The 56277-nt window shown below is 66.9% G+C and carries 55 protein-coding genes (2 of these 55 cut by a window edge); 21 read left to right on the top strand and 34 right to left on the bottom strand.

The window, feature by feature from the left end; translation table 11 throughout:
• The 3 genes from MC380_RS10975 to MC380_RS10985 form a co-directional block, all read right to left on the bottom strand.
• On the bottom strand, nucleotides 1-1383 hold the 5' portion of the coding sequence (locus tag MC380_RS10975) for a hypothetical protein (RefSeq protein WP_242164717.1). 318 nt of this gene lie to the left of the window's left edge; only the first 1383 of its 1701 coding nucleotides appear in the window; the start codon lies at nucleotides 1381-1383; its stop codon lies off the left edge, out of view.
• Nucleotides 1384-1626: 243 nt separating this feature from the next.
• Nucleotides 1627-3312 (bottom strand): phosphoethanolamine--lipid A transferase, encoded by a 1686-nt coding sequence (locus tag MC380_RS10980; RefSeq protein ID WP_242164718.1) that lies wholly within the window; start codon nucleotides 3310-3312, stop codon nucleotides 1627-1629.
• Complete coding sequence (locus tag MC380_RS10985) at nucleotides 3309-4043, bottom strand: phosphatase PAP2 family protein (RefSeq protein WP_242103223.1); 735 nt, start codon at nucleotides 4041-4043, stop codon at nucleotides 3309-3311. Before MC380_RS10985 ends, MC380_RS10980 begins: the two co-directional genes overlap by 4 nt.
• A 256-nt stretch (nucleotides 4044-4299) precedes the next feature.
• On the opposite strand from MC380_RS10985, the gene MC380_RS10990 reads away from it, so the two are divergent.
• Nucleotides 4300-5019 carry a response regulator transcription factor gene (locus tag MC380_RS10990; protein WP_242164720.1) on the top strand — a complete coding sequence of 240 codons (720 nt, stop codon included), beginning with the start codon at nucleotides 4300-4302 and terminating at the stop codon, nucleotides 5017-5019.
• Nucleotides 5012-6295, top strand: a complete 1284-nt coding sequence (locus tag MC380_RS10995) for a HAMP domain-containing sensor histidine kinase (RefSeq protein WP_242103220.1) — start codon at nucleotides 5012-5014, stop codon at nucleotides 6293-6295. The genes MC380_RS10990 and MC380_RS10995 overlap by 8 nt, the downstream gene beginning before the upstream one ends.
• 56 nt (nucleotides 6296-6351) lie before the next feature.
• Here the strand turns inward: MC380_RS10995 and MC380_RS11000 are convergent, their stop codons facing one another.
• On the bottom strand, nucleotides 6352-6963 hold the full coding sequence (locus MC380_RS11000; protein WP_242164722.1) for a GIY-YIG nuclease family protein: 612 nt from the start codon (nucleotides 6961-6963) through the stop codon (nucleotides 6352-6354).
• Nucleotides 6964-7139: 176 nt separating this feature from the next.
• Here MC380_RS11000 and MC380_RS11005 point away from each other — a divergent pair, with 176 nt between their 5' ends.
• From MC380_RS11005 to MC380_RS11015, 3 genes are all read left to right on the top strand, one after another.
• Nucleotides 7140-7622: a hypothetical protein gene (locus tag MC380_RS11005; protein WP_242103218.1), complete on the top strand. Its 483-nt coding sequence runs from the start codon at nucleotides 7140-7142 to the stop codon at nucleotides 7620-7622.
• 3 nt (nucleotides 7623-7625) lie between these two features.
• Nucleotides 7626-9725, top strand: a complete 2100-nt coding sequence (locus MC380_RS11010) for an alkaline phosphatase family protein (RefSeq protein ID WP_242164724.1) — start codon at nucleotides 7626-7628, stop codon at nucleotides 9723-9725.
• Nucleotides 9726-9886: 161 nt separating this feature from the next.
• Complete coding sequence (locus tag MC380_RS11015; protein ID WP_242103216.1) at nucleotides 9887-13453, top strand: EAL domain-containing protein; 3567 nt, start codon at nucleotides 9887-9889, stop codon at nucleotides 13451-13453.
• A gap of 66 nt (nucleotides 13454-13519) precedes the next feature.
• On the opposite strand, the gene MC380_RS11020 is transcribed toward MC380_RS11015, so the two are convergent.
• From MC380_RS11020 to rlmE, 11 genes are all read right to left on the bottom strand, one after another.
• Entirely contained in the window at nucleotides 13520-16471 is a 2952-nt protein-coding gene (locus tag MC380_RS11020) for an EAL domain-containing protein (protein ID WP_242164726.1), read from the bottom strand.
• A 289-nt stretch (nucleotides 16472-16760) separates the two neighbouring features.
• Nucleotides 16761-18053 (bottom strand): adenylosuccinate synthase, encoded by a 1293-nt coding sequence (locus MC380_RS11025; RefSeq protein ID WP_242103212.1) that lies wholly within the window; start codon nucleotides 18051-18053, stop codon nucleotides 16761-16763.
• A 109-nt stretch (nucleotides 18054-18162) separates the two neighbouring features.
• Nucleotides 18163-18351, bottom strand: coding sequence for a DUF2065 family protein (locus MC380_RS11030; protein WP_242103211.1), 189 nt, complete (start codon nucleotides 18349-18351; stop codon nucleotides 18163-18165).
• Between the two features lie 6 nt (nucleotides 18352-18357).
• Nucleotides 18358-19221 carry a protease modulator HflC gene (gene hflC, locus MC380_RS11035; protein ID WP_242103209.1) on the bottom strand — a complete coding sequence of 288 codons (864 nt, stop codon included), beginning with the start codon at nucleotides 19219-19221 and terminating at the stop codon, nucleotides 18358-18360.
• On the bottom strand, nucleotides 19218-20354 hold the full coding sequence (gene hflK, locus MC380_RS11040; protein ID WP_343223567.1) for an FtsH protease activity modulator HflK: 1137 nt from the start codon (nucleotides 20352-20354) through the stop codon (nucleotides 19218-19220). The genes hflC and hflK overlap by 4 nt, the downstream gene beginning before the upstream one ends.
• Nucleotides 20355-20401: 47 nt before the next feature.
• Entirely contained in the window at nucleotides 20402-21871 is a 1470-nt protein-coding gene (gene hflX, locus MC380_RS11045) for a ribosome rescue GTPase HflX (protein ID WP_343223572.1), read from the bottom strand.
• A 204-nt stretch (nucleotides 21872-22075) separates the two neighbouring features.
• Nucleotides 22076-22351, bottom strand: coding sequence for an RNA chaperone Hfq (hfq, locus tag MC380_RS11050; RefSeq protein ID WP_242103208.1), 276 nt, complete (start codon nucleotides 22349-22351; stop codon nucleotides 22076-22078).
• Nucleotides 22352-22598: 247 nt separating this feature from the next.
• Nucleotides 22599-23609: a tRNA (adenosine(37)-N6)-dimethylallyltransferase MiaA gene (gene miaA, locus MC380_RS11055; protein WP_242164728.1), complete on the bottom strand. Its 1011-nt coding sequence runs from the start codon at nucleotides 23607-23609 to the stop codon at nucleotides 22599-22601.
• Complete coding sequence (gene folP / locus MC380_RS11060) at nucleotides 23606-24499, bottom strand: dihydropteroate synthase (protein WP_242164730.1); 894 nt, start codon at nucleotides 24497-24499, stop codon at nucleotides 23606-23608. The genes miaA and folP overlap by 4 nt, the downstream gene beginning before the upstream one ends.
• Before the next feature lie 226 nt (nucleotides 24500-24725).
• Nucleotides 24726-26627 (bottom strand): ATP-dependent zinc metalloprotease FtsH, encoded by a 1902-nt coding sequence (ftsH, locus tag MC380_RS11065; RefSeq protein ID WP_242103203.1) that lies wholly within the window; start codon nucleotides 26625-26627, stop codon nucleotides 24726-24728.
• A gap of 75 nt (nucleotides 26628-26702) precedes the next feature.
• A complete protein-coding gene (gene rlmE / locus MC380_RS11070; protein WP_242103371.1) occupies nucleotides 26703-27350 on the bottom strand; it encodes a 23S rRNA (uridine(2552)-2'-O)-methyltransferase RlmE in 648 nt (215 codons plus the stop codon).
• 91 nt (nucleotides 27351-27441) lie between these two features.
• Here rlmE and yhbY point away from each other — a divergent pair, with 91 nt between their 5' ends.
• Nucleotides 27442-27747 (top strand): ribosome assembly RNA-binding protein YhbY, encoded by a 306-nt coding sequence (gene yhbY / locus MC380_RS11075; RefSeq protein ID WP_242103202.1) that lies wholly within the window; start codon nucleotides 27442-27444, stop codon nucleotides 27745-27747.
• A 100-nt stretch (nucleotides 27748-27847) separates the two neighbouring features.
• Nucleotides 27848-28222: an Mth938-like domain-containing protein gene (locus tag MC380_RS11080; RefSeq protein WP_242103201.1), complete on the top strand. Its 375-nt coding sequence runs from the start codon at nucleotides 27848-27850 to the stop codon at nucleotides 28220-28222.
• A gap of 60 nt (nucleotides 28223-28282) precedes the next feature.
• Here the strand turns inward: MC380_RS11080 and MC380_RS11085 are convergent, their stop codons facing one another.
• The 4 genes from MC380_RS11085 to surE all read right to left on the bottom strand — a co-directional run bounded on the left by MC380_RS11085 (nucleotide 28283) and on the right by surE (nucleotide 31350).
• Nucleotides 28283-29059, bottom strand: coding sequence for a peptidoglycan DD-metalloendopeptidase family protein (locus MC380_RS11085; RefSeq protein WP_242103370.1), 777 nt, complete (start codon nucleotides 29057-29059; stop codon nucleotides 28283-28285).
• A 66-nt stretch (nucleotides 29060-29125) separates the two neighbouring features.
• Nucleotides 29126-29776, bottom strand: a complete 651-nt coding sequence (locus MC380_RS11090; RefSeq protein WP_242103200.1) for an exopolysaccharide biosynthesis protein — start codon at nucleotides 29774-29776, stop codon at nucleotides 29126-29128.
• A gap of 33 nt (nucleotides 29777-29809) precedes the next feature.
• On the bottom strand, nucleotides 29810-30574 hold the full coding sequence (locus tag MC380_RS11095) for a methyltransferase domain-containing protein (RefSeq protein WP_242103198.1): 765 nt from the start codon (nucleotides 30572-30574) through the stop codon (nucleotides 29810-29812).
• Entirely contained in the window at nucleotides 30571-31350 is a 780-nt protein-coding gene (gene surE, locus MC380_RS11100; RefSeq protein WP_242103197.1) for a 5'/3'-nucleotidase SurE, read from the bottom strand. The genes MC380_RS11095 and surE overlap by 4 nt, the downstream gene beginning before the upstream one ends.
• Nucleotides 31351-31456: 106 nt before the next feature.
• Between surE and MC380_RS11105 the strand changes: the two genes are divergently transcribed.
• Nucleotides 31457-32047, top strand: coding sequence for a Smr/MutS family protein (locus MC380_RS11105; protein ID WP_242103195.1), 591 nt, complete (start codon nucleotides 31457-31459; stop codon nucleotides 32045-32047).
• Between the two features lie 100 nt (nucleotides 32048-32147).
• Here MC380_RS11105 and truD read toward each other — a convergent pair whose 3' ends face one another.
• The 8 genes from truD to MC380_RS11145 all read right to left on the bottom strand — a co-directional run bounded on the left by truD (nucleotide 32148) and on the right by MC380_RS11145 (nucleotide 39255).
• Entirely contained in the window at nucleotides 32148-33212 is a 1065-nt protein-coding gene (gene truD, locus MC380_RS11110) for a tRNA pseudouridine(13) synthase TruD (protein ID WP_242164732.1), read from the bottom strand.
• Nucleotides 33209-33688 (bottom strand): 2-C-methyl-D-erythritol 2,4-cyclodiphosphate synthase, encoded by a 480-nt coding sequence (gene ispF / locus MC380_RS11115; protein WP_242164734.1) that lies wholly within the window; start codon nucleotides 33686-33688, stop codon nucleotides 33209-33211. The genes truD and ispF overlap by 4 nt, the downstream gene beginning before the upstream one ends.
• 167 nt (nucleotides 33689-33855) lie before the next feature.
• Nucleotides 33856-34539 (bottom strand): 2-C-methyl-D-erythritol 4-phosphate cytidylyltransferase, encoded by a 684-nt coding sequence (gene ispD / locus MC380_RS11120; RefSeq protein ID WP_242103192.1) that lies wholly within the window; start codon nucleotides 34537-34539, stop codon nucleotides 33856-33858.
• A gap of 13 nt (nucleotides 34540-34552) precedes the next feature.
• Nucleotides 34553-34879 (bottom strand): cell division protein FtsB, encoded by a 327-nt coding sequence (ftsB, locus tag MC380_RS11125; protein ID WP_343223568.1) that lies wholly within the window; start codon nucleotides 34877-34879, stop codon nucleotides 34553-34555.
• Between the two features lie 10 nt (nucleotides 34880-34889).
• A complete protein-coding gene (gene eno, locus MC380_RS11130; protein WP_242164736.1) occupies nucleotides 34890-36194 on the bottom strand; it encodes a phosphopyruvate hydratase in 1305 nt (434 codons plus the stop codon).
• A 30-nt stretch (nucleotides 36195-36224) separates the two neighbouring features.
• Nucleotides 36225-37058 carry a 3-deoxy-8-phosphooctulonate synthase gene (gene kdsA / locus MC380_RS11135; protein WP_242164738.1) on the bottom strand — a complete coding sequence of 278 codons (834 nt, stop codon included), beginning with the start codon at nucleotides 37056-37058 and terminating at the stop codon, nucleotides 36225-36227.
• Nucleotides 37059-37146: 88 nt separating this feature from the next.
• Nucleotides 37147-38844 carry a CTP synthase gene (locus MC380_RS11140; protein WP_242103178.1) on the bottom strand — a complete coding sequence of 566 codons (1698 nt, stop codon included), beginning with the start codon at nucleotides 38842-38844 and terminating at the stop codon, nucleotides 37147-37149.
• A gap of 168 nt (nucleotides 38845-39012) precedes the next feature.
• The gene (locus MC380_RS11145) at nucleotides 39013-39255 is read right to left on the bottom strand and encodes a hypothetical protein (RefSeq protein ID WP_242164740.1); all 243 of its coding nucleotides are present in this window, start codon (nucleotides 39253-39255) and stop codon (nucleotides 39013-39015) included.
• A gap of 118 nt (nucleotides 39256-39373) precedes the next feature.
• Here MC380_RS11145 and parE point away from each other — a divergent pair, with 118 nt between their 5' ends.
• Nucleotides 39374-41278, top strand: coding sequence for a DNA topoisomerase IV subunit B (gene parE, locus MC380_RS11150; RefSeq protein ID WP_242164742.1), 1905 nt, complete (start codon nucleotides 39374-39376; stop codon nucleotides 41276-41278).
• A 608-nt stretch (nucleotides 41279-41886) separates the two neighbouring features.
• On the opposite strand, the gene MC380_RS11155 is transcribed toward parE, so the two are convergent.
• The 5 genes from MC380_RS11155 to MC380_RS11175 all read right to left on the bottom strand — a co-directional run bounded on the left by MC380_RS11155 (nucleotide 41887) and on the right by MC380_RS11175 (nucleotide 47049).
• Nucleotides 41887-42543, bottom strand: a complete 657-nt coding sequence (locus tag MC380_RS11155; protein WP_242164744.1) for a hypothetical protein — start codon at nucleotides 42541-42543, stop codon at nucleotides 41887-41889.
• Between the two features lie 201 nt (nucleotides 42544-42744).
• Nucleotides 42745-43563 carry an N-formylglutamate deformylase gene (gene hutG, locus MC380_RS11160; RefSeq protein ID WP_242164746.1) on the bottom strand — a complete coding sequence of 273 codons (819 nt, stop codon included), beginning with the start codon at nucleotides 43561-43563 and terminating at the stop codon, nucleotides 42745-42747.
• A 97-nt stretch (nucleotides 43564-43660) separates the two neighbouring features.
• On the bottom strand, nucleotides 43661-45034 hold the full coding sequence (gene gorA, locus MC380_RS11165) for a glutathione-disulfide reductase (RefSeq protein ID WP_242164748.1): 1374 nt from the start codon (nucleotides 45032-45034) through the stop codon (nucleotides 43661-43663).
• Nucleotides 45031-46281, bottom strand: a complete 1251-nt coding sequence (locus MC380_RS11170) for an FAD-dependent oxidoreductase (protein ID WP_242164750.1) — start codon at nucleotides 46279-46281, stop codon at nucleotides 45031-45033. The genes gorA and MC380_RS11170 overlap by 4 nt, the downstream gene beginning before the upstream one ends.
• A gap of 273 nt (nucleotides 46282-46554) precedes the next feature.
• Entirely contained in the window at nucleotides 46555-47049 is a 495-nt protein-coding gene (locus MC380_RS11175; RefSeq protein ID WP_242164752.1) for a peptidylprolyl isomerase, read from the bottom strand.
• Between the two features lie 91 nt (nucleotides 47050-47140).
• Here MC380_RS11175 and MC380_RS11180 point away from each other — a divergent pair, with 91 nt between their 5' ends.
• Both MC380_RS11180 and MC380_RS11185 read left to right on the top strand, forming a co-directional pair.
• Nucleotides 47141-47704, top strand: a complete 564-nt coding sequence (locus tag MC380_RS11180) for a C40 family peptidase (RefSeq protein WP_242103168.1) — start codon at nucleotides 47141-47143, stop codon at nucleotides 47702-47704.
• A gap of 129 nt (nucleotides 47705-47833) precedes the next feature.
• Complete coding sequence (locus MC380_RS11185) at nucleotides 47834-48496, top strand: C40 family peptidase (RefSeq protein WP_242164754.1); 663 nt, start codon at nucleotides 47834-47836, stop codon at nucleotides 48494-48496.
• Nucleotides 48497-48719: 223 nt separating this feature from the next.
• On the opposite strand, the gene MC380_RS11190 is transcribed toward MC380_RS11185, so the two are convergent.
• Nucleotides 48720-49211: a hypothetical protein gene (locus MC380_RS11190; protein WP_242164756.1), complete on the bottom strand. Its 492-nt coding sequence runs from the start codon at nucleotides 49209-49211 to the stop codon at nucleotides 48720-48722.
• A 71-nt stretch (nucleotides 49212-49282) separates the two neighbouring features.
• Nucleotides 49283-49783, bottom strand: coding sequence for an acyl-CoA thioesterase (locus tag MC380_RS11195; protein WP_242103165.1), 501 nt, complete (start codon nucleotides 49781-49783; stop codon nucleotides 49283-49285).
• 106 nt (nucleotides 49784-49889) lie between these two features.
• Here MC380_RS11195 and MC380_RS11200 point away from each other — a divergent pair, with 106 nt between their 5' ends.
• The 10 genes from MC380_RS11200 to MC380_RS11245 all read left to right on the top strand — a co-directional run.
• Nucleotides 49890-50294 (top strand): hypothetical protein, encoded by a 405-nt coding sequence (locus tag MC380_RS11200; RefSeq protein WP_242164758.1) that lies wholly within the window; start codon nucleotides 49890-49892, stop codon nucleotides 50292-50294.
• Between the two features lie 186 nt (nucleotides 50295-50480).
• Entirely contained in the window at nucleotides 50481-50852 is a 372-nt protein-coding gene (locus MC380_RS11205) for a hypothetical protein (protein ID WP_242164760.1), read from the top strand.
• Nucleotides 50853-51333: 481 nt separating this feature from the next.
• Nucleotides 51334-51669, top strand: coding sequence for an MmcQ/YjbR family DNA-binding protein (locus tag MC380_RS11210; protein ID WP_242164762.1), 336 nt, complete (start codon nucleotides 51334-51336; stop codon nucleotides 51667-51669).
• Between the two features lie 92 nt (nucleotides 51670-51761).
• The gene (locus MC380_RS11215; protein WP_242164764.1) at nucleotides 51762-52196 is read left to right on the top strand and encodes a hypothetical protein; all 435 of its coding nucleotides are present in this window, start codon (nucleotides 51762-51764) and stop codon (nucleotides 52194-52196) included.
• A gap of 509 nt (nucleotides 52197-52705) precedes the next feature.
• Nucleotides 52706-53122 carry a hypothetical protein gene (locus MC380_RS11220; protein ID WP_242164766.1) on the top strand — a complete coding sequence of 139 codons (417 nt, stop codon included), beginning with the start codon at nucleotides 52706-52708 and terminating at the stop codon, nucleotides 53120-53122.
• A 548-nt stretch (nucleotides 53123-53670) separates the two neighbouring features.
• A complete protein-coding gene (locus MC380_RS11225; protein ID WP_242164768.1) occupies nucleotides 53671-54282 on the top strand; it encodes a DUF3806 domain-containing protein in 612 nt (203 codons plus the stop codon).
• Between the two features lie 77 nt (nucleotides 54283-54359).
• Nucleotides 54360-54875: a hypothetical protein gene (locus tag MC380_RS11230; RefSeq protein WP_242164770.1), complete on the top strand. Its 516-nt coding sequence runs from the start codon at nucleotides 54360-54362 to the stop codon at nucleotides 54873-54875.
• 76 nt (nucleotides 54876-54951) lie between these two features.
• Nucleotides 54952-55560: a GyrI-like domain-containing protein gene (locus MC380_RS11235; protein ID WP_242164772.1), complete on the top strand. Its 609-nt coding sequence runs from the start codon at nucleotides 54952-54954 to the stop codon at nucleotides 55558-55560.
• 77 nt (nucleotides 55561-55637) lie between these two features.
• Nucleotides 55638-56018, top strand: a complete 381-nt coding sequence (locus MC380_RS11240; RefSeq protein WP_242164774.1) for a hypothetical protein — start codon at nucleotides 55638-55640, stop codon at nucleotides 56016-56018.
• Nucleotides 56019-56119: 101 nt separating this feature from the next.
• Nucleotides 56120-56277 carry the 5' end (the start) of a DUF2059 domain-containing protein gene (locus MC380_RS11245; protein ID WP_242164776.1) on the top strand. 403 nt of this gene lie beyond the right edge of the window, so the window shows 158 of its 561 coding nt (coding positions 1-158); its start codon is at nucleotides 56120-56122; its stop codon lies beyond the right edge, outside the window.

Genomic DNA, 56277 nt, shown 5'->3' on the forward strand with positions numbered 1-56277 from the left:
GCCGCGTGCCGCGGCGATCTCGGCGGTCACCGTACGTTCTGCGATGCGGGTGGCATGCGCCAGCGGGTAGCGATCCCAGACGGTGAGTTTTTCCATCACCGGATCGACGGAGAGCGGGCGCAGCGCATCGAGGTGCTGCTGCGCATCGTCCAGCCGCTGCTGCCGCACCGCCGCCATGCCTTGGGCGTAATGCCAGATCGCGGTGACGTAGGGCAGATCGGGCGCCGGATTGGGCGCCTTGGCGATCTCGTCCCAGCGCCCGAAGCGGACCCGCTCGAACCACGGCGTCAGCCAGTAGTGCTGCAGGCCGGCGAAGCCCTCCTGGCGCATCAGGTCCTGCAGGTCGGTGCGTTCGGCGGTGGTGCGGGCCGCCGCCTGCGCCAGCTTGCTGCTGCCTTCCATGCTCGCGGCGAACCACAGGAAATGGTGGTTGTGCGGCACGTAGCCGAGCGGGTACACGCCCTGGGTATTGCCGCGGCATAGCGCCAGGTAGGCATCGTCGGCTTCGATGGCGCGCTGGTTGGCGATCACCGCGTCGTGCCAGCGACCCACCCGCGAATAGATGTGCGCCGGCATATGCACCAGGTGTCCGGAACCTGGAATCAGCTCGCGCAGGCGGTCGGCCGCAGCCGCGCCGCGTTCGGGATTGGCCGACGCCTCCACCGCGTGCACGTACAGGTGCAATGCGCCGGCGTGGTCGGGATTGCGCGACATCACCGATTCCAGGGTCGACACGATCTCCGCGGTATTGCCCTTCAGCTGCTGCTTCTCGTCGTAATAGTTCCAGGGCTGCAGGTCCATCATCGCTTCGGCATGCAGCACGGCGGCGTCGAGGTCGTCGGGGCGCTGCCGCACCAATCCGCGCGTGGCCGCGGCATAGGCCTCGTCGAGCGGACGGCGATCGGCCGGCGGGTTCTGCGCATAGCGCGCGCCCAGCGCCTGGATGAAGGCGCGCTCGCGTTCGCTGGCCTGCGGCGCCAGCGCCTGTGCGCGCTGCAGGCGGCTCCAGGCATCGGCATTGTCGTTCGGGTCCATGCCGGCATTCACGTGCGGGCCGACCACCAGGGCCGCGCCCCACCAGCACATCGCGCAGTCGGGATCGAGTTCGGTGGCCTTGAGGAAGGAACGTTCGGCCGCGTCGTGGTTGAAGCCGAAGGTCAGCATCAGCCCCTGGTCGAACCAGCGCTGCACTTCCGGGTGCTTGCTGGTGACCGGGAAGCGGTAGTCGCCAAGGCCTTCGAGCAGATGGGCCCCGATCATGGCCATTTCCGGCGGGGAGACGGCCGGTTCGGTGCTGGCCACGGGGCCAGCCCCGCGGCAGCCGGACAGCGCCAGCAGCGCGGCGGTGCAGGAAAGGAACAACAGGCGATGGACGGGATGCATGGCGGCCTCCGGGGGAAGGAGCTTCGGGTTCAAGACCAGTGATGGCCGCCGCCGTGAGGGGAAGTGGCGGCGGATGCGACGACCGGCGATCCCCTGCCCGCGCATGGGCCGGGAACAGGTCCGGCCACCCATCACTGAAGTTTGAACGCCGGCGAGACTGGGGAAAGGCCATTGTCCCGGGCGGGAGGGCGGCGCACACCCCTCCGTGGAGGGTGGACCTGGCTGACTTCCGTGGGGTCGTGCTCAGCCGGCCGCGACAGGCCCGGCGCGATCGCAACCCGCGAACAGGTCGCGGTGGCGGTCGTAGGCCCTGGTGCGGACCTGCATCAGGCCGAGCACCGAATGGAACAGGTTGTCGTGACTGGCAGGCTGCGCGGCACGCCGGCGCAGGCATGCCAGGTCGATACCCCGGTCCCGCGCCATATCCGGCGAGAACCACATCACCATCGGCACCTGGGTCTGGGTCGCGGGCGCGATCGCATAGGGGATGCCGTGCAGGTACAGGCCGTTCTCTCCCAGCGATTCGCCATGGTCGGACAGGTAGATCAGTGCGGTGTCGCGCGCATGCATCGCCGCGAGCGACGCGATCGCACGGGCCAGGAAGTCGTCGGTATTGAGCGTCGCATTGTCGTACGCATTGACGATCTCCGATCGGCTGCACAGTGCGAGATCGGGCGATTCGCAGGCGGGCGTGAACACGCGCAGCGACTGCTTGTAGCGCTTGTAGTAGCTCGGCCCGTGGTTGCCCAGCTGGTGCAGCACCAGCACGGTGTCCCCGCTGGATCCAGCCGCCTGGGCGAGATCGCGCAGCATCGCCTGATCCTGGCACCCATCCCGGTCGCAGTCGACCGGGTCGTGTCCATGTTCGAACGACTCGTAGGGCAGGCCCGTGCATACGCCCTTGCATCCGGTCTGGTTATCGCGCCATAGCGTGGCGATGCCGGCATGCGCCAGCACGTGCAGCAGCGACTCGGAGCGTTCGACCAGGCGCTTGTCGTACTGCGCATGCCCGTAGGGCGAGAACATGCAGGGCACGGACACTTCCGTGCTGGTACCGCAGGCGCTGACGTCGCTGAAGTTGATCGGGTCGATCTGCCGCAGCTGCGGCGTGGTCTGCCGCATGTAGCCGTTGAGCTCCCAATTGTGCGCCCGCACGGTCTCGCCGACTACGATCACCAGCAATCTTGGCTTCGTCGCTGGCGCCCGGCCCACGACCCGCGCGTCGGTGCCGACCGGGATGCGCCCTTGCCCGCCGTCCGGCAGGGCTTCCAGCGCCACGGTCGCCAGCGACACCACCCAGTTGCCAGGTGCGATCAGGTAACGAAGATCGTGGTGGTTGCGCATCAGCGACGACAGGTTCTGGAACGACAGCACGATCGCCAGCGCCGCCGTCAGTACCGAGCCCGAGAGGTAAAGCATGCGGACCGCGACGGCCTGCCGCAGCGGCCGGCGCCTCAGCCGTAGTCGCCACAGGAACAGCATCGGCGGACCGGCCAGCAGCGCCAGGTATCCGATCAGCGAAGGAGCGACCAGCTCGCGCGCCTCCTTGGCATCCGTGTGCAGCACGTTGCGCACCATCTCGGCGTCGACGTACACCGAATACCGGCTGGTGAAGTACACGCTGGCAGCGGTGATGGCGAACATCCCCGCCAGCAGCGGCTTGGCCGTCCAGCGGGTCGAAAGCAGGCACAGCAGCAGCATGCACAGCGCGGTCATTGCGACGAACAGGCTCGCTGCCAGCGCCATGCCACCGGGGCCGTGCAGCGCCGCCTGCACCGGAGCCGCGCTCCAGAAGGGCAGATTGCAGAACAAGGAGAAGTACACGCTGGCGCCGAATGCCACGCGCTCCTGGTCCATTTCCGGCCTGAACCCGAGGATGCCCGCAACCCGGTCGACCAGGTCGAATCGCGGCTTGATCGCGACGCTCATCCGGAAACAACCGCAGCAGGCAAGTCTGACGCGGGTCGTGCTGGAGCTTGCCGTGTCCACGGCAGCAACGACAGCGCAAAGGCGACCATCCAGCACAGCGTCGCCGTCCACACGTCATGCGACAGGAAATGCGCACCGCGCAGCTGCTGCGAGGCGCCGAAGACCAATCCCGCCGTCGCCCCGGCAAGCAGGCCGATCCAGCGCAGCCGGGGACGGGTCGCGCGGAAGAAGAAGTACAGGCTCAGCCATGCGTATCCGGCACTGGCATGCCCCGCAGGGAAACAGGCGCCGCGCGACAGCCCGACCGGCCGCAGGCCCAGCAGGCCGACATAGGGGCGCTCCCCGCCGTAACGCAGCAGGTCCCAGGGACAATCCATGTTCGACCAGGACTTGATCCAGGCGACCACGGCCGTTGCCAGCAGGGTGCTGACGGCCAGGTAGGCCAACGGCCCCCGCCAGTGCTGCAAGCCGGCGCGCGTGCGCGCGACCAGCCATGCCGCGACCACCACCAGCCACGCCGTCATGCTCAGATCGCGTCCGGCCGCGTGGATGATGGTGTCGGTGAGGAATGCGTGCCTAAACGCCCAACGATTTCCCTGCAGGGCATACAGCCGGTCCGCGATCCACAGATCGCCCTGCCCGGGCATCAGCAGCAGCGTCAGCACGGCGAATACCGAAAGCGGCAGCCAGAAATGCGCGAGCACGAAGCGTCGGCCCGCGAACGCGGACACCCACGCTTCGGATCGACCGGCACCGGGGATGGATACAGGGCCGCTCAAGCGGCGCGAAGCAGCAGGTGGCGTGGACAATCGGACAGAACCGCAGCGTCAAGGTGCGCACATGCTCGGTAGCCCGCTGTCGGAAGGCGGTCGGAGCGGTGTTGCCTTCCGGTTAAGCGCCGATTCGCGGCGCGGGCGATCGATGGCCCGATCTGACAAACTTCCGACAACAACGGCGGACAATGCCGCGATGGGAGAACCGCAGCGCATGCGCCTGCTCGTCGTCGAGGACAACCGCAACCTGGTGAGCAACCTGTTCGAGTACTTCGAGGCCAGGGGCTATACCCTCGATTCCGCGCCCGATGGCCCGACCGGGCTGCACCTGGCGATGAACCACGAATACGACGCGGTGGTCCTCGACTGGATGCTGCCCAGGCTCGACGGTCGCGAAGTCCTGCGGCGCCTGCGCGAGAGCGGCTCGGGAGTACCGGTGCTGATGCTCACGGCACGCGACGAACTGCCCGACAAGATCGCCGGGTTCCGGGCCGGCGCCGACGATTACCTGACCAAGCCCTTCGACCTGCCCGAGCTGGAGGTGCGTCTGGAAGCGCTGGTGGCACGCGCCGCCGGCCGCGGCCACAGCCGGGTCCTGCAGGTCGCCGACCTGAAGCTGGATCTGGCGACGCTGGGCGCCAGCCGCGGCGGACGCGAGCTGCACCTTTATCCGGCCTGCCGCAAGCTGCTGGAAGTGCTGATGCGGGCCAGTCCCGCGGCGGTAACCCGCGAGCGCCTGGAGCATGCGCTGTGGGGCGACAGCCCGCCGGACGGCAACATGCTCCGCTCCCACATCTACGAATTGCGCCGCAGCGTCGATGGCGCGCATGCGGTCAAGCTGATCCATACCCTGCCGCGGGTCGGGTATCGCCTGGCGGCGATGACGGAACCAGCAGACACCCATGAGCCCGCCAGTGATCCGGACAATGGCTAGGCCGGTCGCCAGAACCAGTCTGCGCCAGCGCATCCTGTTTGGCCTGTTCGGCTACGCGGTGCTGCTGACGGCCGCCGTGTTCATCCATGGCATGGTGGTCAACGAACAGGCCGAACGGCTGGTCTGGCAGAGCCTGCTCGAGAGCGAGCTCGATCATCTGCAGGAGCGCCGGCGCGAAGATCCTGGTTACCAGTGGGCGAACTCGCGCAGCATGGCGCTCTACGGCGACGGCGACACAGGCGCGCTCCCGCGCGAGCTGCGGCCGCTCGAACCGGGCCTGCACGACGACATTCCGGTGGAAGGCCGCGAGCGGGTGGTGCTGGTGCGCGATGTCGACGGCCGGCGTCTGTTCCTGGTGCTGGACATCACCGCGTTCGAGAAACGCGAGGAGGACCTGGCTCTGACCGTGGCCGGGTCGGCGGTGACGCTGATCGTGCTGCTGGGCCTGGCAATCGCCTGGGGGTTGAACCGGCTGGTGCGGCCGCTCAGCACCCTGGCCCACGACATCGGCGCGCTGCAGCCGGACCGGACCGGACAGCGACTCGCGGTTCCGGATTCGGCGACGAGGGAGCTGGAAGTCATCGCCAACTCGCTCAACGGCTACCTGGAACGCAATGAGCGCTTCGTGGAACGCGAACGCGCTTTCATCGATACCGCGAGCCACGAACTGCGCACGCCGATCGCGGTGATCGCGGGCGCCAGCGAGCTGGTGCTGGAGCAGCCGTCGCTCAGCGCAACTGCGCGCAACCAGCTCGCGCGCATCCATCGCACCGCACGCGATGTGGAGCACCTGATCTCGCTCCTGCTGGCGCTGGCCAAGGATCCTGCGCGACTGGAAGGCAACAGCGAGCTGGTGGCGCTGGACCAGCTGGTGCCGGAGATCGTCGAGGACCATCGGTACCTGACCGCAGGCAAGGACCTTGCGATCGTGGTCGAGCCCCTGCCCCTCTGCGAGATCGTCGCGCCGCTGCCGATCGTGCAGGCCGCCATCGGCAATCTGCTGCGCAACGCGATCGAGAACAGCGATCGCGGCGAGATCCGCATCCGTCTGCAGGCCGATGCCACGCTGGTGATCCAGGATCCGGGCCACGGCATGAGTCCGGAGGAAATCAGCGCCATCTACGCGCAGATGGCGCGCGGCGGCGGACGCGGCGGTGGCGGCATCGGCCTGGACCTGATCTCGAGGCTATGCGAACACCTGGGATGGACGCTGACGCTGACCTCGCACCAGGGACAGGGCACGACCACCACGCTGCAATTCCGGCGCGGTGCCTGAACCCTTCGCCGCTCGCCTGCTGGGTGCCGGTCCGGGAGACGGCCCAACCAATCCATTCAACCTTGCCGATACCAATGCAGCACGGCCGGTGGCAACCGCGTTTCGAGATCGATGTCCAGCGCGGCGCAGGCATCCAGACTGTCGCGGACGACGCGTCCGCCAGGGGTCGTCGCGGTCAGGCCTTCGAGCTCGTCGCTGCACAGCCTGGCCGATGTCCATTCGTACAGCCGCTCGCTGCGTTCCAGCAACGCGGCGCGCAGCCAGTCGCGGGCGGGCGCATGCACGCGGTGCCCGCGCCGCGACAGCGCATCCACGGCCGCCTCCAGCGCGGCAGCGGCGCCGCGTAGCCACTCGGTCTGTCCGCCTGCTGCGACGCGCACCGCGAGCGGTGCCGGCGCGCGGTGCGCGGACAGCGGCCGGCGTAGTTCCAGCTCCAGGTCGCGTGCATCGCGCTCGATTTCGGCTTCCACCAGCACCGCGCGCTCCAGGTCGAAGAATTCGAACCAGCGCGGATGCAGCGACGCGATGCGCGAGAGCGGATCGTATGAATAGCCGATCTTGCAGTGATCCTCCCAGACGCAGGGGAAGACGTAGGCGAAGCAGCGTCCGTCGAGCGACGGCATCTGCGTTTCGAACGCCTCCTTCACGGTCGACTCTCGCCGGGTCATGGACCTGCCTTCGTCAGCATCGACAACATAGTCTGGGCCAGGTGGGCACGGAATAACTAACGTGATCGCCGCTGGGCGCGCAGCCGGACGCGGACTCCGCCCTGACGCTTCATTCCCCTGTCCAACTCGGGGCCAAGCAAAGGGCCTGGACCGATTCCGCGTCAGCCGCATGGTCCATGGATGACCGCAACGCCGCCGTCGCTGCGTTGGACCGGATGACAGGGGACAGTCCGGGGCGACCCATGCGGATCGTGTCCTCTCTCGACCAGCTCGCCGCGCTGCCGCGCGACCGCACCGTCAACGGTTTCGGATCGCGTACGCCACTACGCCTGGAGATCCCGGCGGTGGCCCGCCATTCGCTGCTGCGCACCGAGCGCGCGCTCAACCGGCTGCAGTCCCGCTGCGGCTGCATGGCCGGCGCCATCGCAACCCTGATCGCACTCGGAGCCGGCGCAGCCGATCTGTTCCGCAGCGGCGCGCTGGCTTGGTCGTGGGACCTGCCGGTACGCGTCCTGCTGGTGCTCACGGCCGCCTTCCTGCTGGGCCTCGCGGCCAAGTTCGTCACCCTGGTGGCGACGCGCTGGCAGTTCGCGCGTGCGTGCCGCTTTCACGTCCGTGCACTGGCCCGCGATGCCAGCGACGGCCTTTCCGAGGAGTAACGCATGTCCACGTGCACGCACTGGGTCGACAAGGGCGTCATCGAATGCAAGCAATGGGCCGACCGCTGGACGCGGCGCTGCCAGGACTGGGGCAGCCGCACGCGCCGGGTCTGCGACGAGTGGAAGGACGAGGGCTACCAGGCCTGCGACCGCTACGAGGACCACGGCTACGAGAGCTGCAGTTCCTGGAGCAAGACCTGCAGCGACTGGCTGCCGTGGCCCTTGTCCTACATCTGCGACGCATTCGAATGGGTGTGCAAGGCCTGGGTCTGGGTCTCGCACTGGGTGTGCGTGGCCTTCGTCTGGATTGCGCACTGGGTGTGCAAGGGCTGGAGCTACCTGGTCGAGTGGTTCTGCGTGGCCTGGTTCTGGGTGATGGAGGCGTTCTGCACCGTCTGGTCATGGGTGGCGAAGCTGGTCTGCATCGCCTGGGACAACATCCGCTGCGCGCTGGTGGCGCTCGGCGAGGTCGTGGCCAGCATGGCCGGGCGTCGGCCCCGCCGCCGGCGCCGGATCCGGCACGTATTCGTGCTGATGCTTGAGAACCGCTCGTTCGACCACATGCTCGGCGTTTCCGACATCGCCGGCACCGATGCGGTCACCGGCCTGCCCACGCGTATCGACAATCTCCTGGGCAATCCGCAGTCCAATCCGGATCCAGCCGGCGGCGACATCGCGGCGGCACCGCGCGCGGACTTCGCGCTCAGCAGCGAGGTCGGCGATCCCGGGCATGAGTTCGACGACGTACTCGCGCAGCTGACCGGCGCCACCTGGCCCAGCGGCGGCATGCCGGGCTACCCGCCGATCGACAACGCCGGCTTCGTCGCCAACTTCCGCGGGCGCGGCTCGAGCGATCCGTCCGCGACGATGCGCTGTTTCGAACCCGACCAGCTGCCGATCCTCAACACCCTGGCACGCGAGTTCGCCGTCTGCGACCGCTGGTTCAGTTCGATGCCGGGGCCGACCTGGCCCAACCGCCTGTTCGTGCACGCCGCCTCCTCGGCCGGCCTGGACAACAGCCCCGGCACCTGGGACACGGTCACCACCACGCTCATCGACGGCTACCGCTTCGACAACGGCACGATCTACGACCGCCTGGAACAGAAGTGCCTGGACTGGCTGGTGTTCGAGGGCGACGAGACCCCACAGGTGTTCTCGCTGAGCAACATGAATCTCAACGCGCTGCAGGGACGCTTCCGCGACATGGAAGACTTTCGCGACTCGGTCAACGATCCGCAGTTCCCCGCGTCCTACAGCTTCATCGAGCCGCATTACGGCAACATCATGCCGTGGACGCCGGAGGACTACACCTGCGGCACCTCACAGCATCCGCTCGATGACGTCACCCGCGGCGAGCGTCTGATCAAGGACGTGTACGAGGCAGTGCGCAATTCGCCGCACTGGGAATCGAGCCTGATCATCGTCACCTACGACGAGAACGGCGGGTTCTTCGACCACGTCGTGCCGCCGCCCACGGTGCATCCGGGCGACAGCGTCACTGACAACGAGAACGTGCATAAGCACTTCGACTTCACCCAGACCGGCACCCGGGTGCCGGCGGTGGTGATCTCGCCGTGGATCGCGCGCGGCACCATCGACCACCTCGAACACGAGCACTCCTCGGTGCTCAAGACCCTGTCCGAACTGTTCTCGCTGGGCACGCTGACCGAGCGCGATCGCAGCGCCAACAGCCTGACCCATCTGCTCTCGCTTGAGGTGCCCCGCACCGACGCGCCGACCCAGCTGCCGGACGTGGCCGAATCGGGCTGGCGCTGCACCGGCGATGCGCCCGTCGACGAACCCGGCAGCGCCAGCAGCGGGCTGCGCAGCCGCGAGCAGTGGGAAGCCGAACGGCGCGCGCACCAGACCGTGGTCAGGCAGCTGGAGGCGCGCGAACCCGAACCGTCGATCCGCGGCTTCGCCCGGGTCGCGCTGCGGCGCTACCTGAGCCTGGCGCCCATCGGTAAGCGCGACGAGATCCTGGAACGGTTCATGCGCATCCGCAACAGCTACCAGGCGCGGGTGTTCATCCGCGAAGCGCGCGACGCCATCCGCCTGCACAAACAGGAGATGCCGCGGCGCGACGCCTGGCGGATCCGCTGACGCCCGGCGGACCCGCTGCCAGCGGCTGCGCCCACATCGGCGCCTTACCGCCGGCAGGGCGGACCGGCGGAATCCTTCGCGGCCTGGGACCGCTCGAAGCGTCCGTCCAGGGGCGGCTTTCACCCGGCCAAGCGGCGCTTGTGGTACTAGGCTGCTCACGCATGGAAGGCACCTACGACCACTGGCTGGTAATCCTGTCGATCGCCGTGGCGGTCGTGGCCTCGTACGTCGCGCTGGATCTTGCTTCCAGGGTGACGGCCAGCGCCGGTCGAACCGCGCGCTACTGGCTGCTGGGCGGCGCGGTGTCGATGGGCATGGGCATCTGGTCGATGCATTTCATCGGCATGCTGGCGTTCCGGCTGCCCATCCCGATGTCCTACAACGGACCGATCACGGCTCTGTCGCTGCTCATCGCGATGGTCGTGTCCGGTTTCGCCCTGTACACCGTCAGCAGGGAAAGCCTGCGGCTGCGGCGGCTGGCGCTCGGCGGTGTGCTGATGGGGATCGGTATCGCCTCGATGCATTACACCGGCATGGCGGCGATGGAGATGAGACCGCCGGCGACCTACGATCCGCCGCTGTTCGTGCTGTCGATCGCCATCGCCATGGCGGCGTCGTGGGCGGCGCTGTGGATCGCATTCCAGCTTCGCCGGGAGTCCTTGCTGTCGGGCTTCTGGCGCAAGGGTGGCAGCGCGCTGCTGATGGGAGCCGCGATCTGCGGCATGCATTACACCGGCATGGCCGCGGCGATCTTCTCGCCGTTGTGCTCGCCGACAGTGGGCGCTCCGATCATTCCCAACTTCTGGATGGCGGTCACGATCGGCGGCTTCACCTTCCTGCTGCTCGCCACCACCCTGCTGGTTTCGATCGCCGATGCGCGACGTGCGCGCGAGGACAGCCTTCACCAGGACCGGATGCAAGCGCTGCGGACGCTGCACGACCAGCTCGAACAGCGCGTCAGCGAGCGCACCGCCGAGCTGGCCCAGACCAACGACGCACTGCAGGTGGAGATCGCGCAACACGAACTGACCGAGCAGGAACTGCGTGAGAGCAAGGACGAAGCGCGCGCCATCATCGATACGGCGTACGACCCCTACATCGCCATCGATGCCGGAAGCGTGATCCTCGATTGGAACAAGCAGGCAGAGGCGCTCCTGGGCTGGTCACGCCAGGAGGTGCTGGGCCACAACATGGCCGAAATCCTCATCCCCGAACAATACCGGCAAGCCCATTACCGCGGTATCGAACGCTTCCTGGCGACCGGCAAGGGGCCGGTGCTGAACAAGCGCATCGAGATCACGGCACTGCATCGCGACGGACACGAGCTTCCGGTCGAACTGACGATCTGGCCGACCAAGCTGGGGGCGACCTACAAGTTCAGCGCCTTCCTGCACGACATCAAGCGCCAGCGCGAGATCCGGCGGCTCGTCGCGCAGACCGCGGCAGCCGCGACGTTGATCGAATCGGCCACGCTCGCCGACGCGGCGCCGAAAGTGCTCGAGGCGGTGGCCGCAGCGATGGGCTGGACGACCGGGGCCTTGTGGACGGTCGACGGCGGCACCATGCGCTGCGTCGAGGTCTGGCAGCACCCGGATACGGGCGCGTCATCCGGGGCCCTCCTGGACATGACGCTGGCCGGGTCGCTGGCTCCGGGAGAAGAACTTCCAGGCCGCATCTGGAGCAGTGGCAAGCCCCTTTGGGTCACCAATATCGCGCTGGAAGCCGATTCACCGCGCGCCCGCGCTGCCGCCGAAAGCGGGTTGCTCGGAGCCATCGGCTTTCCGATCCTCAGCGCCACGCAGGTGTTCGGCGTGGCTGAATTCCATGCCCCGGCGATCCAGGAACCGGATCCGGAACTGCTCGGGATCATGGACACGCTGGGAAGTCTGCTCGGCCAGTTCATGGCGCGGAAACAGGCGGAAGCCGCGCTGGCGGAAAACCAGCAGCATCTCGCCGAGGCGCAGCGAATCGCCCACGTCGGCAGCTGGGAGTGGAACCTCGCCGGCAACCAGCTCGCATTGAGCGATGAGCTGTACCGGATCCACAGGAGCGATCCGCAGGACTTCGAGCACACGCTCAAGGGTTATCTGCGCTGCGTCCATCCCGGCGACCAGCGGCTGCTCCTGCGGACGGTGGATCTGGCCTTCCGCCGGCAAGAGGCCTTCGATTTCGAGTATCGCGTCGTTTGCCCGGACGGCGAGGTTCGGGTCATCCAGACGCGGGGCCGGGTCCTGGTCGATGGTCACGGCCGGGTCACGGGGATGGTGGGCACCGGGCAGGACATCACCGAGCGCAAGGAAGCCGAGCAGCGCCTCCAGCAACTGGCGCACTACGACGTGCTCACCGGTTTGCCCAACCGGCGCCTGTTCCACGAATCGCTGGAAAGCGCGATGGCGATGGCCGACAGCCACGCCTGGCAGGTGTTTCTGCTGTTCCTGGACCTGGACAACTTCAAGGACATCAACGACACCCTCGGACATGCGGTGGGAGACGAACTGCTGCGCCAGGTCGGGCAACGCCTGCAGGGCTGCCTGCGCCTGCGCGACACCGTCGCCCGGCTCGGTGGCGACGAGTTCGGCATGGTCCTGCTGACTTCGAGCGATCCGCAGCTCGCCGCCAGGGTCGCCAACAAGATCCAGGACACGCTGGCGGTGCCGTTCGAGGTAGAGGATCACGCGGTGAGGACCACGGCCAGTATCGGCATCACCGTGTATCCGAGCGATGCAGGCGACATGCACAGCCTGGTGCGCTATGCCGACCTGGCGATGTACGAGGCCAAGCTGGCCGGCCGCAATTGCTACCGGTTCTACACCGAGGCGATGAACCTGCGGGTGCGCAAGAAGCTCGACCTGGAGCTGGCGTTGCGCGGCGCGCTGGAGCGCGAGGAATTCGAGCTGCACTACCAGCCCAAGGTCTCCCTGCGCAGTGGACGCTGGACCGGAGTGGAGGCCCTGTTGCGCTGGCATCGGCCTGGCCATGGGCTGGTGGCGCCCGCCCAGTTCATTCCGGCGCTCGAGGAGACCGGTCTGATCGTACCGGTCGGCGCCTGGGTGATCGCCGCGGCCTGTCGTCAGTTGCGCGACTGGCGGCGCGAGGGTTTCGAGCCGCTGCCGATCGCAGTCAACGTATCGGCCCAGCAGATCACCCGCAAGAGCCTGTTGCCGGCGCCGGCCGATCCGCGTCGACGCGTGCACATCGACGCCGATCCGCTCGGTCTCTCCTCGACCACCGCCGCCTGCCTGCTGGAGTACGAGGTGGCCGCGGGACACCTGGAACTGGAACTGACGGAAAGTGCCGTCATGAGTGATGCCGAATACAGCGTGGAAATGCTCAAACGCCTGAAAACCCTGGGCGTGCGGATTTCGGTGGACGATTTCGGAACCGGCTATTCCAGCCTGGCCTACCTGCGCCGGTTTCCGGTGGATACGGTCAAGATCGACGGCGCCTTCATCCGCGACCTCACGACCAACTCCGAGGACGCGTCGATCACCCTGGCCATCATCGACATGGCGCATCGGCTCAATCTGGACGTGGTCGCCGAATGCGTGGAAACCCTGGAACAACTCGAATTCCTGCGTGCGCACGGCTGCGACCAGGTACAGGGGCACTACATCGCCCGCGCCATGCCGGCATCCGAACTCGAGCAACTATGGCTCGATACCGGCGGGTTCGTGCAGGACGTGCTGCAGGACCTGGAGCCGGAGGTCCGGACTAGCGGTTCGCTGTAAGCGTCGCGCAAGCCGCGACCCGGCAGACCGCCGGTTGCAACCAGCCTCGTCCTGGACCTTCGGCGGTCAGGCCGCCCATCGCGTGATCGACGCGAGCGCTTCGGTCAACGGTGCGGGCTTCCCGAAATAGTAGCCCTGCGCCTGGTCGCAACCGTGGGCGCGCAACCAGTCCCGCTGCGCTTCGCATTCCACGCCCTCGGCGATGACCTGCAAACCCAGGCCGTGGCCGAGCGCGATCAGCGCGTTGCAGATCGCCGCGTTGCGCCGGTCGCGGTGCACGTCGGTGACGAAGGCGCGATCGATCTTGAGGAAATCCAGCGGCAGATTCTTGAGGTAGGCCATGCTCGAGAAGCCGGTTCCGAAATCGTCGATGGATATGCATACGCCTCCATCGCGCAGCTCCTGCATCGTCTCGCGTGCGGCTTCGGGCCAGCGCAATACCGCACTTTCTGTCAATTCCACCTGCAACGCGCCGCGCGGCAGTCCATGGGCCTTGCACAGGGCGCGTAGCGACTGCGGCAGGGATTCGGACAGGAACTGCACCGCCGACACGTTGACCGCGATGGCGACGTCGCCATAACCGTGCGCCGCCAGGCGGGTATGACTGCTCGCGGCCTCTTCCAGCACCCAGTCGCCGAGCGGCACGATCAATCCGGACTCCTCGCACAGCGGAATGAACTGCGGCGGAGGCACCAGCGTGCCGTCGGGCTGCCGCCAGCGCAGCAAGGCCTCGAGCGAGAGCACGCGGCCGTCGGCCAGCTTGCGGATCGGCTGGAAGAACAATTCGAACTCCCGGCGTTCCAGCGCCTGCCGCAGGCGTCCGGCCATGGCCAGGCGCTCGCTCGCCTTGGACGCCATCGCTGCGTCGAACTGCATGATCGCCACGCCCTCGCGCCGCGCCTGCAGGGCTGCCAGCGCCGCATTGCCGATCACCTGCTCGGCGCTCTCGCCGGCGCGTGGTCCGTCGGCAAGACCGACGCAGGCTTCCAGCGGATGGCTGCCGCTCTCGGTCTGCACCGGCGTTGCGGTCGCGCGCATCAGGCTGGCGAGCATTTCGTCGCGGCGCCGCGGGTCGACCGCCACGATCACGAACGATTCCCCCGGCAGATAAGCGGAATAGCCGTAGGCCTGCCCTACTTCGTCGAACCGTTCGGCCGCCGCGCGCAGGAGCGCTTCGCCAGTCCGGCGACCGAGCGTGGGTGCGACGAGTTCTAGGTCGCGCAGCTGCACATAGGCGATCGAATATCCGGCGTTGGCACCGGGCAGCGCATCGATGTGCTGGACCAGCGCCTCCACGTTGAGCATGCCCGTGGTGGTGTCGTGGGTCGCGCGCCAGGCCAGCTCACGTTCGTAGGAGACGCGCTCGCTCACGTCCTCGGCTAGGACCAGTCGCGCCGGCCGGCCGGCAAACGTAATGCTGCTGCTGTGCACGCGCACTTCGAGGTGGCGACCCTCGCGGGTCTGATGGATCCAGACCCGATCGCTGTTGCCGAGGTCCGGAAGATCCCGCAGCGATGTACGCACCGCATCGGATTCGTCGCGGGGACGGATATCAAGGATGCTCATCGCGAGGAACTCTTCGCGCGAATAGCCGTAGTTGCGGATCGCCGCTTCGTTGACGGCCAGGAAACGCAGCGTCTGGGTATCGAAGACCCAGAACGGCAGCGGATTGCGTTCGAACAGTTCGCGGAACTGCGATTCGGCCTGTTCGATCCGGTCCGTGGCTTCGCGGCGGTCGGTGATGTCGACGATGGTGCCGGTCATCCGTTCGACGCCGCGCGCATCGGCGACCAGCGCGCCTCGATCCTTGATCCAGCGGATGCGGCCATCCGGAAGAACGACGCGAAATTCGGACCGGAACGGGACCCGTTGTTCGCTGGCCTCGACGAACTCCGCCCGGACCCGGTCGCGATCCTCCTCATGCATGCGTGCGAAGAATGGCTCAATCGAAAGCGGCCCGTCGCTGGGCTCGAAGCCGAACAGTTCCGCGGCCTGCGCCGACACACGGACGTTGCCCTCATCGGGTTCCAGTCGCCAAACACCGGTGCGCGACGCATCCTGCGCCTGCCGCAGCCAGTCCGCGCTGGCGTGCAACTCGTCGAGCATCGCCTCGCGCGCATCCTCGGCCGCGGCCAGGCGGCGCACGAGAAACAGCAGCCCCAGCCAGTACAGCAGCGTGAACGCGGCCGCCCATGCCAGATGTTCCAGCCACTGCGCGCGCGCTTCGCGCAGGCCGATGCCAGCCGCGACCACCACCGGATAGCCGCTGACCGCGCTGAAGGTGGCCATGCGCGCGACGCGATCCAGCTCGCTGAGCAGTTCGAAGGTCATGGTGCTGCCGACGCGCACCGCGGGCAAGGGCACGCGACGGCCAACGTGGGCCTGGGTCGTGCCACTACGCGCCAGCACCGTGCCGCGGGCATCCTGCATCGAAATGCTGCCGTCGCGCCCGATGCCCAGGCCGGTGATCATCCGCTGGATTTCGGATGTGCGCAGGCGCGCCACCAGCCACTCCCCGGTGCGCGTGCGCAGCGCGATGGGCAGCAACCAGTCATTGTCGCGTCCGCGCCGCAACGGACCCAGCAGCAAGGGGCGCGCTCCGCGCGGCGCAGTCGCCACCCATTCCGGCAGCGACGGGTCCGGGGGGCCATCTGTCAGTGCGCGGCCCTGCGCGTCGTACAGCACCATGCTGTCCAGCTCCGGCTGCCGCAACAGCACGCCGCTGATCGTTCCGGCAAGCAAGTCCGGCGCCTGCGCGGGCGCGGCGCGGAAGAATTCCTCGGCATCGGCCACGACCCCCGCCATTGCGCGCTCGAGATTGCGCAGTTCGTACATGAGCAGGCGATCCGCGCTGGTCGCGGTCGCCAGGCTCTGGCGCCGCGCGCCGTCCATGCGCGATTCAAGGTCTTCGATCAGCAGCAATGACAGGCCGATCATCATCGTCAGACCCAGCAGCAGGCCCAACGTCCGCACCACCCGTACCGACCCCAACGACGGCGTGCCGGATTCTGACTGCATCGACCCCCCGTTCGCATGCATGCGCCTGGATTCGACCATAGCCGCAGCGTCCGATGCTCGCCGTGATAACGATGCGATTTTGTGATCGCCGGCACCGTCATCCGCCGGTTTCCGCGGGGCGGACGGCGGGAGTCAGCATGCCCGGGGCTCCGATGGGACGTTCAGCCCACACCGCTAAAGGCGATCGCCGGATCCCGCGGGGACTGCTCGCGCCGGCGGACCATGCCGCCCGGCCGACCCGGACGGTTTCCCATATCTGCCCTGAACGGGCCTGACCATGCGCGTTCGATTACGCGAACGGATCCTCCAGCACGATGTTGGCATCCCGATCCGGGCCGGTGCTGACGATGGCGAGCGGGCAGCCGGAGAGTTCTTCCAGTGCGCGCAGGTAGGCGCGGGCCGCAGGCGGCAATGCATCCCACTGGGTGATGCCGTGGGTGTTTTCCGTCCAGCCGGGGAACTCCAGGTAGACCGGCTCGCATTCTTCCCAGCCCTGCGCGTCCAGCGGTGCGTATTCGGTTTCCTTGCCGCGATAGCGATAGGCGATGCACATCTTCAGCTTGTCCATGCCATCGAGGATGTCGAGCTTGGTGATGCACAGGCCGCTGATGCCATTGATGGCCACGGCGCGCTTCAACGCGACCAGGTCGATCCATCCGCAGCGGCGCGGGCGGCCGGTGGTGGCGCCGTATTCCTGGCCGCGGTCGCGGATGCCCTGCCCGACTTCGTCGTCGAGTTCGGTCGGGAACGGGCCGCCGCCGACGCGGGTCGCATAGGCCTTGGCGATGCCCAGCACGTAATCGATCGCATCCGCGCCCACGCCGGTGCCGGCCAGCGCGCCGCCGACGGTGGTGTTGCTGCTGGTGACATAGGGATAGGTACCGTGGTCGATGTCCAGCAGCGAGCCCTGCGCGCCTTCGAACAGCACTTTTTTTCCCTGCTTGCGCAGCTCGTGGAGGATGCCGGCCACGTCGGACTTCATCGGCTCGACGTATTCGCCGAAGGCCAGCGCCTCGTCCAGCGTCTGCTGGTAGTCGACTGCGTCGGTGTCGAGATACTTGGTCAACACGAAGTTGTGGTAATCCAGCGCGGTGCGCAGCAGCTCGGCGAGCTGGTCGGGGTAATGCAGGTCGGCCACACGGATGCCGCGACGCGCCACCTTGTCTTCGTAGGCCGGGCCGATGCCGCGCCCGGTGGTGCCGATCGCCTTGCCGCCGGCGGCCCTTTCCCGCGCCTGATCCAGGGCGATGTGGTACGGCATGATGATCGGCGTGGCGGGACTGATCTTGAGCCGGCTGCGCACCTCGACGCCGTTGGCTTCGAGTTCCTCGATCTCCTTGCGCAGCGCACCCGGGTGCAGCACCACGCCGTTGCCGATCAGGCACAGCGCGTCGGCGCGCAGGATGCCGGACGGGATCAGGTGCAGCACGGTCTTCCTGCCGCCGATCACCAGGGTGTGGCCGGCGTTGTGGCCGCCCTGGAAGCGCACCACCGCGCCGATTTCCTCGGTGAGCAGGTCGACGATCTTGCCCTTGCCCTCGTCGCCCCACTGGGCGCCCAACACCACGACCGACTGACCCATTACGCACTCCTGGAGACGGAAAAAGCCGGAGGGGCATCGGGCCCCGTCCGGCTTTTGTGCATTATCCGGGTTTCATGGCGCCAGGGCCACCCCGCGCGACCGCCTCGCGCTAGCCGCTCCGCACCAGGAACAGCGCCACCAGGCCGGCGATCAGGATCGCGCCGCCCACCGTGCGCAACTGCTGGTCGCCCATGACCAGCAGCTGCTCGACCGCGCGCTTCCACGCGCCGGGCATCGCGAACAGGAACAGGCCCTCGATGACCGCGACCAGGCACAGGGCCGACCAGAGATCGCTCATGCGGCGCTAGCGGTCGTTGCGCAGGTATTGCAGGAACGGATCGTCGCGCTCGAGCACGATCACCCCATTGCCGTCGGCGAACGACCGGCGGTAGGCCTGCAGGCTGCGCTGGAAGGCGAAGAAGGCGGGGTCGGCATTGGCGGCGTTGCCGTAGATCCGGGCGGCTGCGGCATCGCCCTCGCCGCGCAGCTTCTGCGCATCGCGCTCGGCGTCGGCCAGGATCACGGTCTTGTCGCGGTCGGCCCGGGCGCGGATGGTCTGAGCGGCTTCCTCGCCTTCGGCGCGCAGGCGACTGGCGACCTGCTGGCGCTGTGCGCGCATGCGGCTGTAGACGTCGCTGATGACCTTGCTGTCGGTCGGCAGATCGATCTGCTTGATTCGCAGGTCGACGATGCGCACGCCCATGGTCGCGGCGCCCCGGTTGATGCCTTCCAACTGCGGCCCGATCACCTCGGAGCGGTTGCCCGAGACCACCTGCGACAGGGTGCGCGCGTTGATCTCGTTGCGCAGCGAGTCCTTGATGATCGGCGCCAGACGCTGTGCAGCCACTTCCTCGTCGCCGCCGGTGGCCCGGTAGAACGCGCGTGCGTTCTCGATCCGGCCCACGGCGAAGAAGTCGACGCTCACGTCCTTGCGCTCGGAGGTGAGATAGCGCTCCGGCGCAGCGTCGAGCACCTGCAGGCGGCGATCGAAGATGCGCACCGACTCGATCAGCGGCGCCTTGAAATGCAGGCCCGGGCCGATGTCGCTGCGCACCACCCGACCCAGGTTGAGCACCATCGCGGTCTGGCCCTCGTTGACGATATAGAACGAGCCCATCAGCAACAGCAACGCGGCGACCGCGAGCGAAATCAGCAGGGAAGGTCTCATCGCACGTTCTCCTCGTCACGACCGGGGCGATCCGGCCGCGGCAGGTCGCTGGTGGCGTTGACGGCAGGCGAGAGCAGCTCCGGCGTCAACGCGGCCGGCGGCGCCGGCGGATTGCCTGCGGTCGAGCCGGACATCGGCACGTAGATGAGCTGGCGCCCATCGCCGCCGATGATCTTGCGATTGCGCGCAAGCACCTCCTCGACCGTCTCCAGCCACAGGCGCTTGCGGGTGACGTCGGGGGCGTTGCGCGCCTGTTCTACCAGCAAGCTGAAGCGCTGAGCATCGCCGGTGGCACGGGCGATCGCGGCGGTCTTGTAGCCGTCCGCGACGGTCCGGGTCCGGGCCGCCTCGCCGCGCGCCTCGGGCACGATCTTGGCGGCGTAGGCCTGGGCTTCGCTGGTGAGGCGGTCCTTGTCCTGCTGGGCGCTGTTGACGTCGTCGAAGGCGGGCTTCACTTCTTCGGGCGGTCGCGCATTGGGCAGGTTCAATTCGGTCACCACCAGGCCGGTGCGGTAGGCATCCAGCGACTGCTGCAGCTGGGTCCGCGCCAGCGCCGCCAGCGCGCCGCGCGCGCCGAGCACGGTGTCCAGGGTGGAGCGACCGACCTGCTCGCGCACCACGCTCAGCGCGGCCTGCTCCAGCACCTTGTCGCCATCGCGGCTGCCGAACAGGTAGCGCTGCGCATCGCTGACCCGGTACTGCACGTTGATCTCCACGCTGACGATGTTCTCGTCGCGGGTGAGCACCGGCACGGTCTCGCTGAAGGTCTTGATCTGGGTCGCGGCCACCTTGGTGACCGTCTCGATCGGCCAGGGCAACTTGAAATTGGGGCCGGGCTGCATGATCCGCGCGAACTGGCCGAAGCGCAGCACCACGCCGCGCTGCTGCTCGGTGACCAGCACGAAGCAGTTGAGCGCCAGCCACAACGCGAAGCCGATGGCGAGCCAGCGGCCGATGCCGCCGCCGCCGAAGACGCCGCGCAGCCGGTCGAGGATCTCGTCGAGCCCGCCGCCGCCACGATTGCCGCCGCCCGATGGTCGCCATGCCGGGCGCTTGCCGTCGCGTTTGCGCTGTTCGCCGCCGTTGTCCGAACCGGTACCGTCGCTGCCCTTACCGGGCGTGTTCCAGGCCATGCATGCTCCAGGGTGGCTGCGGCGCCCGCGGGCGCGGCTGATCGATTCTACAGGGATGGTTCCGCAGCCCCTGCGGCCAGCAATGGCCGAAGCGGTGCGCCATCGGCCTGCGAGGCCAGACGCGCCGCATCGGCCAGGGCCAGGTCGATACGCAGGTTCCAGCCACCGGCGCCTTCCGGACCTTCGTGATGGGATTCGTCGCGCACCGCTGCAAGCGCGTGCAGGCGCGCGCGCAGGCGCCCGGCTTCGGGCGGAAGATGGACGTCGCCCTGCACCCGACGGGCGCCGATCATGCCGCCCACGGCCTCACGCAGCAGATCCAGCCCCAGCGACTCGCGCGCCGAGACCCAGACGCGCTGGCGGCCATCGTTGGGGATGTCGCGCCGCGGCCGGATGCCGGTTTTCATCTGGGGCAATTGGCCTGGCCCGGCGCTCGCCAGACCGCCAGGATCATCGAGGCCGGGTAGTTCGGTTCGCCCGCTCCCGGGCCCCGACGGGGCGGTGGGCTCGACCTGGCCGACGTCCCCGCTGCCGGCGTGGGGGGCCGCGGCGATCTTGTCGATCTTGTTGTAAACCAGCAATTGCGGGATGTCCCCGGCGCCGATCTCGTGCAGCACCGCGTCGACCTGGGCGATGCGCTCCTCGCGCAGCGGATCGGCAGCGTCGATCACGTGCAGCAGCAGGTCGGCGTCGCGCGCTTCGCTCAGGGTCGAACGGAAGGCGGCGACCAGTTCGTGCGGCAGATCGCGCACGAAGCCAACCGTGTCGGCGAGCACCACCGCCCCGCTCGCCACCTCGAGCCGGCGCACGGTGGGGTCCAGCGTGGCGAACAGGCGGTCGTCGGCGTAGGCCTCGGCCCCGGTGAGCGCGTTGAACAGGGTCGACTTGCCCGCATTGGTATAGCCCACCAGCGCGACGCGCGGCAGTTCGCTGCGAACGCGGGCGCGGCGCATCTGGGTGCGCTGGACCTCGACCTTGTCGAGGCGCTTCTGCAATTGCTCGACCCGCTTCTGCAGCAGGCGGCGGTCCGTCTCCAGCTGGGTTTCGCCAGGGCCGCGCAAGCCGATCGAACCGCCGCGCTGGCGCTCGAGGTGGGTCCAGCCGCGCACCAGGCGCGTGGCCATGTGCCGCAGCTGGGCCAGCTCGACCTGGAGCTTGCCTTCGGCGCTGTGCGCACGCTGGGCGAAGATGTCGAGGATCAGGCCGGTGCGATCCACGACCCGGCGTTCGAGCAGCTTCTCGAGATTGCGCTCCTGGCCAGGCGTGAGCGGATGGTTGATCAGGATGAGATCTGCACCGGTGGCGTCGGCGGCCGTCTTGATCTCGTCGAGCTTGCCGCTGCCGAGCAGGGTGGCCGGATTCGGGTGGTCGATGCGGGCGGGTAGCACGTGCGCGATGGTGGCGCCGGCCGAGCGCGCCAGATCGACGAACTCCTCCAGCAGGCCATCGTCCGGCGGGCCGCCGGCGTGGGGCTGGATGAGGAGCGCATGCTCGCCCTTGCGGGACCGTTCAAACAACTGGGTGGGCATGGGCGTTGGCGGGCTGCGTCATGCCGCGAAGATGGAGGCGGCGCTGGCCTGCTTCAACCGCGCCACGCATATCGCCCGGCTCAGGGGTCGCTTCGGACTGCCTTGGGCCGGCCCGGACCCGCACCGCCGGTGTCGGGGGCGAATGGCTCTCGGGTCGCGGGCGACGAGCATGCCGGGGCGTGCCCGCGGGACCTACTCCGCTTCGTCGCCGCCCTCGCCTGCGCTCTCGCCGGCCGCGACCTGTCCGCCGCCCGGACCGACACGTACGTTGCGTGCGGGCACGACGGTGGAAATGGCGTGCTTGTAGACCATCTGGCTGACGGTATTGCGCAACAGGACCACGAACTGGTCGAAGGATTCGATCGTGCCCTGCAGCTTGATGCCGTTGACCAGGTAGATCGATACGGGCACGCGCTCGCGGCGCAAGGCGTTCAGGAAAGGATCCTGCAAAGACTGCCCCTTGGACATTAGGTTTTCCCCAGCTTGGATTTTATTATTCCGGCCGGGTCGTTGCGCCCGGTCCGCATCGCCAGACCCGCTCCCCGCGGCGGCAACTGGCCGATGGTACACAAGATGGACCGCGGCAGCGCAGCACGCGCCGGTACTGCGTGTTCAGCTTGCGACGCCGTGCTCCTTCTCATGCCCGGTCCGGCCGGGACAATCGGCCGTCATCCGGACCCGGACCGGCTGGCGACGCGACAAAGCCTGCCCGCGCTCAAGCCGCCCGCGGACCTTCCCCATCCGCGGCGCCAGACGGAATGGCTCGCACGAACGCATGCGCCGCAGCGTTGAGTCGGACGGTGTCCCGCGCCGGGTCGAACACCAGCGCATCCAGCTGTCCGCGCAGCCAGGTGAGCTGGCGCTTGGCCAGCTGGCGGGTCGCGAAGATGGCGCGGTCGCGGAATTCGTCCACCGACATCGCGCCATCCAGGTACTCCCACGCCTGTCGATAACCGACCGCGCGCAGCGCCGGCAGTTCGAGCGGTGCGGGATGCGACTGGAGTTGCGGAACCGCGCGCAGCGCACGCACCTCATCGAGGAACCCGGCTTCGAGCATCGCATCGAAGCGGCGCTCGATCCGCTGATGCAGCACCGCCCGGTCGGCGGGGGCCAGCACCAGCTTCAGCACGCGCAGGGGCAGGCCGGTCCGCAGCGCCGCGTCGCGCTGCCAGACGCTGATCGGTATGCCGCTCAGGCGGAACACTTCCAGCGCACGCTGGATCCGCTGGGCGTCGGTCGCATGGATGCGCGCGGCGGCGGCAGGATCGACCTGGGCCAGCTCCGCATGCAACGACGTCCATCCGCGCACGCGGGCATCGGCCGCGATCCGCGCACGCAGCTCCGGATCGGCATCGGGCATCGGCGCCAGTCCACGCAACAACGCATGGAAGTACAGTCCGGTGCCGCCGGCGAGGATCGGCAACTTTCCGCGATCGCAGATGCCCGCGATCGCAGCACGCGCCTCGGCTGCGAATTCGGCCGCCGAATACGGCTGCCACGCCTCACACACATCGATCAGGTGGTGCGGAATGCCGCGGCGTTCCTCGGCGGTCGGTTTCGCGGCGCCGATATCGAGACCCCGATACACCAGCGCCGAATCGACACTGACGATTTCCCCACCCAGGCGTTCGGCCAGCTCCAGCGCGAAGGCGGTCTTGCCTGACGCGGTCGGACCCATGATGGCGATGGCGGAGGCACGGCTGTCGGCGGGCACACCGGCAATCATTCGTCGGGCCAGCGGATGTCCGGTCTGGACGCCACCCGCGGCATCGGCACTCCGGCGACGGCCGTCCACACCTTCAGCGCATCGACGGTGGCGGCGACGTCGTGCACGCGCAGCAGGCGCGCTCCCCGTTGCGCGGCGATCAGCGCGGCGGCGACGGATCCGTGAATACGCTCGCGCGGGTCGTCCCGGCCAGTCAGATCGCCGATGGTCTTCTTGCGCGACAGGCCTGCGAGCACGGGAACTCCAAGCTCGGTGAAGCGCTCGAGCTGCGCGAGCAGCTGCAGGTTGTGCGCGCGGGTCTTGCCGAAGCCAAATCCGGGATCGACCACGATCCGCTTCTTCGGGATGCCGGCCATCTCGCAGGCGAAGATGCGCTCGGCCAGGAAGCGGTGCACCTCGCCGACCACGTCGTCGTATCCGGGCGCATCCTGCATCGAACGCGGCTCGCCGAGCATGTGCATGAGCACGACCGGCACGCCGAGCGTGGCGGCCATGTCCAGCGCGCCTTCGCGGCGCAGGGCGTAAACGTCGTTGATCATGCCGGCACCGGCTTCGACCGCGGCGCGCATCACCTCCGGCTTGGAGGTGTCGATGCTGATCGGCAGCGCGGTTTGATTCGCGAGCTGTTCGATCACCGGGATCACGCGGCGCAGCTCTTCCTCCAGCGACACGTCCTCCGCGCCCGGGCGCGTCGACTCCCCGCCCACGTCCAGCGCGTCCGCGCCCTCCTCCGCCAATCGCAATCCATGCGCGACCGCCGCCTCGACCGTGGAGTGCAGTCCGCCGTCGGAGAACGAATCGGGGGTGACGTTGACGATGCCGATCACCCGTGTCTGGTCGAGGACAAGTACGCGTCCGGCACAGTCGAGTTGCGGGGTGGTATTGAACATCGGGAGCCGTTGGCTGGGTCGGACTGCCATTGTAGGAGCGCCTCCGAGCCCCGTCCGCGCCGCGACATCAATCCTGTCGCAACGCCTTCCGAGCCGCCGCAGCGGCCCTGGACATCGACCCGGATTGGACGAATCGAATCGTCGGCCCCCTGGCGCGTCCCGTGGGGCGCTCCCACGGAAAAACGGCGCCTGCTGGCGCCGTTTTTCGAACCGCGGATCGGGGTTCTCAGGTCTGCGCGGCAGGCCCGCCGATGGTGATCGGCTTGGGCTCCTCGCGCGCCGGGCCGCCCTTGCTCCAGCCCATCGGCGGCGGCGGGTCGCGGTTTTCCATGATCGCGTCGATCTGCGGCACGTCGATGGTCTCGTATTCGAGCAGCAGCTTGGCCATCGCGTGCAGCTTGTCGAGGTTCTCGGTGAGGATGGCGCGGGTGCGGCTGTAGGCCTTGTCCAAGATGCCGCGCACCACATCGTCGATCTTGCGCGCGGTGTCGTCCGAGACGTTCTTGTGCTGGGTCACCGAGCGGCCCAGGAACACCTCGTCCTCTTCCTCGCCGTAGGTGATCGGCCCAAGCTCGGACAGGCCCCATTTGGTGACCATGTTGCGCGCCATCTTGGTCGCGCGCTCGATGTCGTTGCTGGCCCCGGTGGTGACCTTGTCGTCGCCGAAGATCAGCTCCTCGGCCACGCGGCCGCCGTACAGCGAGCACAGCTGCGATTCGATCGCGGTGCGGTTGTAGCTGTACTTGTCGCCCTCGGGCAGGTACATGGTCACGCCCAGCGCGCGGCCACGCGGAATGATCGTGACCTTGTAGACCGGGTCGTGCTCGGGCACCAGGCGGCCCACGATCGCATGGCCCGCCTCGTGGTAGGCGGTGAGGGTCTTTTCCTGCTCGCTCATCGCCATGGAGCGGCGCTCGGCGCCCATCATGATCTTGTCGCGCGCCTTGTCGAAGTGCTCCATCCGCACTTCCCGGGCGCTCTCGCGCGCCGCGAACAGCGCAGCCTCGTTGACCAGATTGGCCAGGTCCGCGCCCGAGAAGCCAGGCGTACCGCGCGCAACCACCATCGGCTCGACGTCGTCGGCCAGCGGCACCTTGCGCATATGCACCTTGAGGATCTGCTCGCGACCCTTCACGTCGGGAAGGCCGACCACGACCTGACGGTCGAAGCGGCCCGGACGCAGCAGCGCGGGATCGAGCACGTCGGGGCGGTTGGTCGCCGCGATCACGATCACGCCTTCGCCGCCCTCGAAACCGTCCATCTCCACCAGCAGCTGATTGAGGGTCTGCTCGCGCTCGTCGTGGCCGCCGCCCAGGCCGGCGCCGCGATGGCGGCCGACCGCGTCGATCTCGTCAATGAAGATGATGCACGGCGCGTGCTTCTTGGCCTGCTCGAACATGTCGCGCACGCGACTGGCGCCCACGCCCACGAACATCTCGACGAAGTCGGAGCCGGAAATGCTGAAGAACGGCACCTTGGCTTCGCCGGCGATCGCCTTGGCCAGCAGCGTCTTGCCCGTGCCCGGAGGACCGACCATCAGCACGCCGCGCGGGATCTTGCCGCCGAGCTTCTGGAACTTGGTCGGGTCGCGCAGGAATTCGACCAGTTCCTGGACTTCTTCCTTGGCCTCGTCGCAACCGGCGACGTCGGCGAAGGTGGCCTTGGTCTGGTCTTCATTGAGCAGCTTGGCGCGGGAACGGCCGAAGGACATCGCACCCTTGCTGCCGCCCTGCTGCATCTGGCGCATGAAGTAGATCCAGATGCCGATGAACAGCAGCATCGGCAGGAAGTTCAGCACCACGCTCCAGAACAGCGAGCGCCCCGACGATGTCGGCGCCGCCTTGATCTCGACCTTGTGGTTGATCAGGTCGTCCATCATCCGCTCGTCGCGGCGCGGCGCGATGGTGGACCCCTGGCTGCCGTCCTTGCGCTCGAAGGTGATGGTCTTCTCGTCCTCGGCGATGTCGACCTTCTTGATCCTGTCGTCGCGCACGCTCTGGATGAACTCGGAGTACTGGACCTCGGTGCTCGCCGCACCGGCCAGTTTCGGGCTGAAGCTCTGGAACACCACCATCAGCACGACGGCGACGACCACCCACAGCATCAAGTTCTTGACCAAGTCGTTCATCCTGTTATTTCACACCGTTTACTGCAGGGGCTCATTGTCCGCGGGCCATCACCCGTCCACCGGGGTCCGTCCACCTTACTTCATCTGCCTCAGCTTGCCCTGGGCCAGCGCATACACCTCCGCAGAGCGCTTGCGCGAGGCGGCAGGCTTGCGGATCGCGACTTTGGCATAGCGCCGCCGCAGCTCCCGCACGTAATCGTCGAATCCGACGCCCTGGAACAGCTTGATCAGGAACGTCCCATCGGGCCGCAGATGGCGATCGGCGAAGTCCATCGCCAGCTCCGCCAGATGCATCACCCGCGGCTGGTCGACCGCGTCCATACCACTCTTATTGGGGGCCATGTCGGACAGGACAAGGTCGACCGGTTTTCCATCAAGACGGGCTTCAAGCTGTGATAGGACGGCATCTTCCCTGAAATCGCCATGAAGGAACTCCACGCCGGCCAGGCTGGGCATGTCGAGGATGTCCAGGGCGATCACCCGGCCCGGCCTGGCCGGCGCCATGCGCTCGAGTTCCTGGCGCACCCATTGCGACCAGCCGCCGGGAGCCGCGCCGAGGTCCACCACGACCATGCCCGGCTTCAGCAGCTGGTCGCGCGCCACCAGTTCCTCCAGCTTGTAGGCAGCGCGCGAACGCATGCCTTCGGCCTGCGCCTTCTTCACGAAGGGATCGGAAAAGTGTTCCTTCAGCCAGCGCTGGCTGGATTTGCTGCGGGAAGCCATGAGGCGGTTGGCCCTGGGAGGCGGCGGCCGGGCCGGGTGGAAGGCCCCAGCATGATACGCTAAGCGCCCGTTTTTCCTGCGATTTTGCTGCATGTCCACCGAGCTGACCGCCGCCCAGACCCGCTTCCTGCGCGGCCAGGCCCATGGCCTGAAGGCCATCCTCCAGGTGGGCGGCAAGGGCATCACCGATGCCCTGCTGGCCGAAATCGACGGCGCACTCGAGCATCACGAGCTGATCAAGATCAAGGTGGCCGGCGAGGACCGTGACGCCCGCGACGCGATGATCGGAACCATCGCCGACCGCGCTGGTGCGGCATTGGTACAGCGGATCGGGCATACCGCGATCCTCTACCGGCCTTCCCGGGACCGGCGCCAGATCGTGCTGCCACGGGCCTAAGGCCCGGATCTGGCGGGAACCGGCCGGGAACCCATCGAAAGTCCCGGGTCATTTGCCCAAGCCACGGTTCATTCAGCCAACCACAACCATCTCCGCTCCGATGCAGCTGCACCTCGAACGTCCCGACTACGAATACTTCCTGCGCGGCGCCGACGGCCGCCACGCCCTGGTCAACGATCGCCGGCTCGAAACCAGCTTCGTGATCGCGCCGGACCGGCTGATCGGCAACTGGCCGGTGCGCGACGTGACCGCGATGGTCCCGGGCGACCTGGAACCGCTGCTGGCGCTGCAGCCCGAACTGGTCGTGCTCGGAAGCGGCGCCACCCAGCAGTTCCCGCCGCCGGAGGTGCTGGCCGCCTGCCTGTCGCGCGGGATCGGGCTGGAAACCATGACCAATGCAGCCGCCGCGCGCACCTTCAATGTGCTGGCGAGCGAGGGACGGCGGGTTGTGGCTGGGTTCGTGATCACGGGCTGATCGGCCACCGCCGACCCGCGCCCCGTTGCGCGGCTCTGCCCCGGCGGAAGAAAGATTGGGTCAGCGGCGAGGCAGGTACTGCAGCGGATCGACCGGCTTGCCGTTGTAGCGAATCTCGAAATGCAGCATGTCGCGCGCAGCGCCGGTGCGTCCCATTTCGGCGATCTGCTGGCCGGCCTTGACCAGTTGCCCCTCGTTGACCAGGCGGGCGCGATTGTGGCCGTACGCGGACAGCCACTGCTCGTTGTGCTTGATGATGATCAGCTCGCCATAGCCCACCAGGCCCGATCCCGAGTACACGATCACGCCATCGGCTGCGGCACGTACGGCCTGACCGGCGGTGCCGGCCACGTCGAGCCCCTGTTTGGTCGGATCGCCGGACACGAAACGGGCGATGAGTTGGCCATCGGTCGGCCAGCGCCAGCCGAAATCCGCCTTCGCGGGGGCGTAGACGGGCGCTGGCGCGGATGCGGGCGGGCGCGAGGGTGCGGGCACGGGGCTGCGCGCTGCCGGTGGACGCGAGACCACGGTTCTGGGATAGCTCGGTCCACCCGGATAGAGTTTCAACCGCTGGCCGGGATGGATGATGTACGGCGCCGGGATGTTGTTCCACAGCGCCAGGTCGAGCGCGGTGATGCCGTTGTTGGTTGCGATGCGGTACACGGTCTCGCCACGCTGCACGACATGGGTGGCGCCATACCTGGGCTTGGACACCCGCACCGGCGGACCCGATCGCTGGTAGCCGCCGCCGGGGCCTCGCACCACGCGGCTGCTGCCGCATGCCGCAACGATGGCGCAGATCGCGATCAGTCCCGCGGCTTGCAGCCAGATCGGCACGCCCGCGCCGCGCCGCGCGCGCGCGATATCCTGCCTTGGAAATGCCGCGCTTGGTTCCTGCACGAATCAACCACCTGTCAGACGCTGGAGAACTTCACGGACGGCGAGACCTCCGCCTCCGATGAGGATACCGAAGTAGATGATGGTGAGGATGTTGGCCGCGTGACCGAGCACGATCGCCACGCCGTCGCGCTGGATCAGGCCGATGCCATAGAACAACAGCGCGACGCCGGGCAGCGTGTTGCTGAAGGGCACGAACCCGAACGGCGCCATCAGCAGCAGTGCAGCGAGGATGAACGCGAGGTTGTTGAACAGGTTCGCCACCCGGCCGTCGACCAGGCCGGCGAGCCGGTGCGGCCTGCTGATGCGCTCCAGGCGACGGACCCATGACATGCCGCCAGTCAGCGCCGGTCGCAGTTTCGCCGCCGGCAACGCCTTTTCGCGCAGCTTGCGCGGCAGCCACAGCGGACGACCCACGAGGCGGCTGACGCCGATCAGCAGGATCGCACCGCCGAACACCGTGCTCACGCCCGGGATCGACACCGGGATCAGGAACACGATCGTCAGCAGGATGGTGAGCAGCAGCAGGCCTTCGTCGCCGAACACGTCGAGGAGCTCGCCCAGAGTGAGCGAATCCTCGGGCAGCTGTTCGATGATCGATGCGAGCTGCTCGCCCAGCGCGGCGTTGCGTGCAGCGGTTTCATGCGATTGGGTCATGCGCCGGATCCGATGGCGGTGGCATTCACGGGGTCAGTCCACCATGCCCGACAGCAGCGGCACGAACACGACCTGGGCGAGCACGGTTTCGGTGATATTGCCCTCGGCGTCCTTGCGCAGCTGCAGCAGCGATTGCGCGCCGGAGCCGCCGACCGGCGCCACCAGCGTTCCGCCGGGCGCAAGCTGTGCCTTGAGCGCGTCGACCAGCGCAGGCGCCCCGGCGGTGACCACGATCGCATCGTAGGGACCGTTCTCGGGCCAGCCGATGCGGCCGTCGTCGTGCTTGCTGCGGATGTTCAGGCCCAGCGAACGGAAACGCTTGCGCGCGGTCCGCAGCAGGTCACCGATCCGCTCGACCGTGTAGACCTGCAGGCCGAGCGCGGCCAGGACCACGGCCTGATAACCGGACCCGGTCCCGACCTCGAGCACCTTGGGTGCACTGGACGGCTCCGGCTGCGTGGCGAAGGCCGAATGCGGCTGCAGCGCCGGGGCGTGCAGCAGCGACGGATCGATGCCTTCGAGCACCGCCTCGGTCATCTTCGCCACCACCCACGGCTGGGAGATGGTCTGCCCATGGCCGATCGGCAGGGCGTTGTCCTCGTAGGCGCGTGCAGCGAGGGCCTCGTCGACGAACAGGTGGCGCGGCACGGTGCGGATCGCGTTGAGCACGCGTTCGTCGCGGATCCCGCCACCGGGATGCGAACCGGCGCGCAGGCGCTCGATCAGCCGGTCGCGCACGCGCTGCGAGGTCATGCCCATCCCGATCGCCTCGGGCTTCAATCGCAGCCCGGCGCTCATGCGACGTCCTTCAGGGCCGTCGCGAGGCCGTCCACCCAGCTGGCGACCTGTTCAAGGGCCTGGAAGCGGGTCAGGTCGACGTGGATCGGCGTGATCGAGATATAGCCGCTGCGCACGGCGTGGAAATCGGTGCCGGGTCCGGCGTCCTGCTCGGCGCCGGCTGCGCCGACCCACCACCAGGTGCGCCCGCGCGGATCCTGTTGCTGCACGCACGGCTCTGCACGATGGCGGTTGCCCAGCCGGGTCACTTCGAAGCCGCGCACCTCGTCCCATGGCAGGTCGGGCACGTTCACGTTGAGGATCGTGTCGGCAGGCAGCGGATCGGTCATCAGCCGTGCGACCAGTTCGACCGCAGCACGCGCGGCGGTGGCGTAGTGCTTGCCATCGTGGTCCACGGCGTTGAGCGACATCGCGATCGCCGGCAGGCCGAGGAAACGCCCCTCCATCGCCGCAGCGACGGTACCCGAATAGATGACGTCGTCGCCAAGGTTGGCGGTGTTGTTGATACCCGACACCACGATGTCGGGCTCGGCGTCCAGCATGCCGGTGATCGCCACATGCACGCAGTCGGTGGGCGTGCCATGCACACGCCAGGTGTTGTCGTCGATCCGCGCCACCCGCACCGGCGCATCGAGGGTCAGCGAATTGCTGGCGCCGGAACGGTCCCGGTCTGGCGCGACGATCAGGACTTCATGCCCCGCCCCGCGCAACCCTTCGGCGAGGGCGCGGATGCCGGGGGCGTCTACGCCGTCGTCGTTGCTGACCAGTACGCGCATGGAACCGTCGTCGTGCCTCGCTTGCGTGAGCGCAGTCATCATAACGGAAGCGCGCCGGATGCCGGTTACACCGCTGCCCGGCATTGGTTCGCGCTAGGCTTGCGTCATGGGCAGACAGCGCCGGCCACCAACGGGGTCTGACGCACCGGACCGGGGCGAACCGGGCCTTGGCGAAGCGGACGACGCATCGCTGTTCCGCGACGCGATCGGACCGGTGCGCAGGCTCGCCGAAGCGCCGGCACCACCCACAAAGCCGCGACCCAAGCCGTCCAGGCGAATGGCCGAGCTGGATGATGCAAGCGCGCGCAGCGAATTCGCGCGCCTGCTCGCGCACGACCTGATCGAAGCAGGCGATGCCCTCGCCTACCGTCGCGACGAGGTGCCGGCGCGGGTGCTGCAGCGCCTGCGCAACGGGCTGTATGCGGTCCAGGACGAACTCGATCTGCACGGCCATGACAGCGCGGGCGCCGAACGCCTGCTGCGCGAATTCCTGCGCGAGGCCGTGCATGGCGGAACCGGCTGCATCCGGATCGTGCATGGCAAAGGCCTGGGTTCGGGCAACGGCGTGCCGGTGCTCAAGAATCTGGTCGACCGCGTGCTACGCCAGCGCGCGGACGTGCTGGCCTTCCATTCCGCGCCGCCCGCACAGGGCGGAACCGGCGCAGTGCTGGTACTGCTCCGGCGCGCGAGGCGCTGAGCCTCCGTAACCGGGGCGACGCGCGCACGAAGAACGTGTGCGCTTCGACAGCGACGTCACGGCAGGTGCGATCGTCCTGGCCTGCGTGGCTGCGACCGTCTCAGCCTCGTCCTGCGGCATGCGCGCCGAGTTCGTCCAACACCGCGGTGGCGTAGCTGCCCGCCGGCAGTCCGAACGAGAGTTGCAGGGTGCGCGCATCCGGCCATGACCAGACCAGTGCATTCGGTCGCAGCCGGGTGGCGCGCCGTTCCTGGCGCAGACCGGCCTGTTCCAGGCCCGCGCGCAATCGCATCGACTGCGGCTCATCCAAGGCGGCGAGTTCGAGCGCCCGGGCCATGCCCACGCTGCGCAGGCTGCCGCTGCCCCAGAGCGGGCCGCTGGGATGGATATCGAATTCCGCCAGACGCTGGGCGAGCGCCTCGCTCCAGGGCTCGGGGCCGAACACGCTGCGGCTGCCGTCCAGCACCCACACCTCGCCCTCGAGCGGCGCATCCCAGCTGCCGCTGCGCACGCGTTCGGCCAGGACCCGGTTGAACAGTTCCGAACGCGCGGCGGAGAGCAGCAGCGAGCGTTCCTCCCGCTTGACCCGGCGTCCGCCGAACATCGCGATCGCCTTGTCCAGGTTGCCGCCGTCGCGGCCGAAGCGCTGCTCACCGAAGTAGTTGGGCACGCCACGTGCGCCAATGGCGCGCAAGCGTGCCTCGATGGCAGCTGGGTCGCCCTGCACCTCGCGCAAGATCAGGGCGAAGCGGTTTCCGGCCAGCGCACCGCGCGGAAGCTTGCGCGCATGCCAGGTCGCGTCGAGTACGCGCAGCGCCTGCCCCGATCCCGTTCCGGATTCATCCGAGCCGAGTCCCTCGATCCGCGGCGCGAGCTTCTTCGGCAGGTGCACGCTGAAGCGCTGGCGGGTCAGCGCATGTCGGTCCTTCAGGCCCGCATAGCCGATCGCGGATTCCGGCACGCCCGCCCACTGCGCGATGCACCTGGCCGCGAACGCGGTGTTCATGCCGCGTTTCTCCACAGTCAACAGCAGGTGCTCGCCGCTGCCGCTGGCGGCGAAGGCGTCGATTTCCTCGACCACGAAGTCTTCCGGCACCGTGCGGATGCTCGCAGCGAGCACCGGGGAACCGTGCGCGCGCGGCAGACCTTCGCCCGTTGCACTCACGCGGGTACGAGCAGGCACACGGCCTGGGCGGCGATGCCCTCGCCGCGGCCGGTGAAGCCGAGACGTTCGGTGGTGGTGGCCTTGATGCTGACGGCGTCCACATCCACTTCCAGCGCGTCGGCCAGCAGCACCCGCATCGCATCGGCGTGCGGGCCAACCTTGGGGCGCTCGCACAGCACGGTCACGTCGGCATTGCCGACCCGCCAGCCGCGTTCGCGCAGCAGCGCATAGCAATGGCGCAGGAAGGTGCGGCTGTCGGCGTTCTTCCAGCGCGGATCCGACGGCGGGAAATGCCTGCCGATATCGCCCATCGCCAGTGCACCCAGCATCGCATCGCACAGGGCGTGGATGACCACGTCGCCGTCGCTATGCGCGACCACCCCGCGGTCGTGCGGCACGCGTATGCCGCCGAGCATGACGTGATCGCCCTCGCCGAAGGCGTGGACGTCGAAGCCCTGGCCGATGCGGATGGACATTGGAGGATCCTCGATACGCGTTGCGTCATTGTAGGAGCGCCACGCCACGATCAGGTTTCCGTTGCGGCTGCTTCCAGGCCGCCGTAGCGGCCCGTGGGACGCGCATGCCCTGGGCCGTTCGCCATTTGCCGCCAAAGCCGCGGCGCGGTCGCGCCTGGAGGACGCCCCTACATCCGTTCTAGCAGGAACTCGACATAGGCCAGGTCGGCCGGCGTGGTGACCTTGAGATTGTCCTCGCTGCCTTCGACCAGCAGCGGCCGGTGGCCCTGCCGCTCCATCGCCATGGCCTCGTCGGTGACCGGCGCCCCCTCATCGCGGGCGGCTTCCAGCGCGCGGGCAAGCTGCAGGCGACGGAACAGCTGCGGGGTGAGCGCGCGCCACAGGCGTTCGCGCGGTTCGGTGCAGTCGATGCCGCCGTCGTCGCCGGCGCGCTTCAGGGTATCGCGCACCGGTGCGGCCAGGATCGCGCCCACCGGGTCGTTGCGTCCACGTTCGAGCAGCGCATCCAGGTCGGTCGCGCGCAGCACCGGCCTGGCGGCGTCGTGCACCAGCACGAAATCGTCCGCGCGCACTTCGTCCGGCAAGGCCGCCAGGCCGGCCAGCACCGAATCGGCGCGCGCATCGCCGCCATGACAGGTCAGGATCGGCTTGCCGGCGAAGGAACCCCAGCCGGGCCAACGCTCGTCGTCCGCTGCCAGCACCATCACGGCCCCGGCCACGCCCGGATGCGCCAGCAAGGCCTTGAGCGTGTGCGCAAGCAGCGGCTGTCCAAGTACGTGCGCGTATTGCTTGGGTACGTCGCCGCCGAAACGGCTGCCGCGTCCGGCGGCGGGGATGATCACCCACGTCACGTCAGGCCTCCGGTCATGGTGGCGCGCCGGCTTCTGGGACGGGTGCCGGCGCGGCCTTGGCTTCGTCGACCACCCGGTAGAACGTCTCGCCCGGCCGGATCATGCCCAGCTCGCTGCGCGCGCGCTCCTCGATCGCGGCCTCGCCGGACTTGAGGTCCTTCACTTCCGCAGCGAGCACGTCGTTGCGCTGCTTCAGACCGGTGTTGTCGTAGGCCTGCTGGGTGACCTGATGCTGCAGCGCGTCGACCTCGTGTCGCCCGCCCTTGCCGAACCACAGCCGGTACTGCAGCCACGCGAGCAACACCGCGAGCACCAGCAGCAGGGTCGACAGTCTGCGCACGCGCGCGAGTTCAGGACTTCAGCGACACGAACGCGTTGCGTCCCGCATAGCGCGCGTCCGCGCCCAGCGCCTGCTCGATGCGCAGCAGCTGGTTGTACTTGGCCACGCGGTCGCTGCGGCACAGCGAACCGGTCTTGATCTGGGTGGCCGTGGTGGCCACGGCGATGTCGGCGATGGTGGTGTCCTCGGTCTCGCCCGAGCGGTGCGAGACGATGGCAGCGTAGTTCGCGGCATCGGCCATGGCGATGGCTTCCAGCGTCTCGGTCAGGGTGCCGATCTGGTTGACCTTGATCAGGATCGCGTTGGCGACGCCGCGCTCGATGCCTTCCTTGAAGATGCGCGGGTTGGTGACGAACAGGTCGTCGCCCACCAGCTGGACCTTGCCAGCCAGGCGGTCGGTGAGCAGCTTCCAGCCGGCCCAGTCGTCCTCGGCCATGCCGTCCTCGATCGTGACGATCGGGTACTGGCGGCACCAGTCGGCGAGGAAGTCGGTGAACTGCTCGCTGGTGAGACGCTTGTTCTCGCCCACCAGGTGGTACTTGCCGTTGTCGAAGAACTCGCTGGATGCGACGTCCAGGCCTAGCAGCACGTCTTCGCCGGCGGCGTAACCGGCCTTGCCGATCGCCTCGAGAATGGTGTCCAGGGCCTCGGCATTGCTGCGCAGGTCGGGCGCGAAGCCGCCTTCGTCGCCGACCGCGGTGGACAGGCCGCGGCCCTTGAGCACCGACTTGAGCGCGTGGAAGATCTCGGTACCCGCGCGCAGCGCTTCGGCGAACGACTCCGCACCCACCGGCAGGACCATGAATTCCTGCAAGTCGACGTTGTTGTCGGCATGCGCGCCGCCGTTGATGATGTTCATCATCGGCACCGGCAGGCTGGGCTTCCAACCGGCGGGGTGCTCGCTGATGTCGCCCAGGTGGCGCCACAGGGGCACCTTCTTGGAAGCGGCCACCGCGTGCGCATTGGCCAGCGACACGCCTAGCAATGCGTTTGCGCCCAGCCGACCCTTGTTCTCGGTGCCGTCGAGGTCGATCAGGCGCTTGTCCAGCGCGATCTGGTCGGTGGCATCGAAGCCGTGCAGCGCCTGGGCGATGCCGGCGTTGACGTTCTCCACCGCCTTGCGCACGCCCTTCCCGCCGTAGCGGGTCTTGTCACCGTCGCGCAATTCCACGGCTTCCTTGGTGCCGGTCGAAGCCCCCGAGGGCACCATGGCGCGGCCGAAGCTGCCGTCGGCGAGCGTGACTTCGGCTTCAAGCGTGGGATTACCGCGGCTGTCGAGGATTTCGCGGGCGTGGATCTTGGCGATCTTGGTCATGGATTGGGGGCTGTCTCTTAGGTGTAAGGGTCAGACTGTAGTTTCGAGGAAGCCGGAACGCTTGGTGACGCGGTCGAGTTCCAGCATCGTTTCGAGCAATGCGCGCATCTTCGGCAGCGGCCACGCATTCGGGCCGTCGCTAAGCGCTTCTTCCGGCCTGGGATGGGTTTCCATGAACACGCCGGCCACGCCGACTGCGACCGCGGCGCGCGCCAGTACCGGCACGAATTCGCGCTGCCCGCCGCTGGAGGTGCCCTGCCCGCCCGGCAGCTGTACCGAATGGGTGGCATCGAACACCACCGGGCAGCCGGTCTCGCGCATGACCGCGAGCGAACGCATGTCGCTGACCAGGTTGTTGTAGCCGAAGCTGGCGCCGCGCTCGCAGACCAGGATGTCCTGGTTGCCGGTCGCCTTGGCCTTCTCCACCACAGGCTTCATGTCCCAGGGCGAGAGGAACTGGCCCTTCTTGATGTTCACCGGCTTGCCGGCCGCGCACACCTTGGTGATGAAGTCGGTCTGGCGCACCAGGAACGCCGGCGTCTGCAGCACGTCGACGACGGAAGCGACTTCGTCCATCGGCGTGTACTCGTGCACGTCGGTCAGCACCGGCACGCCGATCTGGCGCTTCACCTCACCCAGCACGCGCAGTCCTTCTTCCATGCCGGGGCCGCGGAAGCTCTTGCCGGAGGTGCGGTTGGCCTTGTCGAAGCTGGACTTGAAGATGAAATGGATGCCGAGCGCGGAGGTGATTTCCTTGAGCTGGCCGGCAACGTCCAGCTGCAGCTGTTCGGATTCGACCACGCAGGGGCCTGCGATCAGGAAGAAGGGCTGGTCGAGACCGACTTCGAACCCGCACAGGTTCATCTTGCTGCTCCTGTAGGAGCGCCGCTTCGGCGCGACACATCGTTTCCGGAGCCTGGTCGCGCCGAAGCGGCGCTCCTACAAGATCGGGTCACGCGGTCGCCTCCTTCAGCAGTCGGCCGCCGGCCTGGCCGGCATTGGCCTTGCGTTCGCGCGCGGCGCGAATGAAGCCGATGAACAGCGGATGCCCGCCGCGCGGCGTGGACAGGAATTCGGGATGCGCCTGGCAGGCGAGGAACCAGGGATGGTCCGGCAGCTCCACCATTTCCACCAGCAGATCGTCCATCGACTTGGCGGAGATCAACAGCCCGGCGGCTTCCAGCTGGGTGCGGTAGCGGTTGTTGAATTCGTAACGGTGGCGGTGGCGCTCGCCGACGACATCCTGGCCGTACATGCGGTGCGCGAGGGTCCCGGGCTTGATGCGCTGCTCCTGCAGGCCCAGGCGCATGGTGCCACCCAGGTCGCTGTCCTCGCTGCGGCGCTCGACCTCGCCGGTCTGGGTGCGCCATTCGGTGATCAGGCCGATCACCGGATGCGGCGTCTGCCGGTCGTTCTCGGTGCTGTTGGCCCCAGCCAGGCCCGCCAGGTTGCGGGCCACGTCGACCACGGCGGCCTGCATGCCGTAGCAGATGCCGAAATAGGGGACCTTGTGCTCGCGGGCGTACTGCGCAGTGAGCACCTTGCCCTCGAAGCCGCGATCGCCGAACCCGCCAGGGACCAGGATCCCGTCGATGCCGGCGAACGCCGACTCGGCGCCATCGCGCTCGATGTCCTGCGATTCCATCCACACCAGGTTGACCCGCGTGCGCTGGCGGATGCCGCCATGCTTGAGCGCCTCGCCCACGGACTTGTACGCATCCTTGTGATCGACGTACTTGCCGACCACCGCGATGGTGACTTCGTCGATCGGATGCTCGGCCGCATCCACCACGTCCAGCCACTGCGACAGGTCGGCGTCGGGCGCGGCCTTGTGCTGCAGCCGCAGGCCTTCGACCACGATCTGGTCCAGGCCCTGCGCATGCAGCCACATCGGGATCTTGTGGATGTTGTCCAGGTCGATGGCGGAAATGACCGCCTTCTCCGGCACATTGGTGAACAGCGCGATCTTGCGCCGCTCGCCGTCCGGCAGCGGCTGCTCGCTGCGGCACAGCAGCACGTCGGGCTGGATACCGATCGATCTGAGTTCCTTGACCGAATGCTGGGTCGGCTTGGTCTTGAGCTCGCCGGCGGCGGCGATGAACGGCACCAGGGTCAGGTGCATGAACATGGCGTTCTCGGCGCCACGTTCGGTGCGGATCTGGCGGATCGCCTCGAGGAACGGCAGCGACTCGATGTCGCCCACCGTTCCGCCGATCTCCACAAGGGCCACGTCATAGCCGGCCGTGGCGTTATCGATGCAACGCTTGATTTCGTCGGTGATATGCGGGATCACCTGCACCGTGGCGCCCAGATAGTCGCCGCGCCGCTCCTTGCGGATCACGTTCTCGTAGATCTTGCCGGTAGTGATGGAATTGGCGCCCGACAGGCGCACGTTGACGAAGCGTTCGTAATGGCCCAGATCCAGGTCGGTTTCGGCGCCGTCGTCGGTGACGTAGACCTCGCCGTGCTGGAACGGGCTCATCGTGCCCGGGTCGACGTTGATGTACGGGTCCAGCTTCATCATCGTCACGCGCAGGCCGCGCGCCTCGAGGATGGCGGCCAGCGAGGCCGCGGCGATGCCTTTGCCCAGCGAGGACACCACGCCCCCGGTGACGAAGATGAGCGGGGTGGTGGAGCCTGGAGGGGTCATGGCGGCAGGATGGCTGGAAAGCGGCATTCTACCGGCAGGCCTGCGCCAGCGCGACTGCGGCCGCGCGGACCCGGAAAAGACGACGCCCCGCGATGCGGGGCGTCTGTTGGCTGCGCGAAGCGCGGCGTTGGCGTACGGCCCAAGGCCGGCGCGGATACCTGCGCGCGATCAAATGTCCTCTTCCTCTTCTTCGTCCTCGTCGCCGGTCTTCGACTTGGCCTTAGCCTTGTCCGCCTTGGCCTTCTCGGCCGCCTGCTTCTTCGCGGCTTGCTCGGCCTTGGCCTTGGCGGCGGCCTGCTCGGCGCTGGCATCCTTGGTCTTGGCGTCGACCTGTGCGCTCTGCGCGGCCGCGTTGCCGGCGACCAGCAGGGTCGCAGCGGCAAGGAACAGCAGGATGTGCCTGAGTTTCATAGTCTTACCTCGATCCCGACGTGCGGGTGGCGTGTCAACGGATGAATTCTATCGACCCAGTCTGAATCGCGCCCGTGCGAACGCCTAAACTAGCGCCACGAAACGGCCACGGAACCGCATGAACACCCGCTACAACGCTGCAGACATCGAAGTTCTTTCCGGGCTGGACCCGGTCAAGCGCCGTCCCGGCATGTATACCGACACCACCCGCCCGAACCACCTGGCGCAGGAAGTGGTCGACAACGCGGTGGATGAGGCCCTGGCCGGGCATGCGCGCACCATCGAGGTGACGCTGCACAAGGACGGGAGCTGCGAGGTGTCCGACGACGGCCGCGGCATGCCGGTGGACATCCATCCGGAGGAAAAGATCCCCGGCGTCGAACTGATCCTCACCCGCCTGCACGCGGGCGGCAAGTTCGGCAACCAGAACTACACGTTTTCGGGCGGCCTGCACGGCGTCGGCGTGAGCGTGGTGAACGCGCTGTCGACCAAGGTGGACGTGTACATCAAGCGCGACGGCAACGAATACCGGATGGCGTTCACCGACGGCGAGAGGACCTCGGACCTGGACATCGTCGGCAGCGTCGGCAAGCGCAATACCGGCACCCGTCTGCGGTTCTGGCCGGACCCGAAGTATTTCGACACGCCGAAGTTCAACCTGCGGGCGCTGCGTCATCTGCTGCGCGCCAAGGCGGTGCTATGTCCGGGCCTGAGCGTGACCCTGTTCGACGAAGCCAGCGGCGAGCGCGACCAGTGGCATTACGAGGACGGACTGCGCGCCTATCTCAAGGGCGAACTCGTCGACCGGGAGCTGCTGCCGCCCGAGATCTTCACCGGCTCGCTGAAGAAGGACACCGAGATCGTCGACTGGGCCGTGGCCTGGGTGCCCAGTGGCGACGGCCAGGCGGGCGAACTGGTGCAAGAAAGCTACGTCAACCTGATCCCCACCTCGCAGCATGGCACCCACGTCAATGGCCTGCGCACCGGCTTCACCGACGCGCTGCGCGAGTTCTGCGATTTCCGCAACCTGCTGCCGCGCGGGGTGAAGCTGGCGCCCGAGGATGTATGGGACCGCGTGTCGTTCGTGCTGTCGCTGAAGATGACCGACCCGCAGTTCAGCGGCCAGACCAAGGAGCGCCTGTCCTCGCGCCAGGCGGCCGGTTTCGTCGAAGGCGCCGCACACGATGCGTTCTCGCTCTGGCTCAACACCCATACCGAGTTCGGCGAGAAGATCGCGCAGCTCGCGATCGAGCGCGCCAGCGCACGACTGAAGACCGAAAAGCAGATCGTGCGCAAGAAGGTCACCCAGGGCCCTGCCCTGCCAGGCAAGCTGGCCGACTGCATCAGCCAGGACCTGTCGCGCACCGAGCTGTTCCTGGTGGAAGGCGACTCGGCCGGCGGCAGCGCCAAACAGGCGCGCGACAAGGACTTCCAGGCGATCCTGCCGCTGCGCGGCAAGATCCTCAATACCTGGGAAGTCGCCAGCGGCGGCGTGCTGGCGTCGACCGAAGTGCACGACCTCGCGGTGGCGATCGGTTGTGATCCGGGCAAGGACGACATCTCCGGATTGCGCTACGGCAAGGTGGTGATCCTGGCCGACGCCGATTCCGATGGCCTGCACATCGCTACCCTGCTCACGGCGCTGTTCCTGCGCCATTTCCCGACGCTGGTGAACGCCGGCCACGTGTTCGTGGCGATGCCGCCGCTGTTCCGGGTCGACGTGGGCAAGCAGGTGTTCTACGCGTTGGACGAGGAGGAGAAGCGCCTGCTGCTGGAGCGGGTCGAGCGCGAGAAGCTCAAGGGCGCGGTTAACGTGACCCGGTTCAAGGGCCTGGGCGAGATGAATCCGCAGCAGCTGCGCGAATCCACCATCCATCCCGATACCCGGCGCCTGGTCCAGCTCACGGTCGACGACGGCGACGGCACCCGCGCGCTGATGGACATGCTGCTGGCGAAGAAGCGGGCGCCGGATCGGAAGGCATGGCTGGAGCAGAAAGGCGATCTGGCGACTTTGGAAGTCTGATCGGCTGTTCACCATCATCGGCCGTTGCGACGGCGCGCGTTTCCTCGCTAAGGACGTTGCAGTACGGCGCGGGCGATCTGGCGACGTTGGAAGTCTGATCGGCCTCCGCGACCGCGCCTGTTGGGTTTCATCCGCCGTTGCGACGGCGCGGGTTATCTGGCGACGGATGCCGTAGTACGGCGCGGCTCGAACAGAAAGGCGACCTGGCGACGCTGGAGGTCTGATCGGCCGTTCATCGGTATCGGCCGTTGCAACGGCGCGGGTTCTGTCGCGGCGGAGGCTGTTGTGCGGCGCGGTGGGAACAGAAGGGCGACTTGGCGACGTTGGAAGGTTGATCGGCTGGTCATCCGCCGCGACGGCGCGGATTACCTTGCAGTTAAGGGCACAGTAGGGCGCTGCTGTTGAGTGTTATCCGCCGTTGCGACGGCGCGGGTTCGATCGCGGCGTAGATTGTAGTACGGCGCGGCCGTTGCGACGGCGCGGATTCTCTGGCAGCGGACGTTGCAGTGCGGCGCGGCGCGTTTGAGCCGAAGCGTTCGCCATGCATGTGCGCCCCGCTGCTGCGGGGCGCACACGACCGTCGCGAGGCGACGATTGGACCTGCACGACTACGGCGTCTGTCGATCGTCCGTCTGTCGATCGTCCTGACGACGCTGCTTGCGCGGCTTGTCGGGATCCGAGGCAGCGTCGGACGCCGGTTGCGCCTGCTGGCTCGCATTCAACGCGCCCTCGCCCTGCCCGTCGGCGTTCGTACCGATCGTAGCCGCGCTGCCCGCGGCATTCGCGCTGCCCTGCGCGGCCGCACCGGCATTCGCGCCAACACCGGCGGCTGTGCCAGCCGCCGTATCGAGCGCGCCGGAAGCCGCGGCACCCGCCTGGGTCGTGGCATTGGCCGCCGTCTCCGTCGCCGCCGCGGCAACGTTGCCTGTCGCATCGACGCCAGCGCCGACCGCGGCGCCAGCGGTGTCGCGCGCGCCGTTGACACTGCCGGCCACGCCTGCGCCGAGGCCGGCGCGCGCATCGGCACTGTTCCCGCTTCGGGCACGGCGACGTTCGCGCGCATCGTTGCGCGAGTCCACGCGCACCGAGCCGTCGAGGCCGGTATTCGCACCGACGCCGAGCGATCCGGCCTGACCGGCGCCGATCTGGGTGTTGAGCTGGGTATTGACGCCGGCCTGCCCGCCGATGTTCACGCCGACCTGGGCGTATGCCGCCGGCACGGCGACGGCGGCGGCGATCACCGCAGTGAGTACTGTCTTGCGCATCCTCTGTTCTCCTTTCGGTCTCGGGAGTCGCATGCCTGCGACGCGACCGACCCTATCCGCCGGACTGCGACTCGCGACTGAACCCATGACCGAGGGAAATCCCCTATGCGGGCTTGACAGCGCCCGGCGGCGAGAGAGGCGGCCTCAACGCACGATGCAATTCAGGCGTCAGTCAAGCGTCCACGGCGGGCACTCGAACGCTCATGCGTTCCCGAAGGCCGGGCCGGCACCGCGTGCGACGTCGATGGAGCGTTCAAGCAAGGTGCCGATCAATGCCTGCAGCGCGGCGGCATGCGCGGGTGCGTACTCGAACGTTTCCTCATCCATGTAATTGCGCTGGCTGACCTCGAGCTGCACAGCATCGATGCCATTTGCCGGATCGCCGTAGTGACGGGTGATGTAACCGCCCTTGAAGCGGCCATTGACGACGAAATCGTAATTGTCCTGGGCCGCGAGCAGCGCTTCGAGCTGCTCCTGCAGCGCTTGCGAACAACTGGCACCGGCGGCGGTGCCCAGGTTTAGATCGGGCAGGCGGCCTTCGAACAGGAACGGCAGCTCGCCGCGGATCGAATGGCCCTCCCACAGCACCACCCGGCCGTGCACGCCGCGAATGCGCTCCAGCTCCGCACGCAGGGCCACGTGATAGGGACGCCAGTAACGTTCGACCCGCGCGCGCACCTCGTCTTCGGTCGGCTCCTGGCCCGGCAGGTACACCGGATCGCCGCTGAAGCGCACGATCGGGCACAGTCCGGTGGTGTTCTGGCCCGGATACAGCGACACATCGTCTTCCGACCGGTTGAGGTCGATCACGTAGCGCGAAAACCGCGGCACGATCATTGAGGCGCCCAGCTCGCGCGCGACGGCATACAGGCGGGCGACGTGCCAGTCGGTATCCGGCACCCGACGCGCCTGCGCGGTGAGCCGCGCGGCGATGTCGTCCGGCACCGCGGTACCGTCGTGCGGCAGACTGACCAGCAGCGGCGCGGTGCCGCGATGGAGTTCGAAGACCTCTGCGCTCATGCGGACAGCATCCTGGAGAAGAATTCCGGCGTACCCGACAGATCCGGATGCCGGCGTGGATCCCGCATGCCGGATCGGGAGCGTAGATCGCGGGCCATCACCGCATCAGCACCAGTTCTTCGGCGCTGGTGGGATGGATCGCCATGGTCGCATGCAGGTCGGCCAGGGTGATGCCGCGCTTCAATGCCACGGCGAAGCCTTGCAGGATTTCGTCCGCGGCCTCGCCCAGCAGGTGGATGCCCACGACGCGTTGTTCTTCCGCCGGCTTCCCCGCCCCCACGCACACCAGCTTGAACAGGCTGCGCTGCGGGGAATCGGCCAGCGCGTGCAGCATCGGGCGGAAGCCGCTGCGATACACCTGCACCGCGTCGCCGTAGCGCTGGCGGGCCTGGGTCTCGGTCAGGCCCACCTTGCTCAGCGGTGGATGCGCGAAGACCACGGTGGCGATGTCGTCCGGATCCAGCCGCGCCTGCGCCTGGCCGCCGAACACGCGATCCATCAGCCTGCGCGCGGCGGCGATCGCGACCGGCGTGAGCGCCGGCTGCGGGGTGACATCGCCCACCGCATACACGCCAGTGACGCTGGTGTTCTGCTGCGCATCGATGCGGATATGGCCGCTGTCCTGCAACGCGATCCCCGCCTGTTCGACCGCGAGCGAAGCCGCGTGCGGCACTCGCCCGGTGGCGAACAGCACGGCGTCGAAGGCTTCGCCATCGCAGGCGCCGGTGCCAGACAGGCGCAGTGTTCCGTTGTCTGAATGCAGCGCGGAAACCGGAGTGCCGAGGTGCAGGCGCGTGCCGTGGTGCTGCATGTCTTCGACCAGCTGGGCGGTGAGGTCCTCGTCGAAACCCTCGAGCAGGCGCGGCCCGCGCACGAACAGGTCCACGCGGCTGCCCAGCGCCTGCAGCACGCCGGCCAGTTCCACGCCGATGTAACCCCCGCCGATCAGCGCCACCCGGGCGGGCGCGGCGCGCAGATCGAAGAAGCTGTCCGAGTCCAGGCCGAGTACGGCGCCCTCGATCGCAGGCCGGCGCGGCCGCCCGCCAGTAGCGATGAGTACATGCGGTGCGCGCAGGCGCACGCCGCTGTCGGCCTCCACTTCGTGCGCGGTGACGAACCGACCGCGACAGGGCAGCACTGCGATCCCGGCCGCGTCCAGGCGGGCGCGATAGCTCTGGTGGATGTTTTCGATGTAGCGCTGGCGATGGGTAATGAACTCCGCCCAGTCCAGCACCGGCGCGGGCAGGTCGAAGCCGAGCCGGTTCGCAATCTCCACCCGATGCGCCAGGTCGGCGGCCAGCCACATCGCTTTCTTCGGCACGCAACCGACGTTGACGCAGGTGCCACCGAGCGCGCCGGGCTCAAGCAGCGCCACGCGCGCGCCGTGCTGCGCCGCGCGGAATGCACCGGCCAGGCCGCCGCTGCCGCCGCCCAGCACCACCAGGTCGAAATCGTCCCGCCCGGCACTCACAGGAAGCGTCCGGCGCGATAGGGCGCGGGATCCATCGCCGGGTCGCGTTCGCAGATCATGTCGGCCAGCAGTTCCGCGGTGCCGGTGCTCATGCCTATACCCATCATGCCGTGGCCCGCCGCGGCCCAGACATGGCGGTGGCCAGGGACGCGACCGATGATGGGTAGGTCGTCGTAGGTGAGCGGGCGCCAGCCGAACCATTCCTCGCGCTTGGCCGGGCCCACCGGTTCGTGCAGGTATTCGGCCGCACCGCGCTCGAGCGCGCCCAGCCGGCGCCGGTTGAGCCGGGAATCGTAGCCGGCGAATTCCATGGTGCTGCCCAGCCGGTAGCCGCTATCCCAGGCGGTGACGCACACGCTGCGCTCGCGCAGCACCACCGGCCTGCGCGGCACCAGCGTGGGCCGGTCATAGGTGATCGAATAGCCCTTGCCCGGCTGGATCGGCAGCCGCGACAAGCCCGCGCTGCGCGCCAGCCGCGGCGACCATGCGCCCGCAGCCAGCACCACGTCGCGGGCATCGCGCGCGCCGTGCACGGTATCGACGCGGACGCCGCCGCGTTCGACCACGATCCCGCGCGCCTCGCACTGCTCCTCGATCACGCCGCCGCGTTCGCGCAGGACCCGTGCCAGCTCGGCCACGTAGCGATCCGGACGCAGGCGCGCATCGCCGGGGAACCGGATCGCCGCGAACACGCCCGGCTTCACCGCAGGCTCGCCGCGTTCGTAGTCGGCGCCGTCGATGACCTCGGTGGCGATGCCGATGGCATGCAGGTGCTGCAGCTCGGCGCGGTCGTGCTCGAATCCCTGCTCGGTGCGGAAGACATAGTCCACGCCGGATTCGGCGAACTCGCAGTCCAGCCCGTAGTGCGTGATCCATTGCGGGAACAGCGCGCGCGAATGCTGCAGCAGCGCGCCCTTGTGGCGCATGGTCTCGAGCCAGTCGCGCTCGTTGCAGCGCGCGGCAAAATGCGCGAACCAGCGCCACAACGCCGGATCGAGGCGCGGCTTGACGTAGAACGGCGCGTCGGGCGTCAGCATCCAGCCCAACGCCTTGCGTACCGTGCCCGGGGCCGCCAGCGGCGCGGCGTGGCTGGGGGTCAGCGTGCCGCAATTGCCGTGCGAGCTGCCCGAGCCCACCGTGCTGGCTTCCAGCACGCGCACGCTGCGACCGGCTTCGACCAGCGCCAGCGCGCTGGCCAGGCCGATCGCACCGCCGCCGATGATGATGACCTCGTCGTGAGTGTTCATGCGCAAAGTGTAGGGCCGCTCCGGCGCCGTCGCGCGGCGTCGACGCGGCTTTTGTAGGAGCGCCTCTCAGGCGCGATCGCAAACTCCGTCATCCAGGGAGCTCGCAGCCTATGTCGCGCCGAAGCGGCGCTCCCACATGGTTCGCGTCGTTACCGATCGAAGGAAAGCCCCCTTAGTAAGGGGGCGCGGCGACAGCCGCAGGGATTGGAAGCACATAGCGGGGCCCAAAGTTTGCCTCGCAAACTTTGGGATTGAACTTGTGCGAAGCACAGTTCAATGCTCGTGCCCACCCTCGCCGTGCACATGGCCGTGCGCAATCTCTTCCTCGCTGGCCTCGCGCACGTCCACCACCTCGATGTCGAAGTGCAGGTCTTTGCCCGCCATCGGATGGTTCAGGTCCACGTCGACCACGCTCATGCCCACCTTTTCGATGGTCACCGCGCGCGGCCCGAAATTGGTGTTGAGCACGACCCGCATGCCGGGATTGAGCTTCTGTGCGCCGAAATGCTTCTTGGGTACGCGCTGGGTCAGCCCTTCGCGCTTCTCGCCATAGGCATCGGCGGCGGCCACGTCCACGCCGAAGCTCTCGCCCGCCTCACGGCCTTCGAGCGCCTTGTCCAGGCCGGGGATGATGTTGCCGCGGCCGGCCAGGATCGCGAGTGGCTCGCGTTCCCGGGAACTTTCCAGCGGCTCCTGGTCCGGCGCAGGCGCGCCGCCCTCGAACAGGGTGTAGTGGAACTGGACGACGCGGTCTTTCTCGATTTTCATGCAGGGATCCGTGGGGTCGACAAAGGCGGACCACGCGGCCGGGCTGGGCACGCTTGTCCGGAAGAAGGGGCTTCGGCCATGATCGGCCGCGATGAAGACCGCGCATTATCCGGACTCCCCCGCCGCCGCGCCAATCGCGGGGTTGCTGGTGTGCCTGCTGGGCCTGCTTTCGCTGGCCGGGTGCGGGCGCGGCGACGTGCGCCCTACCCCGGCAGCCGGCCGGCCGGGTCCGGTCGGGACGCCGCGGCACTGGCCCCAGGTTCCACCGGCCGATCCGGTCCGCGCCAATGCCGTGCTGATGCGCGCGATCAGCCTGGTGGGCACGCCCTACCGCTACGGCGGCAGCACGCCCGAAGGCGGGTTCGACTGCAGCGGGCTGGTCAACTACGTCTACCGGGACATGCTGGACCTGCGCCTGCCGCGCAGTTCGCGCGAGCTGGCCGCCTGGCAGGGGCCTCGAATCGACCCGGACCGGCTGACCACCGCTGACCTGGTGTTTTTCGGCAGCCGCGGCAGCGTCAGCCATGTCGGCATCTACGTTGGCGAGGGGCGATTCGTGCATGCGCCGACCACCGGCGGCACGGTCCGCCTGGACCATCTGGACGGTCCGTACTGGCGGGACCATTACAGCGGAGCGAAGCGCGTCCTCCACTAAACTGAATACGCGGCGCGGCAAAAATGTGAACAAAAACATCCACTTCCGCGTATTCATAAAACAAAACCTTAACTTTCTACCGGGCTGCGTGGGGCACCATCACGCCACTTTGACGCCCGTGAAAGAAGCGTGACGAATAACGACCCTGCCTCCGGCCAATCGGCCGACCGCTCCGCCGCCGCGCATCGCACGCTTCCGCGCTCACTTCTCATTGCTGTCCTGCTCTCCGTCCCAGCCCTGCCGGCGCTGGCCGACGATGCCGGCACCCTGAGCGCAGCGGCCGCCCTGACTCCGGTCGCGGTCAGCGATCCGATCCCGATGGCCGACCGCTCGATGCTGTTCGGCGCCGACCTGGAACAGCTGATCGCCAGCCAGCCCACTACGGCCAAGCCCGAACCGGCGCCCAAGGTCAGCGATCGCGTGCAGACGGTGCTGCGCCGCGCCCTGGCCCTGCTCGGCACCCCCTATCGCTGGGGCGGCACCTCCGAGAACGGCTTCGACTGCAGCGGCCTAGTCGGTTACGTGTTCAAGACCGCGCTGGGCATCGAACTGCCGCGGGTGTCACGCGAAATGGCCAACAGCGGCGAGCAGATCGAGCGCGCCGCCCTGAACGCCGGCGACCTGGTGTTCTTCAGCCGCCGCGGCAAGCGCGTCGACCACGTCGGCATCTACGTGGGCAATGGCCAGTTCGTGCATGCCCCGCGCACCGGCAAGGACGTGATGGTTTCCAGCCTCGACACCGGGTACTGGAGCCACAAATTCCTGAAGGCGCGCCGCGTCGCCGGCATCTGAGATTTCCCGCGCATCGATCCTCGTAGGCCGCCGCAAGGCGGCCTTCTGCATTCCGGCTGCCGGACGGCGACCATTGCTGGCGCGCCATGTGGGAGCGACCCCGGATCAGGTCCGGGCAGGCTCTTGGTTGCGAATGCCCTGGCTCTTCGCAAACCGCATTCGCGCCTGAAGACGCTCCCAGGGCCAGGAGCTTGCCTCGGGCCGCCCCGCAAACGCAGCTGCACTACTCCGGGTCGCAGCGCCTGCCTTCGTACTCGTGCCGGTCCGGCACATATGCGCTGCCGTTCCAGCGCAGCACCGGGAAGCAGAAGCCCGGGCCTCCGACCGAAATATCCGGCCAACCGCCCTCGCCGACCGTGTCCAGGAACTCGGGGACACCGCTGTTGAAGTCGATGACCTTCCAGCTCGCGTCCGGCTGGCGTCCCAGCAGGGTGTAGCCGGTTCCGGCAGCACCGTGGCAGAAGCTTCCGTCCTCGACCACCACGGCTTCGGGACGTCCGTCGCCGTTGAGATCGCGCACCTGCTCGATGACCGCGCCGCTGGTGGCGGGATCGTCGACACAGATCACCCAGCGGCCGTCGCGCTGCACCGCACCGGCTGCCTTGAAGATGGCGACCCGGTCGGCGCGGTCGATGGCCGGCTCCTGCGCGGATGCGCTGGACGGCAGGATCGCGCCCGCCATCGCGATGGCCAGTATTGCGGCCGAACCGTGCATGCATATCCCCTGGGGCTTTCCCTTCCGCCACAACGCGCGGCACTGCCCGCGCCGGCCACGCGGGTTGCGGCCTAGGACGCCTTCTGCCCAGCCTCGCGGTAGCGCGCCACCGTTTCCTCGATACCCTTGCTGAGCTCCATCACCTTCATCGCGTACTCGGCCAGGCGCTGGTCCTCTTCATCCTGGGGCACCCAGGTCGGGACTGCGGTCGGCTTGCCTTCCACCCCGTCCAACGCAACGAACACGATCACGCAGTGCGTGCACAGGCGTTCGCTGCCTTCCTGCATCGGGTCGCGGGCGCGCACGTCCACCGAAAAATGCATCGAGCTGGTGCCGGTATGCACCAGCTTGGTGGACACGGTCACCAGGTCGCTGATCCGCACCGGCGCCACGAAGCGGATCCCGCCCACCGCCACGGTCACGCTGTAGCGCCCGCTCCAACCGACCGCGGCCGCATAGCCGACCTGGTCGATCCATTTCATCACCACGCCACCGTGCACCTTGCCGCCGTAATTGACGTCGGTGGGTTCGGCCAGGAAGCGGAATTCGAGTTCGCGCTGACGTCCGCTCATGCGATTCTCCGGTGTCTGCAGGGCGAAGGGCGGCCAGCATACTTGCAGCCGCGCGCGCACGGCGCGATGCTCTTGCCCACATCGACGGATCGAACGGAGCAACGGAATGCGCACCACACTGGGAATCCTCATCGGCATCCTGCTGGCCGCCGGCGCGCTGGCCGGTTGCGGGTACCTGCTCATGCAGCTGCATCCGCTGCCTGCGGGCTTCCAACCGTTGTCGTTGCGGCAGCTGTCCGATTATGTGGAAAGCGCGCCGCGCGGGGCATTGGCGGTGATCTGCGTCGCCGCCGGCGTGGCCGCACTGATTGGCGCCTGGCCGGCGGCCCGCATCGCGCGCGGGCATCGCGGCGGCGCGGCCCTCACCATCGGCGCGCCGCTGACGGTGCTGGTGATCGTGGGCGCCACCCTGGTGCCACAGCCCGAGTGGGTGCCGGTCCTGGGCATGTTGCTGCCGATCCCGCTGGCCGTGGCCGGATGGCGCATGGCCATTCCGCGCGCGGAAGTCTGATCGCCGTTAACGCGCAGCACTCCGCTGCGCGGTATGCGCAGGCCCGGCCGCAGGCGGCCGCGGACATGAGTCTGCCGGGCGAGCGCTTGCGCGCCGCGTTCGGCAGCGCGATGCTCGCGCCGGGGACATTGCCAGGGGATTCGAATGGGACGCACGCTTCTTGCCGTCATCGCAGGCGCCGTGGTCATGTGGCTGACCATCTTCGCGCTCGAATTCGTCGGGCACGCCCTGTTCCCGCCGCCTCCGGGTCTCGACCCGCAAAACCAGGCCGACCTGGCCGCGATCATGGCCCAGGCCCCGGCCGGCGCGATGGCCATGCTCGTCGTCGCCTGGATCGCCGGCGCATTCACTGGCGGATTGACCGCCGCCAAACTGTCGCACCGGCACAAGCGCGGCGCCGCGATCGCAGTGGCGCTGCTGGTGATGGCCGGCGTGTGCGGAATGATCTACCTGGTCCCCGACCACCCCGTCTGGGTGTCGGCCCTAGGCCTGATCCTCCCGATCCCGGCGGCGCTACTGGCAGCTCGAGTCGTTACGCGCCCGAAAGCCAGTGCGTAACGTTTACGCCTCGCGTTACGCCTTCAAATTTGGAACGTAATAGTAGTTAGGCATTAGGGGAAGACTTCATGCAGTTCACAGATCAAGAGCAAGCCATGATCGCCGTGCTACGCCGGCAAAGGGATTCGTGGCCAGCGCTGCGTTTGTTTATGGCATTGATGTCCGTAATCCTGATAGCAGCCGGAGTCTGGGAGGCATACTCAACAAGCTGGGGCGCAATGCCTCTCATCCTGCTAGTAGTTGGCGTCATGGCTGCAAGTCACACATACCGTAACTGGCATGGCCCACCTGAGGCATCGCTTCTTCTCAAGTTGATTGATCGGGCAGAGCACGGGCCAAATGCCTAACAATTCGTTCAAGCCGACGCCGCTTCGTTCCGGCACCAGACATGGCAGGAAAAGCTTGCCATGCCTGGCACCTGCACTACGCAGCGCGGCTTAGCGCCGGCGTTAGGCCACTCGTGCGGCATTAAGGAGGCTTGATGAAATTCGAGCAGATTCGCACTCAAGCCATGATGCTCCCCGAGGTCACGGAAGAGCCGCACTTTGACTATTCGTCATTCCGGGTTCGGGGAAAGATCTTCATCACTTCGCCTCCGGATCAAAAGCACGTTCATTTATTTGTCGGCGAGCAGGATCGCGAACTGACGCTTACGCTGCATCCTGATTTTGCGGAAAAGGTCATGTGGGGCACACGGGTTATTGGCCTACGCGTTGCCCTAGCCAAGGCCAAACCCGCTGTGGTCCATCAACTCATTCGCAAGGCCTGGCAAAATAGGGCTCCAAAGCGTCTTGTCGCTTCTACCGGTGTATCGTGATTTCCTATCCGGGCCCGTGGCCTAACAATTCATTCAAGCCGAAGCCGCTTCGCGGCTCGGCTTAATTCAGGCGTTAGGCATTGGTGGGAGTAATGTCGCAGACCGAAGATGTTGAAGCGCTGATCAGCGGCCTTGTCCCTTTTGCGGAGAAGATGCTCAAAGAGCACCGCGAATTTCTACCGTTTGGAGGACACATCAAGCCAGACGGAGAGATGGTCCTGGACGGAGCCTACGACGGAGAGGAGTTGCCGTTGTCGCAGGATCTAATCGACATCCTGCTGGGCAACTTCCGGCAGCGGGCGGCAAATCACGAGCTGCGTGCCTGCGCAGTTGTCTATGACATCCGCACCATTCCTCCTGGCAAGTCCAAAAAGCAAGATGCCATTTGCGTCAGTATTGATCACCTGAGCGGCTATTCTGCTCATGTCATTTATCCGTACAAGTTCACTTTGCTGGGCAAGTTGACCGTAGACGAGGGATACGCACTCCATGGCGATGCAGCTGTATTCCCCCGGGCCAATGCCTAACAATTCATTCAAGCCGAAGCCGCTTCGCGGCTCGGCTTAATTCAGGCGTTAGGCCTCTTAACCGGATAGACATGCACCCGTTAGAGTCAGATCTGGTCGCTGCCTTAGATCATCACGATGAGTTGGTGCGACTGTGCGCTGCCGGGCGCTTGCCCTTCTGGGACTTCTGCGCAGCGTATGACAACTTTTATTGGGCGTACGCGCTGGACGGACATGAATCTGATCCTGCCGGCCAAGCCATGTTGGACAAGCTCGCGGACCGCATTGCGCCGCACCGAGACCTGGCGGAGACCGTCCTGGCCAATGTCTGCTCGGACCATGACGCTGACAAGGGTAGCTACGGTAGGTCCGGCCGCTTTGGTCCCGATGAGGCTGTCATTCGGCTTAAGCTTGTCGCCGCTGGCCTTCCGCGTGGCGAGGCCTAACAATTCATTCAAGCCGAAGCCGCTTCGCGGCTCGGCTTAATTCAGGCGTTAGGCGGCGCCCGAACATTCTGCAGTCTGAATCCTATGAAGATCGGCGAACTCAAATCGTTTGGCCATAATGTCGCGGACTCTCTAGCTAGCGGGATCTGCTTCATGATCGGTATCTATGACGTGGACATCTACGCTGAAGCATCCTCCTCACCGGAAGGCCATGTAGTTGTGGATTTCATTACTGGCTCCACATCTGGCAGTCCTGTCTCTGCGGATCTGCAGCGCGCACTCGATTTCTACTCGGAGGCGTTGCCGGACCTTTGTAGAAAACATGGCATTGACCTGTCGGAGATCAAGGTTCTATCGGCCAGGTTCGGTACCGACTCCATAGCGGGTCGTCACTTCGCAGTGACAGTTGAAGCTTCTGATGGCCGGCGATCGATTGATCAATACGTAGGCACTCCCGGCAGGCGTTTCAGCAAGTCCCGCAAGAGTGGACGCGCCGCCTAACAATTCATTCAAGCCGAACCCGCTTCGCGGGTCGGCTTAATTCAGGCGTTAGGTGGCAATGGTGACGACACTAGCTCGTGACGATCTTCTTGTCCTGGCATTCATTGCTACTTGGCCTATTGCTGGCTTTCTTGAACCATTCGCACCAAGTTATGGCGAGCCTGTAACTGAGGTGTGGCTACCGCACGTAGTCATTGTTGGGGTTCTGCTCTTTGCATGGTGCAAGGCTCATGCCGCAGCTCGCGGGCAGACCCCGCCCGTTTATGCACCAGCCTTAGCTGGGCTAGCCTGGCCGATAGGTGTACCGCTTTACTTGTTTAGGTCCTTACCTTGGCGTTCGGCCTTGCTTGCATTTGGCAAAGCGATTCTTGTCCTTCTGGTAAGTGCACTACTCTATGCGGGTGGCATCTCGGTAGGTTTGCGGCTTGCCACCTAACAATTCGTTCAAGCCCGACGCCGCTTCGTTCCGGCTGCAGGCATGGCAGAGAAAGCGTGCCCAACCAGCCGCCCCCACAACCCCGCCCCGCGGTACTCAGGCGTCAGGCAGCATGTCCATTGTCTCGAACATCCTAGAAGCACTTCGCCGAATCGGATCCCCTTCCGAGAAATCAGCCCTACGGCGACAAGATCAACAACTCCATGGCATGAAGGTCTTAGAGCGTGGACGCGTGATCGCCCGGCACGGAAAAGAGACCGCTACTGGATTTCATGCAACTGTCGAACCTTATCCAGAAGATGTAACTGAATTAACAAGCGCCGAGATCGAGCCAATCAATAGCAATGCTTCGCTTGCTTCATCGCTATTTGAGCAATTCAATGTAAATCCTGCAGCGCACATGCTAGACAAGCTTGACCAAGCCTTTGAGAGCTGGCTCGATGCGCCCGATCGGTTCGGATTTCTAGATGAAGATGTCGTAGAGATTCTTGGCGCGTCTTTCGGGAACTACTGCAATGAAACCCTTGAAATGAAGTGGGTCAAAGTTTCTGACCAGTACGGCGTGAGCATCGCAATCGACGGAAATGAGTCTGAGTTTAGGGGATATCCTTACGACTCAATTCGTAAACGTATCGCTGATTCGGAGCACACATTCTTTCGGGGAGTCTATGTTGCTCTGGCACACCAAAAGCAGAGTTCTCGGCGGCGTGCAGATGCCGCCTAACAATTCATTCAAGCCGAAGCCGCTTCGCGGGTCGGCTTAGTTCAGGAGCTTGGCTTTGCATAACACCAGGAGGAGTCATGGAAGAAGATGTTCTCGGTGGTATCGATAAAGATCGGGGCCATTCCCGTGCGATTCAAATTATTCCAGACGAGTTCTTCTGGGACTGCACCGATGAACTTGCTCCATTTGGCTCAGACGAGGGCGACACCGCTCTTTCCGAGTACCGCGATTGGCGCAAGGAAAACCCGGATGAACCGCTAGAGGAGTGCCTCATCTGGACAATTGAGTCGGTCGGAGAGATTGATGCGTCCGAGTACTCAGACGTAATCTTCCATGAGCCAACCGTTCGCGAGCAGATTGAAAATCCTGATTTCGATGATCAACAGCTGATCTACACAACGGACGTGTCGGTAATAGCTACGACTTTTGGTCAGCTCGCGGATGAGGGAAGGATTGATTTCTCCGCAAAGCCATATGCGGCACGCGCGCCCAAACGCCAGGCAGTTTGGGCCAAGCTTCAGCCAGATTGGGCGCACGCTGATGAGTACATCGGCAAGCTTTCGCGGCTTCAGGCAGCACTGGCTGAAGCCTGACAATTCATTAAAGCCGAAGCCGCTTCGTGGCCGAGCCGAATTCTGGCGCTGACCATCATCAGGATGGCGAGGGGAAATGAAGAAGGTCGATCTGAAGAAGGAACTGAAGGGCCTCTACAAAGCGTCCGCCAAGGATGTTGCGCAGGTCGACGTCCCTGCGTTCAAGTTCCTTATGGCCGACGGAGAAGGGGATCCGAACACGTCCGAGGAATACGCGCAGGCCGTGGAGGCATTGTTCTCCGTGTCCTATACGGCCAAGTTCATGGTCAAGAAGGGCCCGGAAAGGATCGACTATTCGGTCATGCCGCTCGAAGGTCTTTGGTGGGCGGACGATCTTTCTGCATTCGTTGCCAACGACAGGGCGAACTGGAAATGGACGATGATGATCATGCAACCCCATTTCGTTGCGGATGAAGTCGTCGCAGCAGCCATTGCTGCGGTCCGAAGCAAGAAGCGGCTTCCCGGCCTCGACAAGCTGCGCCTGGAGGAATTCACCGAAGGTCGTTGCGCGCAAGTGCTGCACGTTGGCCCGTTCTCTGACGAGGGGCCGACGATTGAGCGCGTGCATGCGTTCATCGATGCCCGATCCGGCTTGAGCGGAAAGCACCATGAGATCTACCTGAGCGACATACGGCGTGCAGCTCCGAAGAACTGGAAAACGATCATTCGCCAGCCGATGCGATGACGGCCAAGCAGTCGTTGCGGGCCACCGGCCTCCGGCTAGTCGCTGAACTCCGTCGTTAGGCAGCAGAGGAAGCATCCTTGTCGTTCCTTGCAGAACTTCTCTTCGAGTTCGTCATCCAGTTCGTACTCGAGATCCTGGTTGAAATTGGGGCCCACGCGGTCAAGCGCGATCGAGGGCCAATGCATCCTGCGATTGCTGCAGCCGGTTATATTTTCCTCGGGGGTCTGCTGGGTTGGGCGTCGTACCTGATCTTCCCGCAGCACCTGATTTCCCATCCCTATGCCCGGATCGCCAACCTGGCGATCACCCCCATCGCCGTCGGCCTGGCATTGGGTGCCCTTGGCGCCTGGCGGGCCAAACGGGGTACGGAGCTGGTGCGACTGGACAAGTTCGCTTACGCCTACGCCTTCGCGCTCGCGTTCGCGTTGGCCAGGTTCTGGCCTGGCGCCGCCGGCTGACGATGCGCGGAAGGCATCGCAGTTCATTCGTGCCGAAGCCGCATCGCCGTGCGGCATAATTCGGACATTGATCTGACACGCACTTACAGGGGAATCGAGCAATGAAGCGAGTGCTAATGGCGTTCATGGTGACGGCGGCCGGGGTAACCGCCGCTGCGCATGCCGCAGGATCGGCGCCCACGATCGAAGTGGCGAACGAGCTTGTCAGCCTGGTCAAGCCTCACGAGCAGGAGGCGATGGCGATCCGATTCATGATTGC

Origin of the sequence: Lysobacter sp. M15, from assembly GCF_022662515.1 — a bacterium.
Lineage (GTDB): Bacteria > Pseudomonadota > Gammaproteobacteria > Xanthomonadales > Xanthomonadaceae > JAKPBU01.

Coding starts and splice junctions, on each gene's coding strand:
- MC380_RS10980 (WP_242164718.1), bottom strand. CDS start 3,312: ATGAGCGTCGCGATCAAGCCGCGATTCGACCTGGTCGACCGGGTTGCG.
- MC380_RS10990 (WP_242164720.1), top strand. CDS start 4,300: ATGCGCCTGCTCGTCGTCGAGGACAACCGCAACCTGGTGAGCAACCTG.
- MC380_RS10995 (WP_242103220.1), top strand. CDS start 5,012: ATGGCTAGGCCGGTCGCCAGAACCAGTCTGCGCCAGCGCATCCTGTTT.
- MC380_RS11000 (WP_242164722.1), bottom strand. CDS start 6,963: ATGACCCGGCGAGAGTCGACCGTGAAGGAGGCGTTCGAAACGCAGATG.
- MC380_RS11005 (WP_242103218.1), top strand. CDS start 7,140: ATGGATGACCGCAACGCCGCCGTCGCTGCGTTGGACCGGATGACAGGG.
- MC380_RS11010 (WP_242164724.1), top strand. CDS start 7,626: ATGTCCACGTGCACGCACTGGGTCGACAAGGGCGTCATCGAATGCAAG.
- MC380_RS11015 (WP_242103216.1), top strand. CDS start 9,887: ATGGAAGGCACCTACGACCACTGGCTGGTAATCCTGTCGATCGCCGTG.
- MC380_RS11020 (WP_242164726.1), bottom strand. CDS start 16,471: ATGCAGTCAGAATCCGGCACGCCGTCGTTGGGGTCGGTACGGGTGGTG.
- MC380_RS11025 (WP_242103212.1), bottom strand. CDS start 18,053: ATGGGTCAGTCGGTCGTGGTGTTGGGCGCCCAGTGGGGCGACGAGGGC.
- MC380_RS11030 (WP_242103211.1), bottom strand. CDS start 18,351: ATGAGCGATCTCTGGTCGGCCCTGTGCCTGGTCGCGGTCATCGAGGGC.
- hflC (WP_242103209.1), bottom strand. CDS start 19,221: ATGAGACCTTCCCTGCTGATTTCGCTCGCGGTCGCCGCGTTGCTGTTG.
- hflK (WP_343223567.1), bottom strand. CDS start 20,354: ATGGCCTGGAACACGCCCGGTAAGGGCAGCGACGGTACCGGTTCGGAC.
- hfq (WP_242103208.1), bottom strand. CDS start 22,351: ATGTCCAAGGGGCAGTCTTTGCAGGATCCTTTCCTGAACGCCTTGCGC.
- miaA (WP_242164728.1), bottom strand. CDS start 23,609: ATGATTGCCGGTGTGCCCGCCGACAGCCGTGCCTCCGCCATCGCCATC.
- folP (WP_242164730.1), bottom strand. CDS start 24,499: ATGTTCAATACCACCCCGCAACTCGACTGTGCCGGACGCGTACTTGTC.
- ftsH (WP_242103203.1), bottom strand. CDS start 26,627: ATGAACGACTTGGTCAAGAACTTGATGCTGTGGGTGGTCGTCGCCGTC.
- rlmE (WP_242103371.1), bottom strand. CDS start 27,350: ATGGCTTCCCGCAGCAAATCCAGCCAGCGCTGGCTGAAGGAACACTTT.
- yhbY (WP_242103202.1), top strand. CDS start 27,442: ATGTCCACCGAGCTGACCGCCGCCCAGACCCGCTTCCTGCGCGGCCAG.
- MC380_RS11080 (WP_242103201.1), top strand. CDS start 27,848: ATGCAGCTGCACCTCGAACGTCCCGACTACGAATACTTCCTGCGCGGC.
- MC380_RS11090 (WP_242103200.1), bottom strand. CDS start 29,776: ATGACCCAATCGCATGAAACCGCTGCACGCAACGCCGCGCTGGGCGAG.
- MC380_RS11095 (WP_242103198.1), bottom strand. CDS start 30,574: ATGAGCGCCGGGCTGCGATTGAAGCCCGAGGCGATCGGGATGGGCATG.
- surE (WP_242103197.1), bottom strand. CDS start 31,350: ATGCGCGTACTGGTCAGCAACGACGACGGCGTAGACGCCCCCGGCATC.
- MC380_RS11105 (WP_242103195.1), top strand. CDS start 31,457: ATGGGCAGACAGCGCCGGCCACCAACGGGGTCTGACGCACCGGACCGG.
- ispF (WP_242164734.1), bottom strand. CDS start 33,688: ATGTCCATCCGCATCGGCCAGGGCTTCGACGTCCACGCCTTCGGCGAG.
- eno (WP_242164736.1), bottom strand. CDS start 36,194: ATGACCAAGATCGCCAAGATCCACGCCCGCGAAATCCTCGACAGCCGC.
- kdsA (WP_242164738.1), bottom strand. CDS start 37,058: ATGAACCTGTGCGGGTTCGAAGTCGGTCTCGACCAGCCCTTCTTCCTG.
- MC380_RS11140 (WP_242103178.1), bottom strand. CDS start 38,844: ATGACCCCTCCAGGCTCCACCACCCCGCTCATCTTCGTCACCGGGGGC.
- MC380_RS11145 (WP_242164740.1), bottom strand. CDS start 39,255: ATGAAACTCAGGCACATCCTGCTGTTCCTTGCCGCTGCGACCCTGCTG.
- parE (WP_242164742.1), top strand. CDS start 39,374: ATGAACACCCGCTACAACGCTGCAGACATCGAAGTTCTTTCCGGGCTG.
- MC380_RS11155 (WP_242164744.1), bottom strand. CDS start 42,543: ATGCGCAAGACAGTACTCACTGCGGTGATCGCCGCCGCCGTCGCCGTG.
- hutG (WP_242164746.1), bottom strand. CDS start 43,563: ATGAGCGCAGAGGTCTTCGAACTCCATCGCGGCACCGCGCCGCTGCTG.
- MC380_RS11170 (WP_242164750.1), bottom strand. CDS start 46,281: ATGAACACTCACGACGAGGTCATCATCATCGGCGGCGGTGCGATCGGC.
- MC380_RS11175 (WP_242164752.1), bottom strand. CDS start 47,049: ATGAAAATCGAGAAAGACCGCGTCGTCCAGTTCCACTACACCCTGTTC.
- MC380_RS11180 (WP_242103168.1), top strand. CDS start 47,141: ATGAAGACCGCGCATTATCCGGACTCCCCCGCCGCCGCGCCAATCGCG.
- MC380_RS11190 (WP_242164756.1), bottom strand. CDS start 49,211: ATGCACGGTTCGGCCGCAATACTGGCCATCGCGATGGCGGGCGCGATC.
- MC380_RS11195 (WP_242103165.1), bottom strand. CDS start 49,783: ATGAGCGGACGTCAGCGCGAACTCGAATTCCGCTTCCTGGCCGAACCC.
- MC380_RS11200 (WP_242164758.1), top strand. CDS start 49,890: ATGCGCACCACACTGGGAATCCTCATCGGCATCCTGCTGGCCGCCGGC.
- MC380_RS11205 (WP_242164760.1), top strand. CDS start 50,481: ATGTGGCTGACCATCTTCGCGCTCGAATTCGTCGGGCACGCCCTGTTC.
- MC380_RS11210 (WP_242164762.1), top strand. CDS start 51,334: ATGAAATTCGAGCAGATTCGCACTCAAGCCATGATGCTCCCCGAGGTC.
- MC380_RS11215 (WP_242164764.1), top strand. CDS start 51,762: ATGTCGCAGACCGAAGATGTTGAAGCGCTGATCAGCGGCCTTGTCCCT.
- MC380_RS11220 (WP_242164766.1), top strand. CDS start 52,706: ATGAAGATCGGCGAACTCAAATCGTTTGGCCATAATGTCGCGGACTCT.
- MC380_RS11225 (WP_242164768.1), top strand. CDS start 53,671: ATGTCCATTGTCTCGAACATCCTAGAAGCACTTCGCCGAATCGGATCC.
- MC380_RS11230 (WP_242164770.1), top strand. CDS start 54,360: ATGGAAGAAGATGTTCTCGGTGGTATCGATAAAGATCGGGGCCATTCC.
- MC380_RS11235 (WP_242164772.1), top strand. CDS start 54,952: ATGAAGAAGGTCGATCTGAAGAAGGAACTGAAGGGCCTCTACAAAGCG.